We start from the raw sequence: 57,047 nt of genomic DNA on the forward strand, positions 1-57,047 counted from the left end.
TGGCTCCTGCCGGCAGCACGCTGGCCAGCGTCCCGGCGAACGCGGCGGAGAGCAGGAGGCGGCGCGTGGTCATGACCTGATCTTTCCCTTCTGGCCCGGCGGGCGGGTGCCCCGCGGCCGGGGGTGGCACCGCCATGGTGCCCGCGGGCGCGGCAGGCGGGCAAGCCCCGCCGCGCGCCGTCGCGTTGCCGCCGCCGCCGCCCCCTGCTAACAGCCAGCCACACTGCCCCGCCCACCAACCCCGCCCACTGACCCCGCCCACTGACACGGAACGGATGCCCGCCATGGACGTCACGAAGCTTTCCACCGGCAAGAACCCGCCGCACGACATCAACGTGGTGATCGAGATCCCGCAGGGGAGCTCGGTGAAGTACGAGGTGGACAAGGACAGCGGCGCCGTGGTGGTGGACCGCTTCCTGTTCACCCCGATGGCCTATCCGGCCGCCTATGGCTTCATCCCCGGCACCCTGGCCGACGACGGCGACCCGTCGGACGCGCTGGTGCTGGTGCCGACCCAGGTGGTGCCGGGCGCCGTCATCCGCGCCCGCCCCGTCGGCGTGCTGTTCATGGAGGACGAGAGCGGGCAGGACGAGAAGCTGGTCTGCGTGCCGCACGACAAGATCACCCTCGCCTTCACCGACGTGAAGGAGCTGGAAGACCTGCCGAAGATCACGCGCGACGCCATCGAGCACTTCTTCACCCGCTACAAGGACCTGGAGCCGGGCAAGTGGGTGAAGGTGAAGGGCTGGGGCAACGCCGCCCAGGCCGCCGAGATCATCGAGAAGCAGATCGCCGCGGCGAAGTGAGCCGCCCCGGGCGCCGGCGGCCACACGCCGCCGCGCCCTCCCCCGGCTGAGCCGCGCCCCTCAGCCGCGCCCCTCAGCCGCGCCCCTCAGCCGCGCCCCTCAGCCGCGCCCCTCAGCCGCGCCCCTCAGCCGCGCCCCTCAGCCGCGCGCCTCGGCGGCGCCCTGGAGCCGCCCGACCAGGCCCGAGAGCGCCGCCCGCAGCGCCTCCCCCTGCCGCGCCACCGCCGCGCCCGCCTTCCGCATCCCCTCCAGCGCGGCGGCATCGGCGGCGATGCACTGGTCCATCTGCCCCATCCCCGCCGCCACCCGGCCCGAACCCGCCGCCGCGTCGGCCACGTTGCGGGCGATCTCCCGCGTCGCCTCGCCCTGCCGCATCACCGCGGCGGCGATCGCCTCGGCAATGGCGCCGCTCTCGCCGATCGCCGCGCCGACGTCGCGGATGGTCACCACCACCTGCTCGGTGGTGCGCTGCATGGCGCCGATCTGCGCGCCGATCTCCTCGGTCGCGCGGGCGGTCTGCCCGGCCAGCGCCTTCACCTCGGAGGCCACGACCGCGAAGCCCTTGCCCGCCTCGCCGGCGCGCGCCGCCTCGATGGTGGCGTTCAGCGCCAACAGGTTGGTCTGCCCGGCGATGTCGCTGATCAGCTTCACCACGTCGCCGATGCGGCGGGCCATCTCGGCCAGGCTGCCCACCGCCTCGTCGGCACGCACCGCCTCGGCGGTGGCGCGGCCGGCGGCGCCGGCGCTCTCCGCCACCCGCGCGGCGATGGCGTTGACCGAGGCGGCCAGCGCCTCGGCGGCCTCCGCCACCGCCCGCACGTTGCCGCCTGTCCGCTCGGCCTCCGCCACGACGGCGGAGAGCTCGCCCGCCACCTGCTGGCGGGTATGGGCCATGCCGTCGCTGGTGCGGTTGAGGCCGGTGGCGGACTCCGCCAGCGCCGCGGCGACACCGCCGAGCGAGGCCTCCACCTCCCGCGCCAGGGCCTGCTGCGCCGCCTGGCGCTGCGCCTCCGCCTGGCGCCTGCCGGCCTCACGCTCCTCGCGCATCTGCTCGGCCTCCAGCAGGGCGCCGCGGAAGACGGCGACACTCTCCGCCATGCGGCCGATCTCGTCGCCGCGGCCGAGGCCCGGCACCGGCGCTGCGCGGTCGCCGGCCGCCAGCCCCTGCATCCGCGCCCCCAGCGCCGCCAGGGGGCGGGTGATGCCGCGCCCGATCAGCGCCGCCAGCACTCCCAGAACCGCCGCCACCCCGAGCGCCATCCCGCCCAGTGTCAGCGCGCTGCTCCACTGGACGGCGCGCAGATCGTCCACATAGACACCGGTGCCGATCACCCATCCCCAGGGCGCGAAGCCGCGCACGAAGCTCACCTTCTCCACCGCCTGCTCGCTGCCGGGCCGCGGCCACAGATAGGAGACGAAGCCGCTGCCCGAGCGCCGCACCGTCTCGACCAGCGCCATGAAGAGGGGAAAGCCGGCGGGGTCGCGCACCGCCGCCACGTTCTGACCTTCGAGCGACGGCTTGACCGGGTGCATCACCACCCGCGGCTCCATGTCGGTGATGAAGACGTATTCGGCGCCGCTGTAGCGCAGCGACCGCACGGCACGCAGCACCCGCGCCTGCGCCTCCGCCCGGCTGGTGCGGCCGGCCCGCTCCTCGGCTTCCGCATTCGCGGCGATGGTGACGACGGATTCGACCACGGCGCGCAGCATGGACATGCGCCCCTCCTCCAGGGCGGCGGCCTGCCTGTGCACCGCCTCGGCGGCGAAGCCCGCCAGCGCGGCCATCGCCAGCAGCACCACCAGCCCCAGGCGCCAGGCCAGGGGCAGGCAGGCCAGGGGCAGGCGGGCCAGCAGGCTAGGCGAGTGCGTGGAAAGGGACATGGGACCGCCTCCGAGGATGCTTGCAACCGGACGTTCGGCGCAGCTTTCCCCGGCTTCGGTTAGCGGAGGGTTAGGCGACGTGCCGCGGGCGGCCTCAGGCCAGCAGCCGCTCCGGAACGGTGAGGCCGAGGCGCACCGGCACCGGCCACACCTCGCGCACCGCGCGCAGCCGCAGGAAGCCGGCGGCCAGGTAGTTGGGCAGCGCCCGCGGGTGATCGGCCGTGCAGGTATTGACCGTCACGGCGCCGCAGCCGGTGGCCCAGGCGGCGTCCACCGCAGCGCGCAGGAAGGCGCGCCCCATCCCCCGCCCGACGGCATGCGGCAGCAGCCCGAAATAGGCGATGTTGGTGGTGCCGAGGCTCGGGCGCCGCTCCAGCTCGAAGAAGCCGGCCGGGGCGCCCTCCAGGTACAGGACGTGGATGGCCACATGCGGGTCGGCCAGGATGGCGGCGAGTTCGGCATCCGGCGTGGCGCGGCGCAGCCACCAGAGATATTCCCCGCCCACGGTGTTGTAGAGGTAGCGGTAGAAGGGCACCGTGCAGTGCGCCACCCGCTCCAGCCGCGCGCCGGCCGGCAGCGCCGGCGCGGGCTCGGCGGGCCTTGCCGCCATCCGCAGGAAGGTCACCTCCACCGCCGCGCGGATGACCGGCTCCACCGCCGCGAGCGCCATGTCAGCTGTCCAGGCCCATATCAGTTGTCCAGGCCCATGTCAGTTGTCCAGGAACGAGCGCAGCTTCCGCGAGCGGCTGGGATGCTTCAGCTTGCGCAGCGCCTTGGCCTCGATCTGGCGGATGCGCTCGCGCGTCACGTTGAACTGCTGCCCGACCTCCTCCAGCGTGTGGTCGGTGTTCATGCCGATGCCGAAGCGCATCCGCAGCACCCGCTCCTCGCGCGGCGTCAGGCTGGCCAGCACCCGCGTGGTGGCCTCGCGCAGGTTGGTCTGGATCGCCGCGTCCAGCGGGATGATCGCCGCCTTGTCCTCGATGAAGTCGCCGAGGTGGCTGTCCTCCTCGTCGCCGATCGGCGTCTCCAGCGAGATCGGCTCCTTGGCGATCTTGAGGACCTTGCGCACCTTCTCCAGCGGCATGCCGAGCTTCTCGGCCAGCTCCTCCGGCTGCGGCTCGCGGCCGATCTCGTGCAGCATCTGCCGGCTGGTCCGCACCAGCTTGTTGATCGTCTCGATCATGTGGACGGGGATGCGGATGGTGCGCGCCTGGTCGGCGATGCTGCGGGTGATGGCCTGCCGGATCCACCAGGTCGCGTAGGTCGAGAACTTGTAGCCGCGGCGGTACTCGAACTTATCGACCGCCTTCATCAGGCCGATGTTGCCCTCCTGGATCAGGTCCAGGAACTGCAGGCCGCGGTTGGTGTACTTCTTGGCGATGGAGATCACGAGGCGGAGGTTGGCCTCGATCATCTCCTTCTTCGCCTGGGTCATGTCGCGCTCGCCGCGGCTGACCGTGGAATAGACCCGCTTGAACTCGTCCACCGGCAGGCCGGTGACGGCGGCGGTGTTGCCAATCTGGGTGCGGATCGCCTCCACCTCGCCTCGGCTGCGCTCGATGAAGTTCTTCCACGGCTTGCCCGGCAGGGTGTTGATCCGCTCGAACCAGGCCGGGTCGATCTCGGCGCCGCGCCAGTGCTGCAGGAAGTCCTCCCGCTTGACGCGGCTCGCCTCGGCGAGGCGCAGGATCTGCCCCTCGAAGGCGGTGATGCGGCGGTTCAGCCCCTTGAGCTGGTCCACCAGCTCCTCGATGCGGTTGTTGTGCAGGTGCACCTTCTGCACCAGCCCGACCAGCTCCACGCGCTGCTTTTCGTAGCTCTGCTCGCTGCGCTCGGCGAAGTCCTCGCCGGCGGTATAGGCGTCCATCCGCTTCTGCTGCAGCTTCTGCAGCCGGCCGTAGAGTTCCTCGATGGCCTCGAAATTGGCCAGCACGTCCGGCTTCAGCTTCTCTTCCAGCGCGGAAAGGGAAAGCCCCATCCCCTCGCCTTCCTCGCCTTCCTCGAACTCCTCGGTATCGGGCGTGGGCGCGGCCTCGGGGTTCTCGGCGGCGGCGGTGGCCTCTAGGTCGATCACGTCGCGCAGCAGCATGCGGCCTTCCTTGACCGCCTCGTGCCAGTTCAGGATCGCCTGAAAGGTGAGCGGGCTCTCGCAGAGCCCGCCGATCATCATGTCCCGCCCCGCCTCGATGCGCTTGGCGATGGCGATCTCGCCCTCGCGGGAGAGCAGCTCCACGCTGCCCATCTCGCGCAGGTACATGCGGACGGGGTCGTCGGTGCGGCCGAGGCTTTCCTCGTCCACATTGCCGCCGCCCTCTTCCTCCTCCTCTCCCTCCTCGGCGCCCTCGGTCTTGGCGGCCGCCTTGGTGCCCTCGGGGTCCTCGGTCTCCTCGGCCTCCACCACGTTGATGCCGAGGTCGTTCAGCATCGCCATGGTGTCCTCGATCAGCTCGGAGGAAACCTGCTCGGAAGGAAGTGCCTGATTTAGCTCATCATAGGTGACGTAGCCGCGTTCCTTGCCACGCGCGACCAGCTTCTTGACCGCCGCCGAAAGCGTGTCGAGGAGCGCCCCTTCCACCGCCTCGTCGCGGTTCTCGACCGTGTCGGTGCCGTTCGCGACCTTGCTCGCCATGCCGATCCGCTCCGTCTGACGCTGTCCGGCCCGCCATTCTGGCCGGGGTGCCTCACCCAGGTCCTGCGACCCTCGCACAAGGGCCAAAAATGCCGCGCCCGCATTGCACGCCATACATGGGGGCCATAACGCCCCGCCCCCCGCCAGCACAAGAGCACGGCCGCATTCGGCGAGGCGGCGCCTGGGAGGTGCCCTCCCCGCTTAGGCCTCCCCGCTCAGGCCTTCCCGCTCAGGCCTCCTCGCCCGGCACATCCTCCTCCATGCCGCCGCGGCGCTGGACCGCGAGCAGCTCGTTCAGTCGGATGATGCGGGTCTGCGCCGCCGGATCGTTGGTTTCCTGCCAATCCCGCAACGCTGCCTGGCGCTCGGCCAGCAAGGCCGCCTCACCCCGGAGGCCGGCATAGAAGTGCCACCAGCTCTCCGCCACCTGCTTGGGCAAGGCCTTGGCGGCGGCGGCGGCCGGCGGAGCCCGGGTGAACCGGCGTGCCCAGGCCAGTCCTTCCGGCTCCGTCTCGTTCAGGTGGTTGACCAGATCATCGGCTTCAAGCCGCTCGGCTCCCGCTTGCCAGGTGACCAGCCGGTACCGTAGCCGCGCTGCAACACCATCCGGCAAATCGAGTTGCATCAGCGCCTCTTCCACCTCCGGCAGCAGCCAGGGATGCGCGATCAGCACCGCCAGCAGGCAGCGCGCCTGCTCCTGCCGGACCTCCGCCGGATCGATGCCCGGGCGCGGCAGGTCGAGCGGCGGCGGCCCGGCGCGGCCGCGCCCGAAGCCCGGCCGGTCCGCCCGCGCCCGCGGCGCGAAGGCGGGCGCCGGGCGGCGGCTGCCGGCGAAGAAGCGGTCCAGCAGCAGGCGGCGGTACTCGGCGCCCAGGATCTTGTCCGGGATGCTGTCCGCGGCGGCCACCAGCCGGTGGCGCAGCGTGGCGCGCGCTTCCGGCGTGGCGCCGGGCGACTGTGCCGCCAGCATCTCGTACAGCACCTCGGAAAGCGGCCGGGCGGCGTCCAGCACCGCCTTGAAGGCCGCCGGCCCGCCACGGGCGACCAGCGTATCCGGGTCCTCCCCGGCGGGCAGGGTGACGAAGCGCAGGGAATGCTCCGGCGTCAGCAGCGGCAGCGCCAGCTCGGCCGCGCGCGCCGCCGCGCGCCCACCGGCCGCGTCCCCGTCGAAGCAGAGCACCGGCTGCGGCGAGAGGCGCCACAGCTCGGCGAGCTGTTCCTCGGTCAGCGCCGTGCCGAGCGGGGCCACGGTGCCGCCGAACCCCGCCTGGTGCAGCGCGATGACGTCCATGTAGCCTTCGACCACCACCACCGGCGCGCCCTTGAAGGCGGCCTCCCGCGCCAGGTCCAGGCCGTAGAGGTTGCGGCGCTTGGAGAACAGCTCCGTCTCCGGCCCGTTGACGTATTTCGGCTGGCCGTCGCCCAGGACGCGGCCGCCGAAGGAGATGATCCGCCCGCGCCGGTCGCGGATCGGGAACATGACGCGGTTGAAGAACAGGTCGGCCGGCGGGGCGTCCCCCTCCCCCGGCCGCATCAGCCCGCCCTCGATGAGCTGCCTCGCCTCGATGCCCTGCGGCTTCAGGTCGGCCGCCAGCGCCCCGCGCCCGGCGCCCGACCAGCCCAGGCCGAACTTGCGGATGGTGTCCTCGGAGAGGCCCCGGCGCAGCAGGTAGTCCAGCCCCGCGCGCCCCTCCGGCAGGCGCAGGCGGCGCTGGAAGGCCTCGGCGGCGAGGTCCATCACCCCGTGCAGGTCGCGCTGCTTGGCTTCCCGCCTCGCCTGCTGCGGGGTGGCCTTGGGCACCTCCAGCCCCGCCTCGCCGGCCAGCCGCTCCACCGCCTCGGGGAAGCTGGCGCCCTGGGTCTGCATGACGAAGGCGATGGCATCGCCATGCGCGCCGCAGCCGAAGCAATGGTAGTGGTCGTCATAGACGTAGAAGGACGGTGTCTTCTCGCCATGGAAGGGGCAGCAGCCCCGCCACTGCCGGCCGGCGCGCGTCAGCTTCGTGGCCCGCCCGATCAGCGGGGCCAGCGGCGTGCGGAGGCGAAGCTCTTCCAGGAAATTCGGCGGCAGCGACATGACGGCCCTTCAGCCTGGAGCTTAGCGCGAGGGCGGGGAAAAAGGCTGGGGGAATGAACTCCCCCTGGCCCCCTTCTTTCTTCTTCGGGGTTTTGCGCCCGCCCGGCGGCCCGCGCAGCGCTCAACCAACAGAAAAAAGATGGGGGTCCGGGGGAATTCCTTCACCCGGCCTGCTTCCTCAGCCGTTCAGCGCCGCCTTCACCAGCGGCCCGGCCTTGGCCATGTCCATCGTCGCGGCGTGCTTCGCCCGCAGGGCGGCCATCACCTTGCCCATGTCCTTCATGGAGGCGGCGCCGGTCTCCGCCACCGCCTCGGCCACGGCGGCCTGCATGGCGGCGTCGCCCATCTGCTGCGGCAGGAAGGACTCGATCACCGCGATCTCGGCCTCCTCCTTCTCCGCCAGCTCCATCCGGTTGCCCTGGCGGTACATCTCGGCGCTCTCGCGGCGGCTCTTCACCATGCCGCGCAGCATGGCGACGATCTGCTCCTCCGGAACCTGGTCCACCCCGCTGGGGCGGGCGGCGATGTCGGTGTCCTTCAGCTTGGCCATGATCATGCGGACGGTCGAGGTGCGGGCGGCATCCTTCGCCAGCATCGAGGCCTTCATTTCCTCCGTGAAGCGGCTGCGCAGGCTCATCGGCCTTCTCCTTTTCGGCGGCTCGCCCGGATGAAATCGCGGGCAGGCGGATTGCCGGGTATAAACCGCGTCGGCGCCACCAGGGCCAGAGGGAACCCCTGGGAAAAAACTTCCCAGGGCAACGGATGGGTGTTGAACCCGGAAAAGAATTCCCAGATAAGCCGTCATCATGCGGTCCGTGGAAGACATCATCGCCCTCATGGGTGGCCCCGACGCCGTCGCGGCGCGCTGCGGCGTCGGCACCGAGGCGGTGCGCAAGTGGCGCCAGGCGCGCGCCATTCCCGCCAAGCACTGGCCGGCGGTCATCGCCGCCACCGGCCTCTCCCTGGCGGAGCTTGCCCCCGGCGCCGTTCCTGCCGCTTCCACCCTGCCCCCTGCCCCCAGCCCGGAGACGAGCATGCCCGCCGCGACCAACCCGCACGCCGCCGAACTGGCTCCCGCCGGCGCCACCGCCGCCCTGGTGCTGGCCGATGGCTCGGTGTTCTGGGGCATCGGCTTCGGCGCCAACACCACCACGGTGGGCGAGGTCTGCTTCAACACCGGCATGACCGGCTACCAGGAGACGCTCACCGACCCCTCCTATGCCGGGCAGATCATCACCTTCACCTTCCCGCATATCGGCAATGTCGGCGCCAATGCCGAGGACGTGGAAAGCATCACCCCCGCCGCCCGCGGCCTGGTGGTGAAGCAGGACCTGACCGACCCGGCCAACTACCGCGCCACCCGCCACCTCGACGACTGGCTGAAGAGCCACGGCATCCCCGGCATCGCCGGCGTGGACACCCGCGCGCTCACCGCCCGCATCCGCGACGGCGGCGCCCCCACCGGCGTGCTGGCCTTCCCGGTCGAGGGCCGCTTCGACATGGCCACGCTGAAGGCGCAGGCCGCCGGCTGGCCGGGCCTGGAAGGCATGGACCTCGCCAGGGAGGTCTCCTGCCGGCAGGCCTACCAGTGGGAGGAGGGCCTGTGGCACTGGGGCCAGGGCTATGAGAAGGCGCCCGCCCGCAAGCACAAGGTGGTGGCCATCGACTACGGCGCCAAGCGCAACATCCTGCGCTGCCTGGCCGATGCCGGCTGCGCCGTGACCGTGCTGCCCGCCACCGCCACCGCCGAGGATATCCTCGGCCACGACCCCGACGGCGTCTTCCTCTCCAATGGCCCCGGCGACCCGGCGGCGACCGGCGCATACGCGGTGCCCGCCATCCAGGGCGTGCTTCAGTCCGGCAAGCCGGTCTTCGGCATCTGCCTCGGCCACCAGCTCCTGGCGCTGGCCCTCGGCGGCAAGACCTTCAAGCTGGACCGCGGCCATCGCGGCGCCAACCAGCCGGTGAAGGACCTGGCCACCGGCCGCGTCGAGATCACCAGCCAGAACCACGGCTTCGCGGTGGACGAGACGTCCCTGCCGGAGACCGTGAAGGTGACGCACATCTCGCTGTTCGACGGCTCGAACGAGGGCATCGCCGCCACCGACCGCCCGGCCTTCTCCGTGCAGTACCATCCGGAGGCGAGCCCCGGCCCCTCCGACAGCCACTATCTCTTCCACCGCTTCGTCGAGATGATCGAGAAGCACAAGGGCGCCTGACCTCAGGCAGCACCCCAAGGGCAGCACCCCAAGGGCAGCACCCCAAGGAGAGGAGCGAGACGATGGCGGGAAACTTCGACCTGTCCGGCCGGGTGGCGGTGGTCACCGGCGGCAATGGCGGCATCGGCCTGGGCATGGCGCGCGGCCTCGCCGCGGCCGGCGCCTGGGTGGCCGTGATCGGCCGCAATGCCGAGAAGAACAAGGCGGCGGTCGCCGCGCTGGGCGAGGACGCCTTCGCCATCCAGGCCGACCTCGCCGAGCCCGGCGCGGCCGACCGTGTGATCGCGCAGGTGGTCGAGCAGGCCGGCGGCATCGACATCCTGGTCAACAACGCCGGCACCAACATCCGCCGCCTGCCGCAGGAGGTGACGGACGAGGAGTGGATGGCCGTGATGGACGCCAACCTCACCAGCGCCATGCGGATGAGCCGCGCCGCCTACCCGCACCTCAAGGCCAGCGGCCATGGGCGGGTGATCTGCGTGGGCTCGATGATGTCCCTCTTCGCCCTGCCGCTCTCCCCGGCCTATGGCGCCAGCAAGGGCGGCGTCGTGCAGTACACGCGCAGCCTGGCGGTGGCCTGGGGGCCGGACGGCATCACGGCCAACGCCATCCTCCCCGGCTGGGTCGAGACCGAGCTGACCGCCGGCGCCCGGCAGGACATCCCCGACCTCTACGACCGCGTCATCGCCCGCACGCCGCAGAAGCGCTGGGGCGCGCCGGCCGACTTCGCCGGCCTCGTCACCTTCCTGGCCAGCGACGCCAGCGCCTTCATCACCGGCACCGCCATCCCCGTGGATGGCGGCCTCTCGGTCCACGGCTGATCCCGGCCCCCGCGCCGGCTCTACTCCTTACGCAGACAGGGTCCCCCGATGCCGAAGCGTACTGACATCAAGTCCATCCTCATCATCGGGGCCGGCCCCATCGTCATCGGGCAGGCCTGCGAGTTCGACTATTCCGGCGCGCAGGCCTGCAAGGCACTGCGGGCGGAGGGCTACCGGGTGATCCTGGTGAACTCCAACCCCGCCACCATCATGACCGACCCCGGCCTGGCGGACGCCACCTACATCGAGCCGATCACGGTCGAGATGGTGGAGAAGATCATCGCCAAGGAGCGGCCGGACGCGCTGCTGCCCACCATGGGCGGCCAGACCGCGCTGAACACCTCCCTCAAGCTCGCCGAGGCCGGCGTGCTGGCGAAGTACGGCTGCGAGCTGATCGGCGCCAAGGCCGAGGTGATCGACAAGGCCGAGGACCGCCTGAAGTTCCGCGATGCCATGACCAAGATCGGCATCGAGAGCCCGAAGAGCGCCATCGCCCACACCATGGAGGAGGCGCGCGCCGGGCTGGAGGAGGTCAAGCTCCCCTGCGTCATCCGCCCCTCCTTCACGCTGGGCGGCACCGGCGGCGGCATCGCCTACAACCGCGAGGAGTTCGAGCAGATCGTCTCCGCCGGCCTCTCCGCCTCGATGACCAACGAGGTGCTGATCGAGGAAAGCGTGCTGGGCTGGAAGGAGTTCGAGATGGAGGTGGTCCGCGACCAGGCGGACAACTGCATCATCGTCTGCTCCATCGAGAACCTGGACCCGATGGGCGTGCACACCGGCGACTCCGTGACGGTGGCCCCCGCGCTGACGCTGACCGACAAGGAATACCAGCGCATGCGCGATGCCTCCATCGCCTGCCTGCGCGAGATCGGCGTGGACACCGGCGGCTCCAACGTGCAGTTCGGCATCAACCCGGTGGATGGCCGCATGGTGGTCATCGAGATGAACCCGCGCGTCTCCCGCTCGTCCGCGCTGGCCTCGAAGGCAACCGGCTTCCCGATCGCCAAGATCGCCGCCAAGCTCGCCGTCGGCTACACGCTGGACGAGCTGAAGAACGACATCACCATGGTCACGCCGGCCTCCTTCGAGCCGACGATCGACTATGTGGTGGTCAAGATCCCGCGCTTCACCTTCGAGAAGTTCCCCGGCACGCCGGCGACGCTGACCACCTCGATGAAGTCGGTCGGCGAGGCGATGGCGATCGGCCGCTCCTTCAACGAGGCGCTGCAGAAGGGCCTGCGCTCGCTGGAGACCGGCCTTTCCGGCCTCGACGACATCGCGGCGCCCGGCGACGGCAGCAAGGAGGCCTTCATCGCCGCGCTCGCGACGCCGAAGCCCGACCGCGTTCTGGTGGTGGCGCAGGCGCTGCGCGCCGGCCTCAGCGTGGAGGAGATCCACGAGGCCTGCCGCTTCGAGCCCTGGTTCCTGCGCGAGGTGGAGAAGATCGTCCGCGCCGAGAACGCGGTGCGCGAGGCCGGCCTGCCGCGGGACGCCATCGCCTTCCGCCGCCTGAAGGCGATGGGCTTCGCCGACAAGCGCCTGGGCGCGCTGGTCGGGCAGGGCGAGGCGGAGGTGCTGAAGCACCGCCTGGCGCTCGGCGTGATGCCGGTGTTCAAGCGCATCGACACCTGCGCCGCCGAGTTCGCCTCCGACACGCCCTACATGTACTCGACCTATGAGGGCGGCTTCGGCGCGCCGGTCTGCGAGAGCCGGCCGACGGAGGCGAGGAAGATCGTCATCCTCGGCGGCGGCCCGAACCGCATCGGCCAGGGCATCGAGTTCGACTATTGCTGCGTCCACGCGGCCTACGCGCTGAAGGAGGCCGGGTTCGAGACCATCATGGTCAACTGCAACCCGGAAACCGTCTCCACCGACTACGACACCTCCGACCGCCTCTACTTTGAGCCACTGACGGCCGAGGACGTGGTGAACCTGATCCGCAAGGAGCAGGAGAAGGGCGAGGTGCTGGGCTGCATCGTGCAGTATGGCGGGCAGACGCCGCTGAAGCTCTCCCAGGCGCTCGACAAGGCCGGCATCCCCATCCTCGGCACCAGCGCCGAGGCGATCGACATCGCCGAGGACCGCGAGCGCTTCCAGCAGCTGCTGAAGGGCCTCGGCCTGAAGCAGCCGCAGAACGGCACCGCGCGCGACCTGGATGAAGCCGTGGCCGAGGCCGAGCGCATCGGCTACCCCGTGGTGGTGCGCCCCTCCTACGTGCTGGGCGGCCGCGCCATGGAGATCGCCTGGAACCGCGAGCAGCTCCTGCGCTTCGGCCAGGAGGCGGTGAAGGTCTCCGGCGAGAACCCGATCCTGATCGACCAGTACCTGCAGGACGCGATCGAGGTGGATGTGGACTGCATCGCCGACGAGGCGGGCGAGGTCTATGTCGCCGGCGTGATGGAGCATATCGAGGAAGCCGGCATCCATTCCGGCGACAGCGCCTGCTCCCTGCCGCCCTACTCGCTGCCGCCCGCCATCATCACCGAGCTGAAGGGCGAGACGGAGGCGATGGCGCGGGCCCTCAAGGTTAAGGGCCTGATGAACGTGCAGTACGCGGTGAAGGACGGCGAGATCTTCGTGCTGGAGGTCAATCCGCGCGCCTCCCGCACGGTGCCCTTCGTCGCCAAGGCGACCGGCGTTCCGGTGGCCAAGATCGGCGCCCGCGTCATGGCCGGCGCCAGGCTCGCCGAGTTCGACCTGGACGACGCGGCGATCAGCCGGCACGTCGCGGTGAAGGAGGCGGTGTTCCCCTTCAACCGCTTCCCCGGCGTGGACGTGCTGCTCGGCCCGGAGATGAAGTCCACCGGCGAGGTGATGGGGCTGGACGCCAGCTTCGAGCGCGCCTTCGCCAAGAGCCAGCTCGGCGCCGGCGTGAAGCTGCCGGCCACGGGGACCGCCTTCGTCTCGGTCAAGGACAGCGACAAGAAGGCCGCCGTCTCGGTGGCGCGCCGCCTCACCGACCTCGGCTTCCAGGTGATGGCGACGCGCGGCACCGCCGCCGTGCTGCGGGATGCCGGGCTCAGCGTCTCCGTGGTGAACAAGGTGATGGAGGGCCGCCCGCATTGCGTGGACGCCATCCGCAACGGCGAGATCCAGCTCGTCATCAACACCACGGGCACCGGCCAGGCGGTGGCGGACAGCTTCGACATCCGCCGCGGCGCGCTGACCAACGGCGTGCCGCACTACACCACCATGGCCGGCGCCCGCGCCGCGGCCCATGCGATTGCGGCGCTGAAGGCCGGAACCCTTGATGTGGCGCCGCTCCAGGCTTATTTTCCGCCTTCATTCTGAGGGCGGGCGGGTCCGGTCGTGGACCGTGGCCGCGCCCGCTCCTTGTCCCCATCGTAGGCCCCAGGCATGGGTGCCAAGCCGCCGCCGGGTTTTCCGCCCGGCGGCTGATGCCGTGTATGAAGGAAGGAACTGCCGTGCAGAAGTTCCCGATGACCGCCGAAGGCCTGGCCCGGCTCGAAGAGGAATTGCGGCACCTGAAGTCGGAGGAGCGTCCGGCGGTGATCCGCGCGATCGCCGAGGCCCGGGAACATGGGGACCTGTCCGAGAACGCCGAGTACCACGCCGCGCGCGAGCGCCAGTCCTTCATCGAGGGCCGGATCGCCGAGCTGGAGGGCATCGTCCCCTCCGTCGAGGTGATCGACGTCTCCAAGCTCTCGGGCGACCAGGTGCGCTTCGGGGCCACCGTCACCATCATTGATGAGGAGACGGAGGAGGAGAAGACCTACCGCATCGTCGGCGCGCATGAGGCGGACACCAAGAACGGCTCGGTCTCCATCTCCTCCCCGCTGGCCAAGGCGTTGCTCGGCAAGAAGCTGGGCGATTCCGTCGAGGTGCCGGCGCCCGGCGGCGCCCGCGCCTACGAGATCGCCAAGGTCCGCTTCGCCTGAGCATGGGCAGCCCCAGCCTGCAGGGCCTGGTGGCCGAGCCGCCGGTGGCGCCCCCGCTCTCCCTCGCCGACGTGCGGGCGGCGGCGGAGCGCATCCGCGGCGCGGTGCTGCGCACGCCCACCGTGCCGGCGCCCGCCATCGGCCGCGCCGCCGGCTGCGAGGTCTGGCTGAAGCTGGACAATCTCCAGGCCACCGGCGCCTTCAAGGAGCGCGGCGCCGCCAACCGCCTGGCGCTGCTGACCCCGCGCGAGAAGGCCACCGGCGTCATCGCCATGTCGGCCGGGAACCACGCCCAGGCGGTGGCCCGCCATGCCAGCCTGCTCGGCATCCGCGCCACCATCGTCATGCCGCGCTTCACCCCGGCGACCAAGGTGGTGCGCACCGAGAGCTGGGGCGCCAACGTGGTGCTGCACGGCGAGACCCTGGCCGAGGCGGCCGCCCACGCCCATGCCCTGGCCCTGCGGGACGGCCTCACCTTCATCCACCCCTATGACGATCCCGGCGTGATGGCCGGCCAGGGCACCATGGCGATCGAGATGATCGAGGACGCCCCGGGCCTGGACACGCTGGTCTTTCCCGTGGGCGGCGGCGGGCTGCTGGCCGGCTGCGCCGCGGCCGCGCTGGAGCTGAACCCGGCGCTGACCGTCTATGGCGTCGAGGTGGAGGGCTATCCGGCCATGGCGCAGCGCCTCGCCGGGCAGCCCGTGGCGGTCGGCGGCCCGACCATCGCCGAGGGCATCGCCGTGCGCGACGTCGGCGAGGCCCCCTATGCCCTGCTGAAGCGCCTCGGCGTCGAGGTGCTGGTGGTGCCGGAGCGCGCGGTGGAGCAGGGCGTCGCCCTGCTGGCCGAGGGCGCCAAGGTGGTGGCCGAGGGCGCCGGCGCGGCCGGCGTGGCGGCGCTGCTGACGCATCCCGGCCGCTTCGCCGGGCGGAAGGTCGGCACGCCGGTCTGCGGCGGCAACATCGACGCCCGCGCCCTTTCCAACGTGCTGCTCCGCCAGCTCCTGCGGGATGGCCGCATCCTGCGGCTGCATTTCGACATCCCCGACCGGCCCGGCATGCTGGCCGACATCTCCAGGCGCATCTCGGATGCCGGCGGCAACGTCATCGAGGTGAAGCACCAGCAGCTCTTCGGCGCCCCCACGGTGCAGTCCACCGAGCTGGAGCTGATGATCGAGGTGCGGGACGCCGCCCAGGGCAACGCCATCATCGCCGCGCTGGAGGCCGCCGACTACGCCGTCCGGCGCGGCTGAGCGGCCAGCCGGGCGGCCACCGGGCGCTCTTCACCGAGGCGTGGCCGGGGCAACCGCCGCGCCCCGGACTTTTTCCGCTTCCTAGAGCGGCACTCCCGGCACATCCTTGGCGGTATGAATCGTTTGCAACGTGGTGACCCGCCCGACATTGGGCGCGGCGGTCAGGCGGTTGGTCAGCGCGTTCTCGTGCGCCGTGTCGCGCGCCACCAGCCGCAGCAGGAAGTCGCCGCCGCCGCGGATCATGTGGCACTCGCGCACCTCCGGCCAGGTGGTCACGTCCTGCTCGAAGGCGGAGAGCACGGCGTGCTTCTGGCTCTCCAGGCCCACCAGGGCGAAGAAGGTGATCTCCCAGCCCAGCGCCACCGGGTCGATGTCGGCATGGTAGCCGCGGATGATGCCGCCCTCCTCCAGTCGCCGGACCCGGCGCAGGCAGGGCGGCGCCGAGAGATCGACGCGGCGGGCCAGCTCCACATTCGTCATCCGCCCATCGGCCTGCAACTCCGCGAGGATCTGGCGGTCTACGGTGTCGAGATGGTCAACAGTTTCAGGCTTCATCGGAACCGTTTCGTTGCTCATGCGGCGCTTCAGGCGCAATATCCTTGCACGAGCGCCCATGTTCAAGGCATCGGCTTGCGGGGATAGCCCATCTTTCCGATATCCTCCGCATCTCCAGCGTTTTCAGGACCAGAACCTTGCCCGAACTGCACCGCACCCGCCTGCTGATCCTCGGTGCCGGCCCCGCCGGGTACACGGCGGCGATCTACGCCGCCCGCGCCGGCCTTTCGCCCCTCGTGGTCGCCGGGATGCAGCCGGGCGGGCAGCTCACCATCACCACCGACGTCGAGAACTTCCCCGGCTTCGCCCAGCCGGTCCAGGGCCCCTGGCTGATGGAGCAGATGCGCGAGCAGGCCGAGCATGTCGGCGCCCGCATCCAGCATGACCTCATCACCGCCGTGGACCTTTCCCAGCGCCCCTTCCGCTGCACCGGCGACTCGGGCGACACCTTTGAGGCCGAGGCGCTGGTCATCGCCACCGGCGCCCAGGCCAAATGGCTGGGCATTCCGGGCGAGAAGGAGCTGTCCGGCTTCGGCGTCTCCGCCTGCGCCACCTGCGACGGCTTCTTCTACCGGGGCAAGGACGTGGCGGTGATCGGCGGCGGCAACTCGGCGGTGGAGGAGGCGCTCTACCTCGCCAACCTGGCGAAGTCCGTCACGCTGATCCATCGCCGGAACACGCTGCGCGCCGAGCGCATCCTGCAGCAGCGGCTTTTCGCCAAGCCGAACGTCACCGTCCTGTGGGACACGGTGACGGAGGAGGTGCTGGCCGAGACCGGCGGCCGCGCCCCGGTCGCGCGCGGCCTGCGGCTGCGCGACGCCCGCACGGGCGAGAGGCGTGAGATGGCGGTGGATGGCGTCTTCGTCGCCATCGGCCATGCGCCGGCCACGGAGCTGTTCAAGGGACAGCTCCACATGGATGGGGAGGGCTACCTGGTGACGGCACCCGATTCGACGCGGACCAGCCTGGAGGGCGTCTTCGCCGCCGGCGATGTGCAGGACCGGATCTACCGCCAGGCGGTGACCGCCGCCGGCACCGGCTGCATGGCGGCGCTGGAAGCCGAGAAGTTCCTGGCGCTCCGCGAGGACGACGCCCAGGCGCAGGCCGCCTGACCGCCATGCCGCTCGATTGGGACAAGCTGCGGGTCTTCCATGCCGTCGCCGAGGCGGGAAGCTTCACCCATGCCGGCGAGTCGCTCAACCTCAGCCAGTCGGCCGTCTCCCGGCAGATCCAGGCGCTGGAGGAGGCCCTGCAGGTGCCGCTCTTCCACCGCCATGCGCGCGGGCTGATCCTGACCGAGCAGGGCGAGACGTTGAACCGCACGGTGCGCGAGGTCTTCGCCAAGCTGGCGATGACCGAGGCGCTGCTGACGGAAAGCCGCGAGCGCGCCGCCGGCCGGCTGAAGGTCACCACCACCACCGGCTTCGGCTCCACCTGGCTGGCGCCGCGGCTGAACCGCTTCATGTCCCTCCACCCCGAGGTGACGGTGACGCTGCTGCTGGACGATGCCGAGCTGGACCTCGCCATGCGCGAGGCCGATGTGGCCATCCGCATGCACGCGCCGAAGCAGCCGGACCTGATCCAGCGGCATGTGGCGACCTTTGGCTGGAAGATCGTCGGCTCGCCGGAATACCTGAAGCAGGCCGGCATGCCGCAGCGCGCCGAGGACCTCGACGCCCACCGCCTGATCATCTACGGCGACTACCGGCCGCCGGTGGAGAGCATCAACTGGCTGGTCGAGGCCGGCCGGCGCCCGGGCAGCCCGCGCCGCGCGGCGGTGGAGGTGAACAGCCTGCCCGCCATGCTGCAGGCCGTGCGCTCCGGCCTCGGCCTCGCCGCCCTGCCCGATTACATGGGCGACGACCTGCGCGACCTGATCCCCGTCCTGTCCGACCTGAAAGCCCCCCGGATCGACGCCTACTTCGTCTATCCCGAGGAGATGCGGCACTCGAAGCGCGTCGGCGTGTTCCGCGACTTCCTGGTCTCGGAACTGGCGGCGCTGAACAGCTGAGGCGCCGCGGGTGGAGGCCCCGCTTTCACCCTTCGCGCCGACACCAAAGTTTAACCATGCAGGATACGCATGGCCGACGGGCGATAATGTTGGAAGGCGCATATCGAGGCTGCGGTTAAGATGTGTTCATCCGACGATTGGGTCGGAAAGGGTCTCTGACCCTTCGTCTCCCAGACGTGAAGCCTCCCTGTTTACTTCGGGCGCTACCCCAACGGGTCAGCGCCCTTCTTTTTTGCGTGCCGGCAGGCGTGGCAAGCTGCCCGCCCCGCCCCGCTGCCGCAGCCCTCCCCTTTCTCTCCCCTCCCGCCGGAGAATGCCCGATGGAAGATCTGTTGCCGAAGGCCGAACGGCTTGCCGCCCTGCTCAAGGCGCGGGGGGAGACCATCGCGGTTTCCGAGTCCTCGTCCGGCGGGCTCGTCGCGGCGGCCCTGCTCGCCGTTCCGGGTGCCAGCGCCTACTTCCGGGGCGGCGCCGTGGTTTACACGCCGCAGGCGCGCGCCGCCCTGCTCGGCATCGGCGCGCCGCAGATGCAGGGCCTCCGCTCCGCCTCCGAGCCTTATGCGCGGCTGCTCGCGGACACCCTGCGCGAGCGCCTCGGCACGACCTGGGGCCTCGCCGAGACGGGAGCGGCGGGGCCGGGCGGCAATCGCTATGGCGATGCCGCCGGCCACACCTGCCTCGCCGTCAGCGGGCCGGTGACGCTGGCGCAAACCATGGAAACCGGCATCGCGGACCGTGCCGCCAACATGCGGACCTTCGCCCATGCGGCACTGAACCTCCTGGCTGAGGCGCTGGACGCCGCGCCCGCCCCGGCCTGAGCCGCCGGAACGCGAGCGGGCCCGCTTCCCTCGCGCAGCGCATGTCACCCATGCAGGCGTGCGGTGCGGTTGCGCCTGCCGGAAGGGGGGCGCAATACTTCCCAGGCGTTACACAACAGAGATGACACAGCCATGAGTCAGGCGGCGCTTACCCCCGGTCGTGGCCCGAAGGCCGATGCGGCGCCCGCGGCGGCGGCGCAGGCCGGCGCGGGGGAGACCGCCTTCGCCGTGCTTCTCTCGCTCAGCTTCTGCCATCTGCTGAACGACATGATCCAGTCGCTGGTGCCGGCGCTGTATCCGATCCTGAAGCAGAACTACGCGCTCGACTTCGGGCAGATCGGCCTGATCACCCTCGCCTTCCAGTGCACGGCGTCGCTGCTGCAGCCGCTGGTCGGCCTCTACACCGACCGCCGCCCGATGCCCTACTCGCTGCCGGTCGGCATGGCCTCGACGCTGGTCGGGCTGCTGGTGCTCTCCCAGGCCGGCAGCTACGGCGTGATCCTGCTGGCGGCGGCGCTGATCGGCGTCGGCTCCTCGGTCTTCCACCCGGAGTCCTCGCGCGTTGCGCGGCTGGCCTCGGGCGGGCGCTACGGGCTGGCGCAGTCGCTGTTCCAGGTGGGCGGCAATTTCGGCCAGGCGATCGGCCCGCTGCTGGCCGCCTTCATCGTCGCGCCGCGCGGCCAGGGCAGCCTGGTCTGGTTCTCCGCCGCCGCGCTGCTCGCCATGCTGCTGCTGGTGCGCGTCGGCGGCTGGTATGCCCGCAACCGCATCGCGTCAGGCGCCCGCGGGCGGGGCGGCGCGGCAGCCATCGTCGCGCTTCCCCGCGGGCGCGTGCTCTTCGCCGTGGCGGTGCTGGTGGCGCTGCTCTTCTCCAAGAACGTCTATACGGCCAGCCTCAGCTCCTACTACACCTTCTACCTGATCCAGCGCTTCGGCGTGTCGGTGCAGGCGGCGCAGATCTACCTTTTCGTCTTCCTCGCCTCGCTGGTGGTGGGGCTGGTGCTGGGCGGGCTGGTGAGCGACCGCGTCGGCCGCCTGCCGGTGATCTGGTTCTCGATCCTCGGCGTGCTGCCCTTCACCCTGGCCCTGCCCTATGTCGGCCTGACCGCGACGGTGGTGCTGACCGTCGTGATCGGCCTGATCATCTCCTCCGCCTTCCCCGCCATCCTGGTCTATGCGCAGCAGCTCATGCCCGGAAAGGTCGGGCTGGTGGCGGGCATCTTCTTCGGCCTCTCCTTCGGCCTCGGCGGCCTGGGCGCCGCCGCGCTGGGCCAGATGGCGGACTGGGCCGGCATCGCCACGGTCTACCGCATCTGCTCCTTCCTGCCGCTGCTCGGCGTGCTGGCCGCCTTCCTGCCGAACATCGAGCGCCGCGCCGGCTAGAGCGGATCCCGTTCCGATTGCAGCATCGGGACAGGTGAAGATGCGCGTCAAAGCAAACGTCCAGAGCATTTTCCGTGAACCAGGGCGAACGGAAAATGCTCCAGAGCGGCTCCCGTTCGCTTTGGCCCACTTCAGCCGCTTCCGTCTGATCGGGCCCTGCTCTCAGGCGCGCCGCCGCGGGGCCTCAGCGGCCCCGCGCCTCGGCCAGGTGGTCGAAGCTGTGGACGTAGCTGCCCAGGCCCTGGGTCTGCGAGCGCAGCTCGATGATCAGGTCGGTCAGCGCCTCCTCCGGCACCAGCGCCTGCACCTCGTCCCAGCCCTCCCAGTCCGGCTTGGCGGCGAAGCCCAGGATCTGCCCGCGCCTGCCGGTCAGCAGGCGCTGGGCGGCGGCGGTGAACTCGGCCGGCACGCTGATCGTCACCGCATGCACCGGCTCCAGCAGGACCGGCTCGGCCTTGCCCAGCCCCTCCTGCATGGCCATGCGGGTGGCGGTGGCGAAGGCCATGTCGCTGCTGTCCACGCTGTGGAAGCCGCCGTCGAGCAGCGTCACCGCGATGTCCACCACCGCGTGGCCGAGCGGCCCCTTGCGGGTCGCCTCCTGTGCCGCCTCCGCGACGGCGGGGATGAAGCGCCTGGGCACCGCGCCGCCCACCACCTTCTCGTCGAAATGGAAGCCGGCGCCGCGCGGGCGCGGCACGATCTGCAGCTTCACGTCGGCGAACTGCCCGTGCCCGCCGGTCTGCCGCTTCAGCCGGGCGCTCTGGACCACGGAATGGCGGATGGTCTCGCGGAAGGGCACCGGCGCACGGGCGGTGCGCAGCTTCACCCCGGCGGCGGCGGCCAGCCGGTCCAGCGCCGTGCGCAGATGGATCTCGCCCTGGCCTGAGAGCAGCGTCGCGCCGCTCCCGGCGTCCTGGCTCACCGTCAGGGCCGGGTCCTCCTCGGCCACGCGCTGCAGGGCGGTGGAGAGCCGCACCTCGTCCTTGCGGTCTTCCGCATGGATGGCGACGGCGTGCACCGGCGGCGGCGGCTCGGGGAAAGGCAGTTGCGCTCCTCCCAGGGTCGCGCCCGTCCGCACGCCCTCCAGCCGACCGATGGCCACCAGCTCGCCCGCACCGGCCTGCGGCACCTTCTGCGCCTCGCCGGCGGGAAAGCGGTGGAGGGCACCGCAGCGCTGGCCATCCAGCCCCGCCCCTTCCCGCAAGGTGCCGCGCCAGAGCCGCGCGTAGGAAAGCCGGCCGGCATGCCCGGCCTGCTGGGTGCGGAAAACCTGCGCCAGCGGGTCGCCCGCCGCCGCGATGCCGCGCCGGGCCGCCGTCTCGGCGGCGGCGGGCACGTCATGGCGCAGCGCCTTCCAAAGCCGCTGGATGCCGTTGTTGCGCTCCGCCGCGCCGATCAGCACGCCGACCACGGCGCCGCTCGCCTCGCCGCTGTGCAGCGGGCGATAGATCTCCTCCGGCGCCACCGCCGCGTCCTCCAGCACCTTCTCCAGCAGGGCGTCGTCATGGTCCGCCAGCACTTCCAGCAACTCGCCGCGCGCCTCGGCCTCCCGCGCGCGCATGGTGTCCGGCAGGGCGATGCGCTCGGAGGCCTCGCCCCGCCGGTAGCGGTAGGCGCGGCCGCTGACGACGTCCACGTAGCCGACAACGCTATCCCCCTCGCGGATCGGCACCTGCCGCAGCACCAGCCGGCGCCGGGTCTGCGCCTGCAGGGCGGCGAGGGTGTCGCGCACCGCACCCGCCAGCGTGTCGAGCTTGTTGACGAAGACCAGCGCCGGCACCTCCGCCTCCTCCAGCCGGCGGAACAGCGGGCCGAGGGCGATCGCCCGCTCCGGCGCGGGTTCGCAGACCACCACCGCGAGGTCGGCCACCGCCAGGGCGCAGTCCGCGTCATGGGCGAACTCCACCGAGCCCGGACAATCGAGCAGCGCCCAGGGCTCCTCCTGCCAGGTGGCGTGGCCGAGCCGCATCTCGGTGCCCAGGCTGCGGGCGCCGGAGCGTCGCAGCGGCGTGCCGGCGGCGGACAGCAACGTCTCGAACAGGGTGGTCTTGCCGCTCCCCTGCGGGCCGACCAGCGCCACGGAGCGGGGTGGCGCCTGGCCGGGTTGGTTGCCGTGCGGTTGCGTCATGGCGGCACGCCTCCTGGATTTTCCCCCGTTTTCCCTAGCGTACAGAGGCGGCCCAAGTTTCGGAACCGTTTCGAATTGGCGGCGCGCCACCCCTCCGGATGGCGCTTCACCGGCCGGCCCGCGCCTGCTCCAATGGCGGGATGAGCAAGTCCCGCCTGCAGCACCGGCAGTTGGAGGTCTTCCGGGCCGTCGTCCGCAGCGGCAGCGTCACCGGCGCCAGCCGGATCCTCGGCATCAGCCAGCCCGGGGTCAGCAAGATCCTGACCCAGACCGAGGAGCTGTGCGGCTTCTGCCTGTTCGAGCGGCTGCACGGGCGGCTGGTGCCGACGCAACGCGGGCTCAGCCTGTTCGACGAGACGGAGCGCCTCTTCGTCGGTATGGAGCAGATCGAGCACCTGATGGAGCGGCTGCGGGCGGAGGAGCCGCGCCGTGCCGTCATCGCCTCCATCCCGGTGCTGGCACAGGAGCTGATGCCGCCGGTGGCGCGGCGCTGGCTCGACGTGCCGGGCGCCGAGCGCCTCGCGCTCACCACGCGCGATGCCGGCGGGGTGATGGCCATGGCTGCCTCCCGCCGGGCCGAGATCGGGCTGATGGGCAGCTTGCAGCGGGTTCCCAGCCTGCGCAGCTTCCTGGTGGCGCGCACGCGGGCGCTCATCGCCCTGCCGCCGGGACATCCGCTGGCCGCGCGGGCCACCATCCGCCCCGCTGACCTGCATGGGCAGCCCTTCATCGGCATCTCCCGCCACGAAGGGCAGCAGACGCTGATCGACCGCGTGCTGGAGGACGAGGGCGTGCGCCCGCTGGAAGTGGCGGAATGCCCGCTGATCGCCGGGGCGGCGGGCATGGCGCTGGCCGGGGTCGGCATCACCTTCACCGACGCCTTCGCCGCCCGGCCCTTTCTGGGGCGCGGCCTAATCCTGCGCGACTTCGCGCCGGCCGTGACCTTCGAGTACCGCGCGATCTGGTCCGAGGGGATGAGCAACCCCTTCGACCGCACCGCCTTCCTGCGGCTGCTCGGCGAATGCGCCGAGGCCATCCTGTCCGAGCCGCCGCCCGAGGGGGTTACACGGCTGTCATAACCAGCGCTGGGCGGCATAACCAAAGTTGGGCTGCCGGACCGCGCGCGGCGCGTGCCAGCCTCGCGGCGTGAACAAGCAGCAGACCCCCTTCGCCCCCGGCTTCGTCGAGCGCCCCTACTGGTGGGAGCTCGCCCCGCCCCCGCCGCCCGGCCCGCCCGCGCCGCTGCCGGAGGCGGCCGAGGTCGCCATCATCGGCGGCGGCATCGCCGGCCTGTCCACCGCCATCGAGCTGGCCCGCGGCGGCGTGCGGGCCCTGGTGCTGGACCGCGAGGCGATCGGCTGGGGCGCCTCCTCCCGCAACGGCGGCGCGCTGTCCGGCGCCGGCAGCCTCGGCCGTGCCCGCTCCGACCTGCACAAGGCGCTGGACCAGACGCTGCTCGACGAAATGGTGGAGGAGGCCGAGGCCTCCTTCGACGACATGGAGGCCTTCCTGCGCGAGGAAGGCGTGGAGTGCTTCTTCCGCCGCACCGGCCGCTTCGTCGGCGCCCATGCCCCGAAGGCGCTCGACACGCTGAAGCGCCGCGCGGAGATGCTGAACCGCACGGGACGCGACACCGCCACCATCCTGGAGCGCGGCCGCGTGCGCGAGGAGGTGGCGACCGACCTCTACCATGGCGGCCTGCTGATCCAGCGCGCGGGCTCGCTGCATCCCGGCCTTTATGTCCAGGGGCTGGCCAAGGCGGCGGCGCGGCACGGCGCCACGCTGCGCGGCGGCGTCACGGTCACGGGGCTGGAGAAGGAGGGCGCCGGCTACCGCGTGCGGACCAGCCAGGGCGACGTGCTGGCCCGGCAGGTGATGGTGGCCACCAACGGCTATACCGGCGCCGCCACCCCCTGGCACCGCCGCCGGCTGGTGCCCGTCGCCAGCTACATGATCGCCACCGAACCGCTCGGCGAGGCGCGTGTGCGCGCCCTGCTGCCGAAGCTGCGCGTCTACGGCGACACCAAGAAGGTGCTCTACTACTTCCGCCCCTCGCCCGACTTCACGCGCATCCTGTTCGGCGGCCGCGCCAGCTTCGTGGACGCCGACGCGACGCGCTCCGCCGCCCGCCTGCACGGCTTCCTGACCGGGCTGCTGCCGGATCTCGCCGGGGTACGCGTCAGCCATGGCTGGAAAGGCAACGTCGCCTTCGCGCTGGACTACCTGCCGCATGTCGGCCGGCAGGAGGGCATCCACTACGCGCTGGGCTGCAACGGCAGCGGCGTCGTCACCATGACGCATCTCGGCCGCTGTGCCGCGCGGCAGATCCTGGGCGGCGCCAACCGCGCCTCGGCCTTCACCCGCCTGCCCTTCCCCACCATGGCCGGATACCACGGCCGCCCCTGGTTCCTGCCCCTGGTCGGCGCCTCCTACCAGCTGCGGGACCGGCTGGACGGCTGGCGCTCCACCCCCGCGAAAGGCCACCCATGACGGTCGACGTGCCGTTCCCGGCCAAGGACTACGCCGACCGCCTCGCCGCCCTGCGCCACCGCATGGAGGCCGCCGGCGTCGAGGTGGCGCTGCTCGACGAGATCGAGGCGATGACCTGGGTCTCCGGCTATGGCAGCTCGCTGAACCGCTGGCGCTGCGTGGTGGTGCCGCTGGACGCCGAGCCCTTCCTCCTGATCCGCGCGCTGGACGCCGCGCCCTGCCGCCAGCGCACCTGGATCAGGGACATTCCGACCTACCGCGACTGGGAGGACCCGATGCCGGTGCTGGCCGCCGCACTCGCCGGGCGCGGGCTGTCGGGCGCGCGCATCGGGCTCGACTTCAACTCCTACGCCATGTCGCTGCGCCGCTTCGAGCAGCTGAAGGCGGCGCTGCCGGACGCCGTGATGGTGGACATGGGCCCGGCGGTGAACGAGCTGCGGCTGATCAAGTCGCCCGCCGAGATCGCCATCCTGCGGCGCAGCGCGGCGGTGGCCGACGAGGCGCTGCGCCGCGCGGCGGCCGCCTGCGTCGCCGGCGGCACGCAGCGCGACGCCGCGCGCATCGCGGTCGCCACCTATGTCGAACTGGGCGCCGATCCCAGCCCGGCGGGGCCGATCAGCGCCGGCACGGGCTGGGACTTCCTGCACGGCCATCTCAGCGACGCGCCGCTCTCGCCGGGCGACGTGGTGCACATCGAGCTGACGCCCCGCATCGCCGGCTACAGCGCGCGCATCATGCGCTGCGTCACCCTCGGCAGGCCCGCGCCCGCCCTGGCGGCGGCGGCGGAGACGCTGATCGCCCTGCAGGACGCGCAGATCGCCGCGCTGCGCCCCGGCGCCCGCGCGCATGAGGTGGACGCCATCCTGCGCGAGGGCGTCATCCGCTCCGGCCTGCGCCCGAGCTACGACAACATCACCGGCTACACGCTCGGCCTCTACGCGCCGCAGACGCCGCGCACCAGCGACTTCACCCGCATCCTGCATCCCGGCGCCGACTGGACCGTGGAGGCCGGCATGGTCTTCCACATCTACGCCTCCGCCGGCGGCGCCTCCATCAGCGAAACCGTGCTGGTGCGCGAGGACGGGCCGGAGCTGCTGACCCGCTTCCCGCGCGGCCTCATCGTCAACGAAACCGGGAGCTGACCATGTTCGAAGCCGTCAAGACCGGGCTGATCCCCTCCAAGGGGCCGATCTCCGGCGTGGTCCGCAAGGGCCCGCTGGTGATCACCGCGCAGATCCCGAAGGACCCCGTCACCGGCGAGATCGTCCAGGGCGACATCGCGGTGCAGACGCGCCGCACGCTGGACAACCTGCGCATCGCCATGGAGGGCTGCGGCGGAACGCTGGCCGACGTCATGATGCTGCAGGTCTACCTGGTGGACGGCGCCGACGCGGCGGCGATGAACGCCGTCTGGCGCGAGGTCTTCACCGCGCCCTTTCCCTGCCGCGCCACGGTGGTGGTGAAGGAGCTGCTGGCACCCGGCATGCGCATCGAGATGGTCGCCACCGCGCATCTCGGAGCCGCGTGAGGTGAGCGGCGCGGCGGGGCCGGGCAGCGCCCCCACGGCCATCGTGGTGGGCGGCGGCGTGGCGGGGCTTTCCGCCGCGCTCAACCTGCTGCGCCTGGGCCATGCGGTCACGCTGATCGACCCGCTGCCCTCGCCCGGCGGCGCCTCCTTCGGCAATGCCGGGCTGATCTCGGCCGAGACGGTGGTGCCGATCGCCCTGCCCGGCATGCTGCGGCAGGTGCCGCGCTGGCTGAACGACCCGCTCGGCCCGCTTTCCATCCGTCCGGCCTACATGCCCAGGGCCATGCCCTGGCTGATGAAATGGGTCCGCGCCGGCCGCATGGACCGCGTGATCGAGGTCGCGCAGGCGATGCGCGCGCTGCACCGGAACGCCTTCCAGGACTGGAAGGACCTGCTCGGCGAGGCCGCCTTCCGCGACCTGATCCGCCAGAGCGGCCAGGTGCAGATGTGGGATTCCGCCACCGAGACCACCACCGGCCGGATCGAGCGCGGTCTGCGCGAGGCGCACGGCATCCGCAGCGAGGAACTCGGCGCCGACGACCTGCGGCAGATGTTCCCGGGCCTGGCGCGCGACGTGGTGCGCGGCGTGCTGATCCCCGGCAACGGCCACACCGCCAGCCCGCCCCGGCTGATCCGCACACTGGCAGAAATGTTCCGTGCCGAGGGCGGCACGGTGCTGGCCGAGCGCGCCCTGAAGCTGATCCCCGAGGACGGCGGGCGCTGGATGGTCTTCACCAACACCGGCAACCACCGGGCGGACAAGGTGATCCTGGCCGGCGGCGCCTGGTCCGGGCAGTTGCTGGAGCCGCTCGGCATCACGGTGCCGCTGGAGACCGAGCGCGGCTACCACGCCATGCTGCCCTCGCCCTCCATCAGCCTGCGCTTCCCGATCCTGCACAAGAGCCGCAGCTTCGGCATGACGCCGATGGAGCACGGCATCCGCGTCGCCGGCACGGTGGAGATCGCGGGACTGGACGCCGCCCCGGACGAGCGGCGGGCGAGGATCCTGCACGAGCACGCCAGGCGGCTCTTCCCCGAGTTGCAGACCGGCGAGCCGGTGCTCTGGATGGGCCACCGCCCCTCCACGCCGGACAGCCTGCCGGTGCTCGGCCCGGCGCCGGGGCATCCCGGGCTGTTCCTCTGCTTCGGCCACAGCCATTTCGGCATGACGGGCGGGCCGCCAAGCGGCAAGCTGGTGGCGCAGCTCGCCGCCGGCCGGCCGCCCTCGATCGACCCGGCCCCCTATTCCGCAACCCGGTTCTGACCAAACAAGGCCGGGAGCGGGCGCCTCGCGCGACCACGCCTTGCAACACGAGCCTTCACCAGGGAGCTTCGACATGCGAACCGAACACCGCCTGCTGCTGCCCTCCCGGCGCCGTTTCCTGAGGCTGGGGGGCGCCGCCCTCGCCGCGCCCTTCGTCATCACCGGTCCGGCCCGCGCGGCCGGCCAGGTGATCGTCCGCACGCCCGGCGGCGCCTATGACGACATCATGCGCCGCCACGTCTACGACCCCTTCACCCAGGAGACCGGCATCACCGTGATGCCGGTGGCGGCGACGGTCGCCAAGCTGCTCGCCATGTTCAAGGCGAACAACGTCGAGCTGGACCTGATCGACACCGGCGACGGCCCGCTGGTGACGCTCGGCCGCATGGGCGCGCTCGATCCGGTGGACTATGGCAGCTGGAAGTGGACCAGGCCCGAGGATGTCGGCGCCGAGTACCGCAGCGAGACCCGGGTGGCGAACTTCGTCTACGCCACCGTGCTCGCCTACAACAAGGAAAGCTTCCCCGACGGCAAGCACCCGAAGGGCTGGGCCGAGTTCTGGGACGCGGAGAAGTTCCCCGGCCCGCGCATGCTGGCCGACATGGCCACCAGCGCGCCTGACCTGGAGTTCGCGCTGATCGCCGACGGCGTGCCGCGCGACCAGATCTACCCGCTGGACGTGGACCGCGCCCTCAAGTCGCTCTCCCGCATCCGCCCGCAGATCCGCAAGTTCTGGGACACCGGCGCGCTCTCGGCGCAGATGCTCTCCGACAAGGAGGTGGTGCTGGGCTCGATCTGGAACGGCCGCCTGCAGACGCTGATCGACAAGGGCGCCCCGCTCGGCTTCGACTGGACCGGCAACATGATCCAGGTGCAGGCGCTCGGCGTGTTCAAGGGCTCGCCCAACAAGGCCAACGCGCAGCGGCTGATCGACTTCATGATGCAGCCCGCGGTGCAGGCCAAGTATTCCAAGGACCTGCAATACGGCCCGACCAACCAGAAGGCCTTCGACATGCTGCCGGCCGACCAGGTGGAGCGCATGCCCGGCAGCCCGCGCTCCAGGGAGACCGGCTTCATGCGCAACGTCGAGTGGTGGGAGTCGAACCGCGACAAGGTGAACCGCGCCTGGTCCCGCTGGATCCTCGGATGAGGGAGGAGGGCTTCGCGGGCGTCCGCCTGGAGCGGGTAAGCAAGGCCTACGGACCGGAGACGGTGGTCAGGGAGATTTCCCTGGCCATCCCGCAGGGCGAGTTCTTCACGCTGCTCGGACCCTCGGGCAGCGGCAAGACCACCACCCTCTCGATGATCGCCGGCTTCACCCTGCCCAGCCAGGGCAGCATCCATATCGACGGCCGGGACGCCACGCGCGCCCCGCCGCGCGCGCGCGGCCTCGGCATGGTGTTCCAGAACTACGCCATCTTCCCGCATCTCGACGTGTTCGGCAACGTCGCCTTCCCGCTCACCGTGCGGAAGGTGCCGAAGGCCGAGGTGGCGCGGCGGGTGGCGGAGGCGCTCGCCATGGTGAAGCTGACCGGCCTGGAGAAGCGCTTCGCCCGCCAGCTCTCCGGCGGGCAGCAGCAGCGCGTGGCGCTCGCCCGCGCCATCGTCGGCCAGCCGCGCGTGGTGCTGATGGACGAGCCGCTCGGCGCGCTGGACAAGAACCTGCGCTACCACATGCAGGTGGAGATCAAGGAGATCTCGCGCCGCCTCGGCATGACCGTGGTCTACGTCACCCACGACCAGGAGGAGGCGCTGACCATGTCGGACCGGATCGCCATCATGGACCGTGGCCGCATCGCGCAGATGGGGCCGCCGCGCGAGGTCTATGAGCGCCCGGAGAGCGCCTTCGTGGCGAAGTTCCTCGGCGAGGCCAACCTGATCCGCGCCCGCAGGCGGGACGGCGCCCTGCGCGGCGCGGGGGCGGCACGCTTCGAGGTCGCCGCGGACCGCCCCGGGCTGGCGGAAGGCCAGGTCTTCGTGCGGCCGGAGAAGGTGCGGCTGCTGCCGGAGGGCGCCGCGCCGGCGGCCAACCAGGTGGCGGGCACCGTGCGCCACACCGCCTTCCTCGGCAACGTCGTGCGCTACGAGGTGACGCTGCCGGAGGGCGAGGTGATGCTCTGCGACGCCACCAACGCCTCCGGCACCGTGCTGCGCCAGCCGGGCGAGCCGGTCGGCCTGGCCTGGAACGCCGCCGACGCCCTTCTGCTGGAGGGGTAAGCCCATGCCGCTCCGCCATTTCGCGAAATGGGCGCTGATCGCGCCCGCCCTGGCGCTGCTGCTGCTGCTCTTCATCACGCCGATCGGCTGGTTCATCGCCGAATCCCTCGCCGAGCTGGGCAGCGCGAGCGAGGTCTGGCTGGAGGCGAAGGCGGTGCTGGGCTCGCGCGCCATTCTCGGCGCCATCCTCAACACCAACGGCATCGCGCTCACCGTCACGCTGATGGTGCTGGCGATCGGCTATCCGCTCTCCTACGCGCTCTCCCGCGCGCGGGGGCTGGCCTTCTCGCTGGTGCTGATCTGCGTCGTCATCCCCTATTTCACCAGCGTCATCGTCCGCACCTATGCCTGGATGGTGATCCTCGGGCGCAACGGGCTGATCAACCAGGTGCTGCTCGGCCTCGGCCTCGCCAGGGAGCCGGCGGACCTGCTCTACAACCGCACCGGCGTCATCATCGGCATGACCTACGTGCTGCTGCCCTACATGGTGCTGACGCTCTACGCCGCCATGAAGGCGGTGGACCCGCGGCTGCTGCAGGCGGCCGAGGGCATGGGCGCCGGCCCGCTCACGGTCTTCGCCAAGGTCTTCCTGCCGCTCACCCTGCATGGCGTGACGGCGGGCGCGCTGATCGTCTTCATCCTGGCGCTCGGCTTCTTCATCACGCCCGCGCTGATGGGCGGCCCGGGCGACGTCATGATGGCCATGCTGATCGAGCGCGAGATCGAGCTGTCGCAGAACTGGCCGGTGGCCGCGCTGATGACCATCGTGCTGCTGGCCATCACCCTGCTGCTCTACGCCGTCTATGCCCGCTTCGCCGACCGCACCGAGGAGGGCTTCGCGCGATGACCGGCTCCATCCTGCGCCTCGCCGCCATCCGCCTGCTCGTCGTGCTGCTCTGCACGGCGATGCTGGCGCCCATCGCCATTGTCGTGATCGCCTCCTTCAGCGGCGACGGCTACCTGAAATTCCCGCCCGACAGCCTCTCGCTGCGCTGGTATCTCCGCTTCCTCGGCGACCCGCGCTGGCTGGCGGCGCTGTGGAACTCCTTCCTGGTGGCGGCGATGACCTGCCTGCTCGCCACCGCGCTCGGCTTCCTCGCCGCCTATGCCATGGCGCGCGGCCATTTCAGCTTCCGCCGCGCCATCACCGCGCTGCTGCTGATGCCGCTGATCGTGCCGCATGTGGTGACGGCGATCGCCATGTACTTCCTTTCCGCCCGGCTCGGGCTGATCGGCGTCCGGCCCTGGATCGCGGTGGCGCACAGCGTCGTGGCGCTGCCGGTGGTGCTGGTGATCCTGCAATCGGCGCTCAAGACGGTGGACCCCAACCTGGAGCGCGCGGCGATGATCTTCGGCTGCACGCGCGCGGGCGTGTTCCGCCGCGTGGTGCTGCCGCTGGCGCTGCCCGGCCTGGTCTCGGCGATGCTGTTCTCCTTCCTCACCTCCTTCGACGAGCTGGTGATCTCGCTCTTCCTCGCCGGCATCCGCGCCGAGACGCTGCCGGTGCGGATCTGGAACAGCCTGCTGCTGGAGGTGGAGCCGACCATCGCCGCGGTCAGCGCCCTGCTGATCGGCGTCACCTGCCTGGCGCTGCTCGCCGAATGGGCGGTGCGCCAGGCGCGCGAGCGGAGCGCCACCGCCACGCGGTGACGCCCCCACCCTCGGAACGGCAGGGCCTCAGGCGACGGCCGCCTCCGGCCAGGCCGCCGCCCAGGGGCGCGCCGCCTCCAGCACGCCGCCGAGGCGCAGCAGGTCAAGGTCCGCGCCCCAGCGGCCGACCAGTTGCACCGCCGTCGGCAGGCCGTCCGTGCCGAAGCCGGAGGGCACGGTCAGCGCCGGATGGCCGGTCAGGTTGAAGGGATAGACGTAGCTGCTCCAGCCCTGGCGGGTGATGCCGCAGCGGACGCCCTCCACCTCCACCTCGTCATGGGCGGCGTCGAAATCCGCCGGCAGGGCGGTGCGGCTGAGGGTGGGCGTCACCAGCAGGTCGTAGCGCTCGAACAGGCCCTGGATGGCGCGGAACAGGCGCGTGCGGGCGAACTGCGCCTGGCGGAACTCGTGCAGCGAGAAGCCGTCGCCGCGCTGCATGAAGGCGAGCAGCGTGGGGTCCATCTTCTCCTGCCATTCCGGCAGGTGCTTCGCCATCGCGACGGCGAAATTGGCCTGGTACATGATGCGGCCGGGGAACTCGATCCAGTCGATCGCCTCCGCCACCGGCTCCACCATGGCGCCCTGCCCCTCCAGCACGGCGAGCATGGCCCGCGTGTTCTCCGCCATGTCGGCGGCGAGGCGCGGATTGGCCGCGTGCTCGATGAAGCCGATGCGGAGGCCGGAAAGATCATTGCCCGCCAGCGCCGGGCTCAGCCGGGGCGCCGGCTGCGCCGCCATCGTCCAGGGGTCGCGCCCGGTCGGGCCGGCCATGGCGGCGAACATCACCGCGGCGTCGCCGATGCTGCGCGCCATCGGCCCGGCATAGGTGTAGTTGGCGAAGGCGTCGGCCGCCGACTGCCAGGGCACCGTGCCGAGCGTCGGCTTGAGCCCGACGATACCGCAGCAGGCGGCCGGGATGCGCACCGATCCCGCGCCGTCCGTGCCGAGCGCGATCGGCCCGACGCCCGCCGCCACCGCCGCCGCCGCGCCGCCGCTGGAGCCGCCGGAGGTGCGCGACAGGTCCCAGGGATTGGGCGTGGTCCCGAAGGCGGGGCCGTCCGTCAGGCCCTTGTGGCCGAACTCCGGCATGTGGGTCTTGGCGAAGACGATGGCGCCGGCCGCGCGCAGCCGCTGTACCAGCACGTCGTCGGCCGCCGCCGGCGGCTGCCCGGCGAAGATGGCCGAGCCGTGCGCGGTGGTCAGGCCGGCGACGTCCACCTGGTCCTTGATGCTCACCGGCACGCCATGCAGCGGGCCGAGCGGCCCGCCCTGCATCACCGCGGCCTCGGCCTGGCGGGCGCCTTCCAGCGCCGCCTCCTCGGCCAGCGCGGCGAAGGCGTTCAGCCGCGGCTGCGCGGCGCGGGCGGCGGCCAGCACGGCCTGCATGTACTCGACGGGGGAAAGGCGACGGGCGCGGATCAGGCCGGCGGCGCGCTGCGCGGTCAGCCGCAGCAATTCGGTCTCGGGCATGGAGCCTCCTTGAATCTGCGCCGTCCGGGAATGCGGCGCTTGACGTGGGGAGCAGCCTGATATCGGATATATCATCTTTCAAGTCGCTTCCGGCCAGGACCTCGCCAGAAGGTCGCCGGACGGAAGGGCGCGCGCCCTTCCAGGGAAACACGCCGGACCAACGGCACCGGGCCCGCCCGGTGAAGCCGCCGCGAAAAGGGAGAGCTGAGCATGATCCGAGAAGGCTTCAACAGGCGCAGCCTGCTCGCCGGCAGCGCCGCCGCCATGGCCTTGCCGCTGATCGGCATGCCGCGCCCGGCGCGCGCGGCCGGTGGGCAGGTCACCGCCGTGCTGGAATCCGAGGTCGTCATCCTCGACCCGCACATGACCACCGCCGCGATCACCCGCACCTTCGCTTATCACGTCTTCGACACGCTCTTCTCGATGGACTCGGCAGGCAATATCCGCCCGCAGATGGCCTCCGGGCACCAGGTCTCGGAGGACGGGCTGACCTGGACCATCCCCCTGCGCGACGGGTTGCTCTGGCATGACGGCGCGCCCGTCACCGCCGCCGACTGCGCTGCCTCGCTGGCGCGCTGGGCACCGCGCGACGGGCTCGGGCGGATGATCATGGCCGCGGGCGCCAGCTTCGCGGCGAAGGACGCGAAGACCGTCACCATCGCGCTGAAAGAGCCCTTCCCGCTGATGCTGGACGTGCTGGGCAAGCCGAATGCGCCGGTGCCGGTGATGATGCCGGAGCGCATCATCAAGGCGGCGGGCGACCAGCGCATCAAGGAGATCACCGGCTCCGGCCCCTTCCGCTTCCGCCCCGACCTCTGGCGCACCGGCGACAGCATGGTGCTGGAGCGCAACGACAAGTATGTGCCGCGCGAGGAGGCGCCCGACTTCCTCTCCGGCGGCAAGCGGGTGCAGATCGAGCAGCTGCTGCTGAAGGTCATGCCGGACGACACCACCGGCGCCAACGCGCTCGCCGCCGGCGAGATCGACTACATGCAGTATTTGCCCTTCGACTTCCTGGGCCTGTTGGAGCGCAACAAGGATGTGAAGCTGATCGGCCTGGGCGGCATCCACATGTTCCAGGGCAATTTCCGCCTGAACCATGCGAGCGGCCCCTTCGCCGACCCCGCGGTGCGGCGCGTCCTGTGGAAGCTGGTGGACCAGAAGGCGACCCTGACCGCCATCGGCATCCCCGAGAAGTTCCGGGTGGATGCCTGCGGCTCCTTCTTCATGTGCGGCACGCCGCTGGAGACCGAGGCGGGTGCCCGTGTTGCCAAGCTCGACATCGAGGGCGCGCGCGCCGAGCTGAAAAAGACCGGCTACAAGGGCGAGCCGGTGATGATGCTGGAAGTGTCCGGCTCCATCTCGCAGACGGCCGGGCACGTGCTGGCCGAGAACCTGAAGGCGGCCGGCTTCACCGTGGAGGAGCAGACCATGGATTGGGGCACCGTGCTCGCCCGCCGCAGCAAGAAGGAAGGCTGGAGCCTCTATCCCGTCTATTCCAACGGCGTGGACATGATGTCGCCGCTGAACCACTTCTACATCGGCAACAACTGCGTGGACTACGCCGGCTGGAGCTGCGACGCACGGATGACGCGGCTGTTGGAGGACTTCGTCAAGGCGCCCGACGCCGCCGCCCGCAAGGACATCGCGGGGAAGATCCAGGAGATCGCCTACGAGACGGTGCCGAGCGTGATGTGGGGCCAGTTCTCGCGGCCGGCCGGCTACCGCGCGCGGCTGAGGAACATGATCGAGTCCAGCTTCCCGATGTTCTGGCAGGTGGAAGTCTGAGAGACAGCCTGGGGGAAGGAATTCCCCCAGACCCCCATCTTTCTTCTGCCCGTTGGCGTTGCGCCCGACGGCGCCGCCAGCTCTTCCCGCCAAGGACCTCCGATGCCCCTCGACCGCGCAACCGTCGAAGCCGCGCTGCCGGACCTCGACGCCCGCCTGCCGCTGCCCGGCCTCTCCGCCCCCGCCACCGTTCTGCGCGACGAATGGGGCATTCCGCACATCCGTGCCGCGACCAGCCGGGATGCCTGGATGGCGCTGGGCTTCGTCCACGCGCAGGACCGCCTCTTCCAGATGGACCTGACCCGGCGCCGCGCCATCGGCCGTGCCGCCGAGTGGCTGGGCGCCCCGGCGGCGGAGAGCGACATCCTGGTGCGCCGCCTCGGCATGGAGGCCGCCTGCCGGCGCGACTTCGCCGCCCTCGGCGGTGCCGCGCGCGAGATGCTGGAAGCCTACAGCGCCGGGGTGAACGCCTGGATCGGCGGCGGGCAGCCGAGGCCGGTCGAGTACGCGCTGCTGCAGGACGCGCCGGACCTCTGGGAGCCCTGGCACAGCATCGCGGTGATGCGCCGGCTCGGGCTGCTGATGGGCTCGGTGTGGTTCAAGCTGTGGCGCGCCGCCGCGCTGCCGGTGGTGGGGCCGGAAGGCGCGGCCAAGCTGCGCTACGACGACAGCGGCGCCGACCTGCTGTGCATCCCGCCCGGCGCGGAGGCGGAGCGCCTGCAGGCCGACCTGGCCGCCCTGGCCCCTGCGATCCGCGCCCTACTGGAAAGCATGGGCAAGAACACCGGCGGCGACGAGGTGGGTGGCGGCAGCAACAACTGGGCGGTGGGACCAACGCGCAGCGCCACGGGCCGGCCGGTGCTGGCGGGCGATCCGCACCGCGTCTTCGAGATCCCGAACATGTATGCGCAGCACCACCTCGCCTGCGACGCGTTCGACATGATCGGGCTCACCGTTCCCGGCGTGCCGGGCTTCCCTCACTTCGCCCACAACGGCCAGGTCGCCTACTGCGTCACGCACGCCTTCATGGACATCCACGACCTGTTCCTGGAGCGGTTCGACGCGGATGCCAGCCATACCGAGGCGCCCGACGGGCCGGCGCCCGTGATGCGCCGGCGCGACAGCATCCGCATCCGGGGTGGCGAGGCGCGCGCGTTCGAGATCGTGGAAACCCGGCACGGCCCGGTGATCGCCGGCGATCCCGCGAGCGGCAGCGCCATCGCGCTGCGCTCGGTGCAGTTCGCCGAGACCGATCTTTCCTTTGAGTGCCTGCCGCGCATGACCACCGCGAGCGGCGTGGAGGCGCTCTTCGAGGCGACGCGCGGCTGGGGGCTGATCGACCACAACCTGGTGGCGGGTGATACGGAAGGCCATATCGGCCATCTCGTGCGTGCCCGGCTGCCGCGCCGCCCGCGCAGCAACGGCTGGCTGCCGGTGCCGGGCTGGATGTCCAGGCATGACTGGCAAGGCTGGATCGCGCATGAGGAGATGCCGCGCAGCCTCGACCCCGAAGGGGGCATCATCGTCACCGCCAACAACCGCGTCGTCGCCGACGATGCGCATCCCGACTATCTCTGCACGGACTGCCACCCGCCCTATCGCGCGCGCCGCATCGCCGCCCGGCTGGCGGAAGGGGGCGCCTTCGCGCCGGAGGATGCCGCCGGCATCCATGCCGACACGCTTTCGCCCAACGCCCTGCTGCTGCGCGAGCGGCTGGCCGCCTCGCCCGCCCCCGAGGAGCCCGCCGCGGCGGCGCTCCGCGAGCGCCTGCTGGCCTGGGACGGCCGGATGGAGGCCGATGCCGAGGCGCCGCCGGCCTATATCGCCCTGCGCAGGGCGCTGACCGCGATCCTGGCGGAGCGCAGCGGCCTTGCCGCCGCGGGCGCAAGCCCGCTGGCGCAGGTTACGCCGGGGATCGCGCCGCAGAACCAGCTGTGGTGGACATTGCCCGAGCTGCTGCGCCGCGACGATGCCAGCCTGCTCGGCGGCTGGAGCTGGCGAGAGGCCTTGCAGGCCGCCCTTGCCCGCGCCGCCGCGGCGCCCGCCGGAGAAAGCTGGGGCGCGGTGCACCAGCCGCGCTTCACCCATCCGCTCTCGCCGCTCTTTCCCGAGGCGGCGGCGCTGCTCGACCCTCCCTCCCGGCCGGTGGGCGGCGATGGCGACACGGTGCTGGCCAACGGGCTGCTCTGTGCCGGAGGGCCGACCGCCACCTACGGCGCGCTGGCGCGCTACGTCTTCGACGTGGGGAACTGGGATGCCTGCCAGTGGGTGGTGTTCCATGGCGCCTCGGGCCAGCCGGGCAGCGCGCATTATGCCGATCAGAACGAAGCCTGGTCGGCCACGCGGATGGTGCCCATGCGGTACGCCTGGAAGGGCATCGAGCAGGCGGCACGTCACCGCCAGGACCTGGTGCCGGCGGCGTGAACGCCTCGCCTGCCGCGCAGCCCCCGCAAGGGGCGCGAGAAGCCGCGGGAAGCACGATCCCTGCACAGCAGGCAGCAAGCACCGGCTTGCGGTCCCGCTGATATATCAAATAGTCTTTCCTGGAACCAAGCCGCCGAGGAGGCAGGGTGCGGAAGCTCGACGCGGACCGAAATGCCGGCAGCATCTCCATTGAAGGCCTGACCAGGCGCTTCGGCGCGGTGCATGCCGTCGACGGGGTTTCACTGGACATCCGCGCCGGCGAGTTCCTGGCCCTGCTCGGTCCCTCAGGCTCCGGCAAGACAACCATCCTGATGTCCATCGCCGGCTTCGAATATCCCGACGAGGGCCGCATCCTGCTCGGCGGCGAGGACATCACCTGGCTGCCGCCGAACAGGCGCAACCTCGGCATGGTGTTTCAGCGCTACACGCTGTTCCCGCATATGAGCGTGCTGGAGAACATCGCCTTCCCGCTGAAGATGCGCGGCCTCGGCCGCGCGGAGCGGGAGGAGCGGGCGCGTGCGGCCCTGCGCACCGTGCGGCTCGATCAGCTGGGCGAGCGCCGCCCGGCGCAGCTCTCGGGCGGGCAGCAGCAGCGCGTGGCGATCGCGCGCGCCATCGTCTATCGCCCCCGCGTGCTGCTGATGGACGAGCCGCTCTCCGCGCTCGACAAGAACCTGCGCGAGGAAATGCAGATCGAGATCAAGCACCTCCAGCGCGAGATCGGCATCACCGTCGTCTTCGTCACGCATGACCAGACGGAGGCGCTGACCATGGCCGACCGCGTGGCGGTGCTCGACCACGGCCGGCTGCAGCAGCTCGGCGCCCCGCGCGAGCTGTATGAGGCGCCGCAGACGGAGTTCGTCGCCGGCTTCATCGGCGAGACCAACTTCTGGTCCGGCAGCGCCGCCGCCGCCGCCGCGCCTGGCGAAGCGGTGGGCGTGCGGCTTGAGGGCAGCGGCGTCATGCCCGCCCTCGCGGTTTCACGGGTGGCGGCCGGCGACCGCGTGCGGCTCGCCTTGAGGCCGGAGCGGCTGCGCATCCTGCCCGGCGCCGCCGAAGGCGTTCCAGCCCTCGTCACCGAGGCGATCTATGCGGGAAACGCAACGACGCTGATGCTGGAAGCGGCGGGCGGGCAGGTGCTGCGCCTGCGCATCCCGGCCGGCGCCGGGCTCCCTGAGGCCGTGGCCGGCGAGGCCGTCACGCTCGGCTGGCAGGCCGCCGATGCGCGCGCCTTCGGGGTGGCGCCGTGAGCCGCCGGCCCTCGCGCTTCATGCTGGGCGGGCGCCGATTCAGCCCGGCGGCGAGCCTGGCGCTGGCGGCGCCCTTCCTGCTGCTGCTTCTGGTCGTTTTCATCCTGCCGCTGGCGACGCTGCTGCATGAAAGCCTCTTCGTGCCGTCGCCAGGCCTCGGCAACTACGCGCATGCGCTGGAGGAGCCGGTCTATCTGCGGGTGATGCTGCGCACGCTGCGCATCGCCTTCCTGGTCACGCTGCTGGCGCTGGTGCTGGCCTGGCCGCTGGCCTGGGTGATGTCGCGCAGCCGCGGGCTCGGGCTGGCCTTGCTGGGCGCGGCGGTGCTGCTGCCGCTCTGGACCTCGGTGCTGGTGCGCACCTATGCCTGGATGGTGCTGCTGCAGCGCAACGGCGTGATCAACCAGATGCTGGCGCGGCTCGGCCTGATCGAGCAGCCGGTGCGCCTGCTCTACACCGAGGGCGCGGTGGTGCTGGCCATGGCGCATGTGCTGCTGCCCTTCATGGTGCTGCCGCTCTATTCCGCGCTGAAGGGCATCCCGGAGGATTATCCCCGCGCGGCGCAGATGCTGGGCGCCTCGCCCTGGGCCACCTTCCGCGAGGTGGTCTGGCCGCTCTGCCTGCCCGGTGTCACCTCGGGCTGCCTGATGGTCTTCCTGCTGGCGCTGGGCTTCTTCGTGACGCCGGCGCTGATCGGCGGGCCGCAGCAGATGATGATCGCGACGCTGGTTTCCCAGCAGGTGCGCGAGCTGCTGGACTGGCCCTTCGCCGGCGCGCTGGTCGGCATCCTGCTGGCCTTCGTGCTGGCGCTGGTGCTGCTGTTCCGCCGCGCCGTGCGGCTCGACCGCTTCGTGGGGCAGGCATGAGCGGCGGCGCCCCGAACCGCGCCGGGCGAATGGCGGTGAACGCCGCGGCCTATGCCGTGACGGTGTTCCTGTTGCTGCCGACCCTCATCATCATCCCGATGTCGGTCGGGCCGGAGCGCTTCCTGCGCTTCCCGCCCGCCGGCTTCTCGCTGCGCTGGTATGCCGAGTATTTCCGCGACCCGGACTGGGTGGCCGCCACGCTGTTCAGCCTGGAGGTCGCGCTGCTCACCGCGCTCTGCGCCACGGTCGCCGGCACCATGCTGGCGCTGGCGCTGGTGCGCGGGCGTCTGCCCGGGCGGGGGCTGGTGGAGCTGCTGGTGGTCGGGCCGGTGATCGTGCCGCATGTGGCGCTGGCGGTGGCGATGTTCCTGGTCTTCGAGCGGCTGCGGCTGACCGGCACGCTGCTGGGCTTCACCATGGCGCATACGGTGCTGGCGCTGCCCTTCGTGGTCTTCACCGTGCTGGCGGCGCTCTACCGCTTCGACGCCGAGCTGGAGCGGGCGGCGCTGTCCTGCGGGGCCGGGCGGCTCGCCACCTTCCGCCATGTCACGCTGCCGCTGATCGCGCCGGGCGTGGTCTCGGCGGCGCTGTTCGCCTTCATCATCTCCTTCGACGAGCCGGTGGTCTCCTTCTTCATCTCGGCGCTCGACCGGAAGTCGCTGCCGCGCAAGATGTTCGAGGACATCGACTACAACATCTCCCCCACCCTCGCCGCCGTCGCCACCATGCTGACCGCGCTGACGGTGCTTGCCCTGCTGCTGGGCTTCGTGCTGAAGCGCGCCGCGGAGCGGCGTGCCGCGGCAAGGAGTGGCTGAGGATATGGCGGAAGCAGCGCAGGTCATCGATTTCGTGGCGCCGGTGGGGCGGGAGAACCTGGCCGGCCGGGTCTATGAGGAGCTGCGCACGGCGCTGTTCGAGGGGCGGATGCGACCCGGGCAGCGGCTGAAGATCCGCGACCTGGCGGCGGCGATGCAGGTTTCGGAGACGCCGGTGCGGGAGGCGGTGGTGCAGCTCGCGCGGGAGCGGGCGCTGCGGCTGGAGGCGGCGCGCTCGATCACCGTCGCCGGGCTGACGCTCGACCAGTACCTGGAGCTGCGCACCATCCGGCTGGAGCTTGAGGGGCTGGCGGCCGAGGGGGCGGCGCTGCGCATCGGCGAGGCCGGCATCGCGGCGCTGGACGCGGCGCACACGGCGCTCACCGCCGCCGAGGAGGCCGGCGACGCGGTGGCCGCCAACCGCGCCAACTGGGCCTTCCACCACGGCCTGTACCGGGCGGCGGCGATGCCCGAGCTGCTGACCATCGTGGAGAGCATCTGGCTGCGCAACGGCCCGATGCATGCCTTCCTCTACCCCGATGCGCGGCCGAGCTATCCGGGCCGGCACCGGCACCTGGACATCATCGAGGGCCTGCGGGCGCATGACCCGCTGGCGACGCGGGCGGCGCTTTGCGCCGACCTGACCGAGGGCGGCGCCAACCTCGTGGCGCTGCTGGGCCGCATGGAGGGCGCATGACCATGCTGCGCTGCCCTCGCAACGGCCGAACTGGCAGAAAGAAGAAGGGGGCCCGGGGGAATTCCTTCCCCCGGCCTTCCGCAAACAGGGAAGCTGGGCAATGGAACTCAATCGCAGAGGACTTCTCGCCGCTTCGGCGCTGACCGCGCTTGGCGCGCCCCGACTGGCAAGGGCGCAGGGCAAGGGCGAGGTCATCATCGCCGCCACGGGCGGGCTGATGGAACGCAGCCTGCAGGAGCATTTCTACAAGCGTTTCGAGCAGGAGGCCGGCATCCGCGTCCGCTCGATCCCGATCGAGCTGCCGGACCAGTGGGCCCGCGCGCAGGCCGGGGCGCGCAGCGGCAACGTGCCCTTCGACATCGTGACGGCGACGCCGCCGGACCTGATCCAGCACGCCGAGATCCTGCAGACCATCGACTGCAAGGGCATGCCGGGCATCGTGGCGCATGCGCTGCCGAACGCCTGCTTCGACAAGGGCATCATCCGCACCGCCGGCGGCATGACGATGGTCTGGAGCAAGAAGGCCTTCCCGGACAAGGGCCTGGCCTCCTGGGCGGATTTCTTCGACGTGCAGAAGTTCCCCGGCCCCCGCTCACTGCCCGACACCGGCGACCGCGAATGGTGGGTGCCGCTGGCCGCATTGATGGCCGATGGCGTGCCGCGCGACACGCTCTTCCCGATGGACCTCGACCGCGCCTACCGCAAGCTCGACACCATCAAGCCGCACGTGGCCGCCTGGTGGAAGAGCGGCGACAACTGCATGCAGATCATGCGCGGCGGCGACGCGGTGATGACCATGGCCTATTCCAGCCGCTCCGTGCCGCTGGCCAAGAGCGGCGAGTTCGACTTCACCTGGAACCAGGCGATCCGCGACGTCGGCAACTGGGCGGTGCTGAAGGGCGGCCCGAACACGCAGAACGCCCTCAGGTTCCTCGACTTCTTCGTGCAGAACGCGAAGGAGCACCTGGCCTTCAGCGAAAAGGTCAGCTTCGACTCCAACAACCGCGAGGCGCCCGCGCTGGTGCCGGAGGCCGAGCGGCGCTTCCGCCCCTCCTGGCCGGAGAACTGGGACAAGCTGGTGATCGCCGACTATGACTGGATCGCCCAGAACCGCCCGGCGCTGCGCGAGCGCTGGGTGACCTGGCTGACGGCCTGACGCACCGATGCTGGTCAACGACCCCGAGGCGGCACACTGGCCGGTCGACCCGTCGCGGCTCGACCTGGTGGAGGAGTTCCGCCGCAAGCCGCGCGGGCCGCACAGCGACGCGCTGCAGAAGCTGCTGCACCGGATGCGCTGGTCGGGCGTTGGCCGGCGCCACGTGCTGATCGTGCTGGAGCCGAACCGCCGCTGGATGCTCGGGCGGATGCCCGGGCGCCGCGGCGCGCCGGTCGAGACCTTTCCCAACCGCGTCTTCACCGATCTCGCCGCCGCCGAATGGGCGGTCTTCGTCCTGCGCTGGGAGGCGCTGACGGGGCAGAAGCTGGAGGATGGAAGCTCCGCCGCATGACCGACACCACCGCTGTTCTCGGCTATGCCTGGCCGCTGGTCGTCTCGCCGGGCGAGGAGGTCGCCTTCCATCTTTCCAGCGCCAGCCTCGTGGAAGCCGAGTCCACGCTGCTGCGCGTTCGCTGCGGCGACCCCGATCCGGATGGGCCGGGGCTGCGCTTCACCACGCCCGGCGCGCCGGTGGACGGGCGCGTGGCGCTGCGCCACCAGCCGCTGCATCCCGGCTCCTGCGCCATCGTGCCGGATGCGCCGGCGCTGCGGCGGACGGGCTCCCTCTCGGTCGGCTGCTTCCTTTGGCCGACCGCGCCGCTTTCCGGCCCGCAGACCATCCTTTCCCGCTGGCGCGAGGATCGGCGGGAAGGCTGGCGGCTTGGCCTCGATGCCGAGGGGCGGCTGGAGTTCGAGGTCGGCGGCGATGGCCAGTCCTGGCGCGTGACGGCGCCGCAGCCATTGCTGGAGCGGGAATGGGTTTTCGTCGGCGGTGTGCTGGATGCCGAGGCCGGTGAGCTCCGCGTGGTGCAGCAAAGCCTGGACTCCCAGGCCGGGCGCGACCGCAGCGGCGAAGCCATTGCCGCCGGGCCGAAGGCCCTCTCCTGGCCGGAAGCAACCGCCCTCGTCATCGCCGCCCAGGCGCGGGAGGGCGGCGATGCGCCACTCACCGCCCAGCATTTCGACGGCAAGATCGACCGGCCGCGCCTGCACGCCACGGCGCTGGATGCCGCCGCGTTGCGCGGCCTCTGCGAAAGCCTCGCGCCGTCGCCAGGCGACCCGGACCTGCTGGCCGCCTGGGACTTCTCGCGCGACATTCCGACCGGCCGCGTATTCGACCTTTCCGCCAACCGGCTGGACGGCACCCTGCGCCATCTGCCCATGCGCGGCATGACCGGCGCCAACTGGGACGGCCGCACGGTGCAATGGACCGAGGCACCGCATCTCTACGGCGCCATCCATTTCCACAGCGACGACATGCACGACGCCGGCTGGTCGTCGGACCTGCGCCTCACCATCCCCGAGGACTGGCGCAGCGGCTTCTACGCCCTGCGCCTGCGCGCGCGGCAGGGTTCGGACGACCCGGTGGAGAGCTTCGTCGCCTTCTTCGTCCGCGCGCCGCTCGGCAGGCCGCGCGCGCGGCTGGCGCTGGTGGCCAGCACCGCCACCTTCCTCGCCTATGCCAACAGCGCGCTGCGGCTTGACCAGGTGCATGCCGAGGCCATGCTGGAAGGCCTGCTCGCCCTCTCGCGCGACGATGTCTATCTGCAGGAGCACCGCGAACTCGGCCTCTCCACCTACGACACGCACAGCGACGGCAGCGGCTGGTGCTATTCGAGCGCGAAGCGGCCGATCCTGAACATGCGGCCGCGCGGCGCCACCTTCAACTACGGCAACGACACCCACATCATCGACTGGCTGGAGCAGATCGGGCAGGACCACGACATCATCGCCGATGACGACATCCACCGGCACGGCGCGCAGCTTCTCGCCGGCTATGACTGCGTCATCACCGGCTCGCATCCCGAGTATTTCAGCCGCGCCATGCTCGACGCCTTCGACGCCTACCAGCGCGGCGGCGGGCGGCACATCTATCTCGGCGGCAACGGCTTCTACTGGCGCATCGGCTGGCACCCAAGCCAGCCGCACACCATGGAGATCCGCCGCGGCATGAACGGGCTGCGCACCTGGGAGGGCGAGGCGGGGGAGAACGCCCTCTCCTTCACCGGCGAGCCCTCCGGCCTCTGGCGCAGCAACGGCCGCCCGCCGCAGCGGCTCGTTGGCGTCGGCTTCGACGCGCAGGTCTTCACCCGCTCCTATCCCTATCGCTGGCGGGAGGAGGCGCGCGACCCACGCATCGCTTGGCTGGTGGAGGGGATCGACCTGGAGAAGCCGCTCGGCGACGCGGGCCTGCGCGGCGGCGGCGCGGCGGGGCTGGAGGTGGACCGCGTGGATGCCACCCTCGGCTCGCCCCCGCACCTGCTCTGGATCGCCACCGCCGACCAGCTCGACTACGGCGGCGTGCCCACGCTCGAAGAACTGCGCACCCTGCACCGCGGCACCATGGGCGACCAGAACGCGCGCGTCCGCGCCGACGTCGCCTTCTTCCCGACGGCGAAAGGCGGCGCGGTGTTCTCCACCGGGTCCATCGCCTGGGCCTGCGCTCTCTCCTGCAACAACTACAACAGCAGCGTCAGCCGCCTGACCGGGAACGTGCTGCGGCGCTTCCTCGACCCCCGGCCCTTCGAGGGCTTCGACTGACGGCCAGGGAGGACACCGCCTTCCCTGCACCCACCCGCCGCGACGCGCCAAGCACCGAGGAACGGACCATGCAACGGACCCCCATCAGCACCGAAACGCCGTGGTTCCGCCTCGAATCCGACGAAGGCGACTGGGCCGCCGAAGATCCGGCCGACCTCGCGCGGTGGATGGAGCAGCTCCTGCTGATCCGCCGCTTCGAGGAAAAGATCCTCGACCTGCACGGCCAGGGAATGATCCACGGGCCGGCGCACGCCTCGATCGGGCAGGAGGCCGGCGCGGTCGGCGCCATGTCCGTGCTCGGCACGCAGGACAAGATCAACGGCACCCACCGCGCCCATCACCAGATCCTCGCCAAGCTGCTGAACAGCGCCCTCCCCGAGGGCTACGACCCCCGGCAGGACGCGCCGCCGGAGGAGGCCGGCACCCTGGTCCGCCGCGCCATGGCCGAGATCATGGGGCTGGAGGAAGGCTTCTGCGCCGGGCGCGGCGGCTCCATGCACATGCGCTGGGCGCCCTCCGGCATCGTCGGCACCAGCGCCATCATCGGCGCCAACCTGCCGCACGCCGTGGGCTATGGGCTCGCCGACAAGGTGCTGGGGCGCGACAACGTTTCCGTCGCCTTCTTCGGCGACGGCACGCTGATGGCCGGCCAGTCGCTGGAGGCCATCAACCTCGCCGCCCTCTACCGCCTGCCCGTCATCTTCTTTCTGGAGAACAACTTCTACGCCGTCTCCACCCATGTCCGCGAGCAGACGCGCGAGACGCGGCTGACCTCGCGCGGCGCCATGTTCGGCGTGCCCAGCGTGGAATGCGACGGCATGGACCTGCTCGCGGTACGGAGCGCCATGCGCTGGGCGGTGGAAACCATCCGCGAGGGTGGCGGCCCGGTCTTCGTCGAGGCGGTCTGCTACCGCTTCCTGCACCAGAGCGGGCCGCTGCTCGGCAGCCAGTTCGGCTATCGCGACAAGGCCGAGGAGGAAGCCTGGCGCGCGCGCGACCCGCTGGCCACCATGCCGGCGAAGCTGAAGGCCATGGGCGTGCTGGATGAGGCCGGCCTCGCCGCGCTGGATGCCCGTGCCCGCGAGATGGTCGAGACCGCCGCCGCCGCGCTCACCGAGGTGCCGCGCGATTCGAACAGTCTGCAGGTGCGCGGCGGCGCCTATCCCGATCCCGCGCGGGTGGACGAGGGCATCCGCGGCGACCTCTCGGAGCTCGCCGGCGAGCGGTTCTCGGAAGCCGAGCAGGTGCCGCCCGAGGCGCGTGCCGAGCAGAAATACATCGAGGCCGTTGCCGCCGTGCTGCTGCGGAACATGGAGCGCGACCCGCGCATCGTGCTGATCGGCGAGGACGTGCACCGGCTGCGCGGCGGCGTCACCGGCTCCTCCCGCGGGGTGATGGAGCGCTTCCCCGAGCGCGTCTTCGCCACGCCGATCTGCGAGAACGGCTTCACCGGCATGGCGCTCGGCGCCTCGCTCTGCGGGCTGCGGCCCGTGGTGGACATCATGTTCGGCGACTTCTGCATCGTCGCCGCCGACCAGATGTTCAACGGCATCGGCAAGTTCGCGCACATGTTCGGCGGCGGCTTCGGCGTGCCGGTGGTGGTGCGCGCGCGCGTCTCGCCGCAGACGGGCTATGGCTCGCAGCACTCGATGGACCCCTCGGCGCTCTTCGCGCTCTATCCCGGCTGGCGCATCGTCGTGCCTGCCACGCCGCACGACTATGTCGGGCTGATGAACGCGGCGCTGCGCTGCGACGACCCGGTGCTGGTCATCGAGCACCAGGACCTGTTCCAGACCACCGGCCCGGTGCCGCGCGACGACCTCGACTTCTGCCTGCCGCTCGGCCGCGCCCGCATCGCCCGCGCGGGCCGCGCCTGCACCGTGCTCACCTATGGCGCCATGGTGGCGCCCTGCATCGGCGCCGCCGAGGCCGCCGGGGTGGATGCCGAGGTGGTGGACCTGCGCAGCCTCGACCCCACCGGGTTGGACTGGGAGACCGTCACCGCCAGCATCCGCCGCACCAACCGCGTGCTGATCGCCGAGCAGACGGCGCGCGGCACCAGCCATGGCGCGCGCCTGGCGCAGGAGATCCAGGAGCGCTGCTTCGACTGGCTGGACGCCGAGATCCTGCGCGTTTCGGGCGGAGAGGCCGCGCCGGTGGTGTCGCGCCCGCTCAACATGGCGGCGCTGGGCAATGCCGCCAAGGTGGAGGCGGCACTGCGCCGGCTGGCGGCCTGAGCGGCAGCCATCACCCTGGATCGTGTTCTCGGGATATGATATATCAAGCTCAGCCATGCCGCAGGACAGCCCGATGCCGGAGCCGCTTCCCCTCGCCAACCATTCCGTCGATGCCGAGCTGCGCCAGCGGGCCCGGCAGGTCATCCCCGGTGGGCTCTGGGGTCACCTGAACGCCGCGCGGCTGCCGGAGGGCTATCCCCAATACTTCGCCTCGGCTGAGGGCTGCCGCCTGCGCGACGTGGACGGGCGGGAGTTCATCGACTTCATGTGCTCCTGGGGGCCCGTGGTGCTCGGCCACCACCACCCTGCCGTCGAGGCCGCCGCGCAGGAGCAGGCGGCGCGGGGCGACTGCATGAACGGCCCCGCCCCGGTGCTGGTGGAACTGGCGGAGCTGCTGGTCGAGATGATCCCGCATGCCGACTGGTGCCAGCTCGCCAAGAACGGCACCGACGCCACCACCACCTGCGTCACGGTCGCCCGCGCCGCCACCGGCCGGCGCAAGGTGCTGGTGGCGCGCGGCAGCTACCACGGCGCCGTGCCGTGGTGCTCGCCCTCCGTGGCCGGCGTCACCGCCGAAGACCGTGCCCACCTGCTCACCTTCGAGTACAACGACCCTGCAAGTCTGGACGCCGCCGTCGCCGAGGCGGCGGGCGATTTCGCGGCGGTGATCGTCACGCCCTTCCGGCATGATTTCGGGCGCGAGCAGGAACTGGCCACGACGGCTTTCGCGCGGCACCTTCGCGAGGTGTGCGACACCACCGGCGCGGCGCTGATCCTGGACGACGTGCGCGCCGGCTTCCGCCTGCATCTCGGCGGCTCCTGGGAGACGCTGGGCGTGCGGCCGGACCTCGCCGCCTACAGCAAGGCGATCGCCAACGGGCATCCGCTCGCCGCCGTCACCGGGCGCGAGCGCTTCCGCGAGGCCGCCACGCAGGTCTATTCCACCGGCTCCTTCTGGTGCGGCGCGGTGCCGATGGCGGCCGCCATCGCCACCCTGCGCGAGTTGCGGCGCATCGACGGCCCGGCACGGATGCGGGCCTTGGGAGAGCGGCTGCGCGAGGGGCTAGACCACCTGGCGCGGCGGCATGGCCTCGCGATCCGGCAGACCGGCCCGGCGCAGATGCCGCTGATGACCTTCGCCGATGATCCGGAGTGGCGGAAGGGCGACGCCTTCTGCGCCGGGGCGCTGCGCCATGGCGCCTACTTCCATCCCCGGCACAACATGTTCCTCTCCTGTGCGCATGGGGAGGTCGATATCGATCAGGCGCTGGAAGCCGCGGATGCGGGCTTCCGCAGCGTCAGCGCGCTGATCTGAGGCTCAGGGCGCGCCGGATGCTCTCCGGCAGGCTTGCGGAAGCCTGTCACGTGGGGCCGGCAGATCATGCGTGCCGATTCCGGCCGCGGATCTTCACGGCCCGCTGCTGCATCCTTTCGCAGAGTCGCAGCTTGTGGAGAAGCGCCGCGCCACGGTGAGAATGCTCGCGTTCTGGTGAACGAGTTCTGTTTCTTGCTGAGCCATCAAGCGATTCGCGGATGGTGGCGGCATTTTCATGAAAAAGCATTTGTCGGACGCGCAGGCTCCTGCTGCTTTGCAGCACAACCTGCCCGGCGATCCTGTCGCCTGTCCGCCTCCGCCCTCCCTTTCCAGGAGGCGCGCTTCGTGACGCTTCTCCGGACCGGTCTTGCATCTCCAGGCAAGGGACGGTCATGCCACTTACAACACGCCGCCGGTTGCTCGCTGCAACCGCGCTGGTCGCCTTCTCTTCACAGGCGGTCGCGCGCAGCGTCACGGGGCGCCTGCCCTGGTCGCCGAACGAGGCCTATCCCCCCGACGTCGTGCGGCCCGGCGGATGGCTCTTCCTGCGGCCGGAGGAAGCCGCGACGCTGGACGCGATCGTCAGCCGCCTGATCCCCGCCGACGATCTCAGCCCGAGCGGCAAGGATCTCGGCTGCACCGTCTTCATCGATCGCCAGCTCGCCGGGCCCTGGGGCACCTACGAGTGGCTCTACATGCAGCCGCCCTTCGCGGAGAAGCCGCTGCCGACGCAGGGCATCCAGTCGCCGCTGGTGCCGCAGCAGCAGTACCGCAAGGGCCTGGCGGCGCTGACCGCCCATTGCCGCGATGCCTTCGGCGGCAAGACCTTCGAGCAGCTCTCCGCCGAGGAGCAGGACACGCTTCTGCAGGGCATGGAGAAGGGCGAGGTCCACCTGCCCGGCCTGACGGCGCCGCAGCTCACCACCACCATGTTCTTCGCCCAGGTGCTCGACAACACGATCGAGGGCTTCTTCGCCGACCCGATCTACGGCGGCAACAAGGACATGGCGGGCTGGAAGATGATCGGCTTCCCCGGCACCCGCTACGACTTCCGCGACGTCATCGCCAATCCCGGCAAGCCCTACACCAAGCCGCCCGTCTCCATCATGGGCCGGCCCGAATGGAACGGAAAGCCCGCATGAGCCGCCTGCCCAAGAAGGATGTCGTCATTGTCGGGCTGGGCTGGACCGGCTCGATCATGGCGCATGAACTGGCGATGGCGGGGCTCGACGTCGTCGCCATCGAGCGCGGCCCGTGGCGCGACACCGCGGCCGACTACAACATCGGCACCGCGCCCGACGAGCTGCGCTACGCCGTCCGGCAGGACATCTTCCTGCGCCCGGCGCAGGACACGCAGACCGCGCGCAACAGCCCCGACCAGATGGCGCTGCCGATCCGCAAGTACGGCTCCTACCTGCCGGGCAATGGCGTCGGCGGCGCCGGCGTGCACTGGAACGGCCATACCTGGCGCTTCTTCCCGAGCGATTTCCGCCTGCGCTCCCATTATGTCGAACGCTATGGCGCCGGCATCATCCCCGAGGACTGCACCGTGCAGGACTGGCCCGTCAGCTATGACGAGCTGGAGCCGCATTACGACTTCTTCGAGAAGGTCAACGGCACCTCGGGCAAGGCGGGCAACCTGAAGGGCGCCATCCAGCCCGGCGGCAACCCCTTCGAGGGCTGGCGCTCGGACGAGTACCCGACCAGGCCGCTCTCGCCCAACCTGGCGCAGACCATGTTCCAGAAGGCGGCGACGGATCTGGGCATGCACCCCTTCCCGCTGCCGTCGGGCAACATCTCGGAAGCCTATACCAACCCCTACGGCGTCCGTCTCGCGCCCTGCACCTATTGCGGCTTCTGCGAGTGGTTCGGCTGCGCCAACTATTCCAAGGCCAGCCCGCTGACCTGCGTGATGCCGGCACTGGTCCGGCAGCCGAACTTCGAGGCGCGCACGCTCTGCGAGGTGACCAGGGTCAACACCACCCCGGACGGCAAGATGGCGACCGGCGTCACCTATGTGGATGCCGACGGGCGCGAATGGGAGCAGCCCGCCGACCTCGTGCTGCTCTGCGCCTATGCGCTGTTCAACGTGCGCCTGCTGATGGTCTCCAAGATCGGCGCGCAGTACGACCCGGCCAGCAACACCGGCACGCTGGGGCGCAACTACGCCTACCAGACCAATGCCGGCTCGGTCGGCTATTTCAGCAAGGACACCAACTTCAACTCCTTCGCCGGGGCCGGCTCGCTCGGCATGATGGCGGACGACTACAACGGCGACAATTTCGACCATACCGGCCTCAGCTTCATCGGCGGCGCCAACATCAACTGCACCACCACCAACGCCCGGCCGATCCGCACCCACCCGACGCAGCCGGGTGCGCCGAAATGGGGCTCGGCCTGGAAGCGAAGCATGGTGGACACGGTCAACCACTACCAGTCGGTCGGCACGCAGGGCAGCTCGATGGCCTATCGCGACTGCTACCTGGACCTCGACCCGACCTATACCGACCGGCTCGGCCGCCCGCTGATGCGCATGACCTTCGACTTCAAGGAGAACGACCTGAAGATGTCGCGCCACGTCGTGGACAAGACGGCGGAGATCGTGCGCGCCATGGGGGCGGAGAAGGTGACCACCAGCTACAAGAAGGGGCCGTGGAGCGTCGTCCCCTACCAGACGACGCACAACACCGGCGGCGCGGTGATGAGCAGCACGCCGCGGGATGGCGTGGTCAACCGCTACACCCAGCACTGGGACGTGCCGAACCTGTTCGTCGCCGGAGCCTGCCTGTTTCCGCAGAACGCCGGCTACAACCCGACCGGCACCGTCGGCGCGCTGACCTACTGGGCGCTGGAGGCGATCAAGAACCACTACCTCAAGAACCCCGGCGAGGCGCTGGTGCAGGCATGATGCGCAGCACGATCCTCGCGGCGACGCTGCTCGCCGCCACGGCCATGGCCACCGCCGCCAAGGCCGATCCGGACAACTTCACCGAGGTGCAGCGCGGCAGGTACCTCGCCACCGCCGGCGACTGCATGGGCTGCCATATCGGCCCGGACGGCAAGTCCCTGGCGGGCGGCAACCTGCTGGAGACGCCCTTCGGCAAGATCAGCGTGCCGAACATCACGCCGGACAACGAGACCGGCATCGGCCACTGGTCCGCGCAGGACTTCTACGAGGCGATGCACGAGGGCAAGCGGCCAGGTGGCACGCACCTCTACCCCGCCTTCCCCTATACCGCCTTCACCAAGATGCCGCGCGCCGACACGGACGCGATCTACGCCTATCTGCGCGCCCAGGAGGGCGTGACCAACAGGGTGGATCGTGACACCCTGCCCTTTCCCTTCAATATCCGCCTGCTGATGGCGGGGTGGAACTGGCTGAACTTCACCCCCGGCGCGTTCAGGCCGGACCCGCAGAAGTCGGCCGCCTACAACCGCGGCGCCTATCTCGTGGAGGGGCCGGCGCATTGCGGCCTCTGCCATACGCCCCGCAACTTCATGGGGGGCGACAAGGACGGCGAGCACCTGCAGGGCGGCGCGCTGCAGGGCTGGTTCGCCCCCAGCATCACCGCCAACAAGCGTCTGGGCATCGGCGCCTGGTCCGAGGCGGAAATCGTGGACTATCTCCGCAGCGGCCACACGGAGCGCGGCGCCGCGAGCGGGCCGATGGGCGAGGTGGTGGCCTATTCCACCAGCCGGATGACCGGCGAGGATCTCAGGGCCATCGCCACCTACCTGCGCGAACGCGGCGCGGCCGGGGCGGCGGCACCACAGCCGGTGGCCGCCGGCGACGCGCGCATGCAGGCCGGCGCGGCGATCTATGAGGACAGCTGCGCCGCCTGCCACACGCGGGACGGCAGCGGCGTGGCCGGCATGTTCCCGCGCCTGGCCGACAACCAGCTCGTGCAGCAGCCCGACCCCGCGGGCATCCTGCATGTGGTGCTGCAGGGCTCGCAGTCCGTGCCGACGCCGCAGGCGGTCACCGCGCCCGCCATGCCGTCGCTGCGCTGGCGGTTGACGGACCAGCAGGTGGCGGATGTCGCCACCTTCATCCGCAACAGCTGGGGCAATGCCGCGGCGGCGGTCACCACGGATCAGGTGAAGGCGATGCGCGAGGCCACGGCCGGCATCGCCATGCCGCAGCGCCACTGAACACGCCCTCCCGCGCCCGGAACCCCGGCGCGGGAGGGCCGTGCCGCCCGGCGGTGCCGGCGCCGCCGCCAGCCGATGTGGCCTGCGCTACAACTTTCCGCCCGGGCACCATGTTGAGCGAGGTTGCCACACCTTGCTCTCTGCGGCATTTTCCCGCCGCAATGCCCATCAAGGACCCCAAGCCCGGCCCTCCCCCGCCCCCTGACGCGGATGTGGCGCCGGAGCCTTTCGAAATGCCGGCCGAAGGCACCCAGGCGGCGCGCCACGCCTCGGCGCGCGCGGGGCGCGCCTCGGCCGTGCTGGAGGACTATGTCGAGCTGATCGACGACCTGCTGACCGAGGAGGGTGAGGCCCGGCCCACCGACCTCGCCCGCCGCCTGGGCGTCTCGCACGCCACCGCCATCAAGAGCATCGCGCGGCTGAAGGCGCTGGGGCTGGCCTATTCCAAGCCTTATCGCAGCATCTTCCTGACCGAGGAGGGCCATGCGCTGGCCCGCAAGGTGCGGGCGCGCCACCGCGTGGTGGTGGACCTGCTGAAGGCGATGGGCGTGCCCGACGACGTGGCGGAAAGCGACGCCGAAGGGCTGGAGCACCATGTCAGCGAGGTGACGCTGGAAGCCTTCGCCGCCTTCCTGCGCCGGATGGCCGACAGGGCCTGAAGGAGGCGTTGGGCGGAGCGGAGGCCACGCCCGGCGCTCCACTCCCGGCCCATCCCGCGGACGGGCCAGGGCCCGTCGGACAGCCAATCTAGAGCAGATCCCGTTCCGATGGCATCATCGGGACGGGTGAAGATGCTCGTCAAAACAAACGGCTAGAGCGTTTCCCGTGAGCCAGTGCGAACGGAAAATGCTCTAGACCGCTTCCTTCTGCGGCCGCATCATCCGCAGCATGCGCAGCAGCATCGGCCCGAGCAGCCCGGCGAGCGTCACCGCCAGCAGCAGCAGCGCGATGGGACGCTGCGCGAAGCCGAGCGGGTTCTGGTCGAAGATGATCATCGACTGCTTCAGCGCCTCCTCCAGCATTCCGCCGAGCACCAGCCCCATGATCAGCGGCGCCGGCGAGAAGCCGTGGCGGCGGAACAGGAAGCCGACACCGCCCGCCACCAGCATGATGACCACGTCGCCCATGGATTGGTTCGGCCCGTAGGCACCGATGATCGAGAGCACGAAGACGGCCGGCCAGAGGATGGTCGGCGGGATCAGGCTGATGCGGGCGAAGAGCTTCGCCATGCCGAGGCCGAGCACGAGATAGAGCAGGTTGGCCGCCAGCATCGACGCGAAGACGGCGTAGAGCAGCACCGGCTGCTCGTTGAACAGGTGCGGCCCCGGCCGCACGCCCTGCACGATCAGCCCGGCGAGGATGATGGCCGTGGTGGCGCTGCCGGGGATGCCGAGCGCGAGGGTCGGCACCATCGAGCCGCCGACGGCCGCGTTGTTCGCCGATTCCGGCCCCGCCACGCCTTCCAGCGCGCCGTGCCCGAACTCGTGCTTGTGCTTCGACCAGCGCTGCGTCTCGTTGTAGCCGACCAGCGCCGCCGTGGTGGCGCCGAGCGCCGGCAGCGCGCCGATGAAGGCGCCGATGACGCTGCCGAGCCCGATGGCGCGGGCGCATTTGCGGAAATCCGCGAGCGTCGGCAGCTTGGCCGCGTCCATGGTGATCAGCTTGGGCTCCTCGGCGCGGCGGGTGGACTGGTCGAGCATCTCCGACACCGCGAAGAGGCCGATCAGCACGGGCACGAAGTTGATGCCGTCGGAGAGCTCCATGATGCCGAAGCTGTAGCGCTCGACGCCGCTGGTCAGGTCGATGCCGACGGTGGCCAGCAGCACGCCGAGCGCGGCGGTCATCAGGTTCTTCACCCGGCCGTCGCCGCCGATGGCCGCGCACATGGAGAGGCCGAAGACGGCCAGCGCGAAGTATTCCGGCGGCCCGAAGCTGTAGGCGGCGCGCGCCAGCAGCGGCGCGGCGAAGATCAGCATCACCACGCTGAAGATGCCGCCGATCGCCGAGGCCACGGCGGCCATGCCGAGCGCCAGCCCGGCCTGGCCACGCTCGGCGAGCCGGTAGCCCTCGATGGCGGTGGCCGAGGCCGAGGGGTCGCCCGGCGCGTTGACCAGGATTGCGGTGATCGAGCCGCCGAAGTTCGCGGCGCAATAGATCGAGCCCATGAACGCGAGCGCCGCGATCGGGCTGACGCCGATGGTCAGCGGCAGCAGCAGGGCGATGGTGGTGCTGCCGGAAATGCCCGGCAGCGCACCGACGACGATGCCCAGCACCGTGCCCGCCAGGATCATGCCGAGGATGAGGGGATCGGTCAGCGTGGCCATGCCGGCCAGGAAGGCTTCCATGCGCCGTCTCCTCAGGAAAAGAGCCGCTCGCCGAGCCAGCCGCCCGGCAGGCTCAGCGCGAAGAGGCGGACGAAGACGATCCAGATGCCGGCGACCAGCCCGATGGCCGAGCCCAGCAGCACGCCCCATCGCCGCTCGCCCCAGAGCCATCCCATCGCGACGAGGAAGACCAGCATCGCCGGCAGCATGCCCACCACCATCATCAGCGGCAGGAAACCCACGGCGAGCGCCATCGTGGCCCAGCCGGTCGCCGGCACACGTGGCGGCGGGTTGCGCGGGGCGGCGCCGAGGAAGAGCAGCGCGGCGAGGCCGAGCAGCACCAGGCAGACCAGGCGCGGGAACTCGGCGGCGCCAAGGCCCTGGGCGAGGCCCGGCGGCACCTCGTCGAAGCCATAGGTGGCGGCGAAGGCGAGGACGGCGACCGCCGCCATCGCCGCCGCGCAGGCCCGGTCGGGCAACATCCTCATCGCAGCAGCCCCAGCGTGGTCAGCGCCTCGCGCGACTGCTCGTTGAACTCGGCCAGCTGGGCTTCCCACTCCTGCCGCCCGGCGACACTGTCGGCCGCCTGGCCGGAGGACTTCAGGTAGGACTGGAAGACCTGGCCGGACATCGCCTTGACCAGCCCGGCCTCCAGCTTCGCCACGCGGTCCTCCGGCGTGCCCTTCAGCACCACGAAGCCGCGCGTGGTGGCCGCGGTGGCGCGGATGCCGAGCTCCTGCGCCGTCGGCACCTCGGGCATGTTGGCCAGCCGCTGGCGCGACAGCACGAAGACGGGCTTCACCTCGCCCGCGGTGATCTGTGCCTCGGCCTCGGCCGGGTTGAGCAGAGCGACGTCGATGTTGCCGCCGACGAGGTTGATGACGATGTCGCCGCCGCCGCGGAACGGCACCAGCGTCGGCGCCTTGAAGCCGCCGGCGCGGGCGAAGGAGAAGATCGCCACATGGTCCACGCTGCCGACATGCGTGCCGCCGTATTTCAGCCCGCGCTCCTTTGAGGCCTCGACGAAGGCGCGGGGGTCGGCCAGCGGGCTGCCGGCCTTCACCATGATCACCTGCGGGTCCTCGGTGGCCCGCGCGACGCCGACCAGATCGTCGAACTGCGGCAGGCTCTTGTTGCGCAGCATGGTGAGCAGGTGGGTCTGGGTGATCAGCAGGATGGTGTGCCCGTCGCGCGGGCGGGAGGCGGCGTATTGCAGCGCCGCCGCGCCGCTGCCGGCGGTGCGGTTGACCACGGTGAACTCGGTGCCGAGCGCCGCCGGCGCCTGCACCATCATCATGCGCGCCGTGATGTCGGTGCCGCCGCCGACGCCGGCATGCGTCACCACCTCGATGACCTTGGAGGGGAACTTCTCCTCCTGGGCGTGGAGCAGGCCCGGCGCCGCGAGCAGGCCGAGGCTAGCGGCGCCGGCGCCGAGCAGGCTGCGGCGGGTCGTGCTGAGGGGGGGATTCCTGGTCATCGTGTCCTCCTGGCGCCGTCTGTTGCGGCTTGGTGGAATTCGCGCCGGGGCTGCTGGCGGCGAAGCGCCGCTTGCCGCCCCGGATATGCGCCTCGCCGGCCGCGCGGGCGGCCGCCGGATCGCGGGCGCGAAAGGCAGCCAGAAGGGCGGCGTGCTCGGCATTGCTCTCGCGCATCTTCTCCGGCTGCACCAGCGCGCGGCGGCGGAACAGGTGCAGCTCGTTGCCGAGGTCGGCATAGATGCGCTGCGCGCGCGGGCCGCTGCCGAGCTCCATCAGCGCGTCGTGGAACTGGAGGTTCAGCGCGTAGTAGCGCGGGGCGTCGTCGGCCTCGGCGGCGCGCTCCATCTCCTCGACCAGGGCGGCCAGGCGCGCCTCGGCGCCCGGCGGCGGGCCGGCGGCGATCACCTCGCAGGCGCGGGCGGTCAGCAGCGCGCGCAGGTCGTAGAGCTCCAGCGCCTCCTCGACGCTGACCTTGCGGACATAGCTGCCCTGGTTGACCACGGTGACCACCAGGCCCTGGCGCTCCAGCCCGCGGATCGCCTCGCGCACCGGCCCGCGGCTGACGCCGAGGCGCGCGGCCAGGGCCTGCTCGTTGAGCCGGCTGCCGGCCTCGATGGCACCGGTGAGGATCAGCCGCTCGATCTCCTGCCGCACCACGGAGGTGAGCGAGCGGGTGCGCAGCAGGGTGATCTCGGTGGGCGCTTCGCCTGTCATGGCCACATCAAATCCCGCGAAGTGCAAATCGTCAACAGTTTGCACCCTAACCGGAACATGCTAGGCCTTCGGCACGGAGGAACAGCATGAACGACATCGCCACCGACCCCGCCATCGCCAAAGGC

48 protein-coding genes (2 of these 48 cut by a window edge) are annotated in these 57,047 nt (G+C 71.1%); 35 read left to right on the forward strand and 13 right to left on the reverse strand.

Annotated elements, in window-relative coordinates; all coding sequences use genetic code 11:
• Window positions 1-73, reverse strand: partial view of an E22 family MetX-like putative esterase gene (locus E0493_RS04485; protein WP_160935732.1) — the start only. Its footprint begins 1,121 nt before the window's first position; only the first 73 of its 1,194 coding nucleotides appear in the window; the start codon lies at window positions 71-73; its stop codon lies beyond the left edge, outside the window.
• 211 nt (window positions 74-284) lie between these two features.
• Between E0493_RS04485 and ppa the strand changes: the two genes are divergently transcribed.
• Window positions 285-806: an inorganic diphosphatase gene (gene ppa / locus E0493_RS04490; RefSeq protein ID WP_160935733.1), complete on the forward strand. Its 522-nt coding sequence runs from the start codon at window positions 285-287 to the stop codon at window positions 804-806.
• 138 nt (window positions 807-944) lie between these two features.
• Here the strand turns inward: ppa and E0493_RS04495 are convergent, their stop codons facing one another.
• From E0493_RS04495 to E0493_RS04515, 5 genes are all read right to left on the reverse strand, one after another.
• Window positions 945-2,687, reverse strand: coding sequence for a methyl-accepting chemotaxis protein (locus E0493_RS04495; RefSeq protein ID WP_160935734.1), 1,743 nt, complete (start codon window positions 2,685-2,687; stop codon window positions 945-947).
• Window positions 2,688-2,781: 94 nt separating this feature from the next.
• On the reverse strand, window positions 2,782-3,357 hold the full coding sequence (locus E0493_RS04500; protein ID WP_160935735.1) for a GNAT family N-acetyltransferase: 576 nt from the start codon (window positions 3,355-3,357) through the stop codon (window positions 2,782-2,784).
• A gap of 39 nt (window positions 3,358-3,396) precedes the next feature.
• A complete protein-coding gene (gene rpoD, locus E0493_RS04505) occupies window positions 3,397-5,319 on the reverse strand; it encodes an RNA polymerase sigma factor RpoD (RefSeq protein WP_160935736.1) in 1,923 nt (640 codons plus the stop codon).
• Between the two features lie 229 nt (window positions 5,320-5,548).
• On the reverse strand, window positions 5,549-7,396 hold the full coding sequence (gene dnaG / locus E0493_RS04510) for a DNA primase (RefSeq protein ID WP_160935737.1): 1,848 nt from the start codon (window positions 7,394-7,396) through the stop codon (window positions 5,549-5,551).
• A 178-nt stretch (window positions 7,397-7,574) separates the two neighbouring features.
• On the reverse strand, window positions 7,575-8,033 hold the full coding sequence (locus E0493_RS04515; protein WP_160935738.1) for a GatB/YqeY domain-containing protein: 459 nt from the start codon (window positions 8,031-8,033) through the stop codon (window positions 7,575-7,577).
• Between the two features lie 169 nt (window positions 8,034-8,202).
• Between E0493_RS04515 and carA the strand changes: the two genes are divergently transcribed.
• The 5 genes from carA to E0493_RS04540 all read left to right on the forward strand — a co-directional run bounded on the left by carA (window position 8,203) and on the right by E0493_RS04540 (window position 15,591).
• Window positions 8,203-9,615, forward strand: coding sequence for a glutamine-hydrolyzing carbamoyl-phosphate synthase small subunit (gene carA / locus E0493_RS04520; RefSeq protein ID WP_202396905.1), 1,413 nt, complete (start codon window positions 8,203-8,205; stop codon window positions 9,613-9,615).
• A gap of 62 nt (window positions 9,616-9,677) precedes the next feature.
• A complete protein-coding gene (locus E0493_RS04525; RefSeq protein ID WP_160935739.1) occupies window positions 9,678-10,436 on the forward strand; it encodes an SDR family NAD(P)-dependent oxidoreductase in 759 nt (252 codons plus the stop codon).
• 48 nt (window positions 10,437-10,484) lie between these two features.
• Entirely contained in the window at window positions 10,485-13,730 is a 3,246-nt protein-coding gene (carB, locus tag E0493_RS04530) for a carbamoyl-phosphate synthase large subunit (protein WP_160935740.1), read from the forward strand.
• A gap of 134 nt (window positions 13,731-13,864) precedes the next feature.
• Window positions 13,865-14,338 (forward strand): transcription elongation factor GreA, encoded by a 474-nt coding sequence (gene greA / locus E0493_RS04535; RefSeq protein ID WP_160935741.1) that lies wholly within the window; start codon window positions 13,865-13,867, stop codon window positions 14,336-14,338.
• A 2-nt stretch (window positions 14,339-14,340) separates the two neighbouring features.
• Window positions 14,341-15,591, forward strand: a complete 1,251-nt coding sequence (locus E0493_RS04540; protein WP_160935742.1) for a threonine ammonia-lyase — start codon at window positions 14,341-14,343, stop codon at window positions 15,589-15,591.
• A gap of 81 nt (window positions 15,592-15,672) precedes the next feature.
• On the opposite strand, the gene E0493_RS04545 is transcribed toward E0493_RS04540, so the two are convergent.
• Window positions 15,673-16,167: an Lrp/AsnC family transcriptional regulator gene (locus E0493_RS04545; RefSeq protein WP_235913591.1), complete on the reverse strand. Its 495-nt coding sequence runs from the start codon at window positions 16,165-16,167 to the stop codon at window positions 15,673-15,675.
• 116 nt (window positions 16,168-16,283) lie between these two features.
• On the opposite strand from E0493_RS04545, the gene trxB reads away from it, so the two are divergent.
• The 4 genes from trxB to E0493_RS04565 all read left to right on the forward strand — a co-directional run bounded on the left by trxB (window position 16,284) and on the right by E0493_RS04565 (window position 20,358).
• A complete protein-coding gene (trxB, locus tag E0493_RS04550) occupies window positions 16,284-17,258 on the forward strand; it encodes a thioredoxin-disulfide reductase (protein ID WP_160935743.1) in 975 nt (324 codons plus the stop codon).
• Window positions 17,259-17,263: 5 nt separating this feature from the next.
• Window positions 17,264-18,157 carry a LysR family transcriptional regulator gene (locus tag E0493_RS04555; protein WP_160935744.1) on the forward strand — a complete coding sequence of 298 codons (894 nt, stop codon included), beginning with the start codon at window positions 17,264-17,266 and terminating at the stop codon, window positions 18,155-18,157.
• A 320-nt stretch (window positions 18,158-18,477) separates the two neighbouring features.
• Complete coding sequence (locus E0493_RS04560) at window positions 18,478-18,975, forward strand: CinA family protein (protein WP_160935745.1); 498 nt, start codon at window positions 18,478-18,480, stop codon at window positions 18,973-18,975.
• Between the two features lie 132 nt (window positions 18,976-19,107).
• Window positions 19,108-20,358, forward strand: coding sequence for an MFS transporter (locus tag E0493_RS04565; RefSeq protein WP_160935746.1), 1,251 nt, complete (start codon window positions 19,108-19,110; stop codon window positions 20,356-20,358).
• A gap of 184 nt (window positions 20,359-20,542) precedes the next feature.
• Here the strand turns inward: E0493_RS04565 and E0493_RS04570 are convergent, their stop codons facing one another.
• The gene (locus E0493_RS04570) at window positions 20,543-22,486 is read right to left on the reverse strand and encodes an elongation factor G (RefSeq protein ID WP_160935747.1); all 1,944 of its coding nucleotides are present in this window, start codon (window positions 22,484-22,486) and stop codon (window positions 20,543-20,545) included.
• Between the two features lie 140 nt (window positions 22,487-22,626).
• Here E0493_RS04570 and E0493_RS04575 point away from each other — a divergent pair, with 140 nt between their 5' ends.
• The 9 genes from E0493_RS04575 (at window position 22,627) to E0493_RS04615 (ending at window position 31,635) form a co-directional block, all read left to right on the forward strand.
• A complete protein-coding gene (locus tag E0493_RS04575) occupies window positions 22,627-23,565 on the forward strand; it encodes a LysR substrate-binding domain-containing protein (RefSeq protein ID WP_160935748.1) in 939 nt (312 codons plus the stop codon).
• A gap of 67 nt (window positions 23,566-23,632) precedes the next feature.
• Complete coding sequence (locus E0493_RS04580; protein WP_160935749.1) at window positions 23,633-24,976, forward strand: NAD(P)/FAD-dependent oxidoreductase; 1,344 nt, start codon at window positions 23,633-23,635, stop codon at window positions 24,974-24,976.
• The gene (locus E0493_RS04585; RefSeq protein ID WP_160935750.1) at window positions 24,973-26,118 is read left to right on the forward strand and encodes a M24 family metallopeptidase; all 1,146 of its coding nucleotides are present in this window, start codon (window positions 24,973-24,975) and stop codon (window positions 26,116-26,118) included. Before E0493_RS04580 ends, E0493_RS04585 begins: the two co-directional genes overlap by 4 nt.
• A gap of 2 nt (window positions 26,119-26,120) precedes the next feature.
• Entirely contained in the window at window positions 26,121-26,504 is a 384-nt protein-coding gene (locus tag E0493_RS04590) for a RidA family protein (protein WP_160935751.1), read from the forward strand.
• A 1-nt stretch (window position 26,505) separates the two neighbouring features.
• Window positions 26,506-27,768 (forward strand): NAD(P)/FAD-dependent oxidoreductase, encoded by a 1,263-nt coding sequence (locus tag E0493_RS04595; protein WP_160935752.1) that lies wholly within the window; start codon window positions 26,506-26,508, stop codon window positions 27,766-27,768.
• Between the two features lie 73 nt (window positions 27,769-27,841).
• Window positions 27,842-28,918 carry an ABC transporter substrate-binding protein gene (locus E0493_RS04600; protein WP_160935753.1) on the forward strand — a complete coding sequence of 359 codons (1,077 nt, stop codon included), beginning with the start codon at window positions 27,842-27,844 and terminating at the stop codon, window positions 28,916-28,918.
• Window positions 28,915-29,985, forward strand: a complete 1,071-nt coding sequence (locus tag E0493_RS04605) for an ABC transporter ATP-binding protein (protein ID WP_160935754.1) — start codon at window positions 28,915-28,917, stop codon at window positions 29,983-29,985. The genes E0493_RS04600 and E0493_RS04605 overlap by 4 nt, the downstream gene beginning before the upstream one ends.
• Before the next feature lie 4 nt (window positions 29,986-29,989).
• Window positions 29,990-30,832, forward strand: a complete 843-nt coding sequence (locus E0493_RS04610; RefSeq protein ID WP_160935755.1) for an ABC transporter permease — start codon at window positions 29,990-29,992, stop codon at window positions 30,830-30,832.
• Window positions 30,829-31,635 carry an ABC transporter permease gene (locus E0493_RS04615; protein ID WP_160935756.1) on the forward strand — a complete coding sequence of 269 codons (807 nt, stop codon included), beginning with the start codon at window positions 30,829-30,831 and terminating at the stop codon, window positions 31,633-31,635. Before E0493_RS04610 ends, E0493_RS04615 begins: the two co-directional genes overlap by 4 nt.
• A 27-nt stretch (window positions 31,636-31,662) precedes the next feature.
• Here E0493_RS04615 and E0493_RS04620 read toward each other — a convergent pair whose 3' ends face one another.
• On the reverse strand, window positions 31,663-33,105 hold the full coding sequence (locus E0493_RS04620) for an amidase (RefSeq protein ID WP_160935757.1): 1,443 nt from the start codon (window positions 33,103-33,105) through the stop codon (window positions 31,663-31,665).
• A 210-nt stretch (window positions 33,106-33,315) separates the two neighbouring features.
• Here E0493_RS04620 and E0493_RS04625 point away from each other — a divergent pair, with 210 nt between their 5' ends.
• The 15 genes from E0493_RS04625 to mntR all read left to right on the forward strand — a co-directional run bounded on the left by E0493_RS04625 (window position 33,316) and on the right by mntR (window position 53,065).
• Window positions 33,316-34,893, forward strand: a complete 1,578-nt coding sequence (locus E0493_RS04625) for an ABC transporter substrate-binding protein (protein ID WP_202396908.1) — start codon at window positions 33,316-33,318, stop codon at window positions 34,891-34,893.
• Between the two features lie 102 nt (window positions 34,894-34,995).
• Window positions 34,996-37,317: a penicillin acylase family protein gene (locus E0493_RS04630; protein ID WP_160935758.1), complete on the forward strand. Its 2,322-nt coding sequence runs from the start codon at window positions 34,996-34,998 to the stop codon at window positions 37,315-37,317.
• Window positions 37,318-37,463: 146 nt separating this feature from the next.
• Window positions 37,464-38,567 carry an ABC transporter ATP-binding protein gene (locus tag E0493_RS04635; protein ID WP_160935759.1) on the forward strand — a complete coding sequence of 368 codons (1,104 nt, stop codon included), beginning with the start codon at window positions 37,464-37,466 and terminating at the stop codon, window positions 38,565-38,567.
• A complete protein-coding gene (locus E0493_RS04640) occupies window positions 38,564-39,433 on the forward strand; it encodes an ABC transporter permease (RefSeq protein ID WP_367614455.1) in 870 nt (289 codons plus the stop codon). The genes E0493_RS04635 and E0493_RS04640 overlap by 4 nt, the downstream gene beginning before the upstream one ends.
• A complete protein-coding gene (locus E0493_RS04645) occupies window positions 39,430-40,248 on the forward strand; it encodes an ABC transporter permease (protein ID WP_235913592.1) in 819 nt (272 codons plus the stop codon). Before E0493_RS04640 ends, E0493_RS04645 begins: the two co-directional genes overlap by 4 nt.
• A 4-nt stretch (window positions 40,249-40,252) precedes the next feature.
• Entirely contained in the window at window positions 40,253-40,945 is a 693-nt protein-coding gene (locus E0493_RS04650) for a GntR family transcriptional regulator (protein WP_202396909.1), read from the forward strand.
• A gap of 100 nt (window positions 40,946-41,045) precedes the next feature.
• On the forward strand, window positions 41,046-42,101 hold the full coding sequence (locus tag E0493_RS04655) for an extracellular solute-binding protein (protein WP_160935761.1): 1,056 nt from the start codon (window positions 41,046-41,048) through the stop codon (window positions 42,099-42,101).
• 7 nt (window positions 42,102-42,108) lie between these two features.
• Window positions 42,109-42,453 carry a hypothetical protein gene (locus E0493_RS04660; protein ID WP_160935762.1) on the forward strand — a complete coding sequence of 115 codons (345 nt, stop codon included), beginning with the start codon at window positions 42,109-42,111 and terminating at the stop codon, window positions 42,451-42,453.
• Window positions 42,450-44,702, forward strand: coding sequence for a LamG domain-containing protein (locus tag E0493_RS04665; RefSeq protein ID WP_160935763.1), 2,253 nt, complete (start codon window positions 42,450-42,452; stop codon window positions 44,700-44,702). Before E0493_RS04660 ends, E0493_RS04665 begins: the two co-directional genes overlap by 4 nt.
• 68 nt (window positions 44,703-44,770) lie before the next feature.
• Complete coding sequence (locus E0493_RS04670; protein ID WP_160935764.1) at window positions 44,771-46,939, forward strand: alpha-ketoacid dehydrogenase subunit alpha/beta; 2,169 nt, start codon at window positions 44,771-44,773, stop codon at window positions 46,937-46,939.
• 73 nt (window positions 46,940-47,012) lie between these two features.
• Window positions 47,013-48,254, forward strand: a complete 1,242-nt coding sequence (locus E0493_RS04675; protein WP_160935765.1) for an aminotransferase class III-fold pyridoxal phosphate-dependent enzyme — start codon at window positions 47,013-47,015, stop codon at window positions 48,252-48,254.
• A gap of 392 nt (window positions 48,255-48,646) precedes the next feature.
• Entirely contained in the window at window positions 48,647-49,396 is a 750-nt protein-coding gene (locus tag E0493_RS04680; protein ID WP_202396910.1) for a gluconate 2-dehydrogenase subunit 3 family protein, read from the forward strand.
• Complete coding sequence (locus tag E0493_RS04685) at window positions 49,393-51,162, forward strand: GMC family oxidoreductase (RefSeq protein WP_235913593.1); 1,770 nt, start codon at window positions 49,393-49,395, stop codon at window positions 51,160-51,162. The genes E0493_RS04680 and E0493_RS04685 overlap by 4 nt, the downstream gene beginning before the upstream one ends.
• Window positions 51,159-52,406: a c-type cytochrome gene (locus E0493_RS04690; RefSeq protein WP_235913594.1), complete on the forward strand. Its 1,248-nt coding sequence runs from the start codon at window positions 51,159-51,161 to the stop codon at window positions 52,404-52,406. The genes E0493_RS04685 and E0493_RS04690 overlap by 4 nt, the downstream gene beginning before the upstream one ends.
• A gap of 233 nt (window positions 52,407-52,639) precedes the next feature.
• Entirely contained in the window at window positions 52,640-53,065 is a 426-nt protein-coding gene (gene mntR / locus E0493_RS04695) for a manganese-binding transcriptional regulator MntR (RefSeq protein WP_235913595.1), read from the forward strand.
• Window positions 53,066-53,257: 192 nt separating this feature from the next.
• Here the strand turns inward: mntR and E0493_RS04700 are convergent, their stop codons facing one another.
• The 4 genes from E0493_RS04700 to E0493_RS04715 are packed head-to-tail and all read right to left on the reverse strand — an operon-like array spanning window position 53,258 to window position 56,922.
• Window positions 53,258-54,751: a tripartite tricarboxylate transporter permease gene (locus tag E0493_RS04700; RefSeq protein WP_160935768.1), complete on the reverse strand. Its 1,494-nt coding sequence runs from the start codon at window positions 54,749-54,751 to the stop codon at window positions 53,258-53,260.
• Window positions 54,752-54,762: 11 nt separating this feature from the next.
• Window positions 54,763-55,218 (reverse strand): tripartite tricarboxylate transporter TctB family protein, encoded by a 456-nt coding sequence (locus E0493_RS04705; RefSeq protein WP_160935769.1) that lies wholly within the window; start codon window positions 55,216-55,218, stop codon window positions 54,763-54,765.
• Window positions 55,215-56,207, reverse strand: coding sequence for a Bug family tripartite tricarboxylate transporter substrate binding protein (locus E0493_RS04710; RefSeq protein WP_160935770.1), 993 nt, complete (start codon window positions 56,205-56,207; stop codon window positions 55,215-55,217). The genes E0493_RS04705 and E0493_RS04710 overlap by 4 nt, the downstream gene beginning before the upstream one ends.
• Complete coding sequence (locus E0493_RS04715; protein ID WP_160935771.1) at window positions 56,146-56,922, reverse strand: GntR family transcriptional regulator; 777 nt, start codon at window positions 56,920-56,922, stop codon at window positions 56,146-56,148. The genes E0493_RS04710 and E0493_RS04715 overlap by 62 nt, the downstream gene beginning before the upstream one ends.
• Window positions 56,923-57,008: 86 nt before the next feature.
• Between E0493_RS04715 and E0493_RS04720 the strand changes: the two genes are divergently transcribed.
• A protein-coding gene (locus tag E0493_RS04720; RefSeq protein WP_160935772.1) for a CaiB/BaiF CoA transferase family protein crosses the window boundary here: on the forward strand, window positions 57,009-57,047 show its start. It continues 1,182 nt past the right edge of the window; 39 of the gene's 1,221 nt are visible here — the first part of the coding sequence; its start codon is at window positions 57,009-57,011; the stop codon falls past the right edge of the window.

Origin of the sequence: Teichococcus coralli (assembly GCF_009829925.1) — a bacterium.
Classification (GTDB): domain Bacteria; phylum Pseudomonadota; class Alphaproteobacteria; order Acetobacterales; family Acetobacteraceae; genus Pseudoroseomonas; species Pseudoroseomonas coralli.

Excerpts from the sequence above, each read along its gene's own strand:
- E0493_RS04670 (WP_160935764.1), top strand. The coding sequence starts at position 44,771 with ATGCAACGGACCCCCATCAGCACCGAAACGCCGTGGTTCCGCCTCGAA.
- E0493_RS04570 (WP_160935747.1), bottom strand. The coding sequence starts at position 22,486 with ATGACGCAACCGCACGGCAACCAACCCGGCCAGGCGCCACCCCGCTCC.
- E0493_RS04565 (WP_160935746.1), top strand. The coding sequence starts at position 19,108 with ATGAGTCAGGCGGCGCTTACCCCCGGTCGTGGCCCGAAGGCCGATGCG.
- E0493_RS04545 (WP_235913591.1), bottom strand. The coding sequence starts at position 16,167 with ATGAGCAACGAAACGGTTCCGATGAAGCCTGAAACTGTTGACCATCTC.
- carA (WP_202396905.1), top strand. The coding sequence starts at position 8,203 with ATGCGGTCCGTGGAAGACATCATCGCCCTCATGGGTGGCCCCGACGCC.
- E0493_RS04680 (WP_202396910.1), top strand. The coding sequence starts at position 48,647 with ATGCCACTTACAACACGCCGCCGGTTGCTCGCTGCAACCGCGCTGGTC.
- E0493_RS04700 (WP_160935768.1), bottom strand. The coding sequence starts at position 54,751 with ATGGAAGCCTTCCTGGCCGGCATGGCCACGCTGACCGATCCCCTCATC.
- rpoD (WP_160935736.1), bottom strand. The coding sequence starts at position 5,319 with ATGGCGAGCAAGGTCGCGAACGGCACCGACACGGTCGAGAACCGCGAC.
- E0493_RS04620 (WP_160935757.1), bottom strand. The coding sequence starts at position 33,105 with ATGCCCGAGACCGAATTGCTGCGGCTGACCGCGCAGCGCGCCGCCGGC.
- E0493_RS04525 (WP_160935739.1), top strand. The coding sequence starts at position 9,678 with ATGGCGGGAAACTTCGACCTGTCCGGCCGGGTGGCGGTGGTCACCGGC.
- E0493_RS04675 (WP_160935765.1), top strand. The coding sequence starts at position 47,013 with ATGCCGGAGCCGCTTCCCCTCGCCAACCATTCCGTCGATGCCGAGCTG.
- mntR (WP_235913595.1), top strand. The coding sequence starts at position 52,640 with ATGCCGGCCGAAGGCACCCAGGCGGCGCGCCACGCCTCGGCGCGCGCG.
- carB (WP_160935740.1), top strand. The coding sequence starts at position 10,485 with ATGCCGAAGCGTACTGACATCAAGTCCATCCTCATCATCGGGGCCGGC.
- E0493_RS04540 (WP_160935742.1), top strand. The coding sequence starts at position 14,341 with ATGGGCAGCCCCAGCCTGCAGGGCCTGGTGGCCGAGCCGCCGGTGGCG.
- E0493_RS04585 (WP_160935750.1), top strand. The coding sequence starts at position 24,973 with ATGACGGTCGACGTGCCGTTCCCGGCCAAGGACTACGCCGACCGCCTC.
- E0493_RS04555 (WP_160935744.1), top strand. The coding sequence starts at position 17,264 with ATGCCGCTCGATTGGGACAAGCTGCGGGTCTTCCATGCCGTCGCCGAG.
- E0493_RS04710 (WP_160935770.1), bottom strand. The coding sequence starts at position 56,207 with ATGACCAGGAATCCCCCCCTCAGCACGACCCGCCGCAGCCTGCTCGGC.
- E0493_RS04690 (WP_235913594.1), top strand. The coding sequence starts at position 51,159 with ATGATGCGCAGCACGATCCTCGCGGCGACGCTGCTCGCCGCCACGGCC.
- E0493_RS04600 (WP_160935753.1), top strand. The coding sequence starts at position 27,842 with ATGCGAACCGAACACCGCCTGCTGCTGCCCTCCCGGCGCCGTTTCCTG.
- dnaG (WP_160935737.1), bottom strand. The coding sequence starts at position 7,396 with ATGTCGCTGCCGCCGAATTTCCTGGAAGAGCTTCGCCTCCGCACGCCG.
- E0493_RS04625 (WP_202396908.1), top strand. The coding sequence starts at position 33,316 with ATGATCCGAGAAGGCTTCAACAGGCGCAGCCTGCTCGCCGGCAGCGCC.
- E0493_RS04610 (WP_160935755.1), top strand. The coding sequence starts at position 29,990 with ATGCCGCTCCGCCATTTCGCGAAATGGGCGCTGATCGCGCCCGCCCTG.
- E0493_RS04705 (WP_160935769.1), bottom strand. The coding sequence starts at position 55,218 with ATGAGGATGTTGCCCGACCGGGCCTGCGCGGCGGCGATGGCGGCGGTC.
- E0493_RS04685 (WP_235913593.1), top strand. The coding sequence starts at position 49,393 with ATGAGCCGCCTGCCCAAGAAGGATGTCGTCATTGTCGGGCTGGGCTGG.
- E0493_RS04575 (WP_160935748.1), top strand. The coding sequence starts at position 22,627 with ATGAGCAAGTCCCGCCTGCAGCACCGGCAGTTGGAGGTCTTCCGGGCC.
- E0493_RS04660 (WP_160935762.1), top strand. The coding sequence starts at position 42,109 with ATGCTGGTCAACGACCCCGAGGCGGCACACTGGCCGGTCGACCCGTCG.
- E0493_RS04665 (WP_160935763.1), top strand. The coding sequence starts at position 42,450 with ATGACCGACACCACCGCTGTTCTCGGCTATGCCTGGCCGCTGGTCGTC.
- E0493_RS04495 (WP_160935734.1), bottom strand. The coding sequence starts at position 2,687 with ATGTCCCTTTCCACGCACTCGCCTAGCCTGCTGGCCCGCCTGCCCCTG.
- E0493_RS04645 (WP_235913592.1), top strand. The coding sequence starts at position 39,430 with ATGAGCGGCGGCGCCCCGAACCGCGCCGGGCGAATGGCGGTGAACGCC.
- E0493_RS04650 (WP_202396909.1), top strand. The coding sequence starts at position 40,253 with ATGGCGGAAGCAGCGCAGGTCATCGATTTCGTGGCGCCGGTGGGGCGG.
- E0493_RS04500 (WP_160935735.1), bottom strand. The coding sequence starts at position 3,357 with ATGGCGCTCGCGGCGGTGGAGCCGGTCATCCGCGCGGCGGTGGAGGTG.
- E0493_RS04615 (WP_160935756.1), top strand. The coding sequence starts at position 30,829 with ATGACCGGCTCCATCCTGCGCCTCGCCGCCATCCGCCTGCTCGTCGTG.
- E0493_RS04605 (WP_160935754.1), top strand. The coding sequence starts at position 28,915 with ATGAGGGAGGAGGGCTTCGCGGGCGTCCGCCTGGAGCGGGTAAGCAAG.
- E0493_RS04715 (WP_160935771.1), bottom strand. The coding sequence starts at position 56,922 with ATGACAGGCGAAGCGCCCACCGAGATCACCCTGCTGCGCACCCGCTCG.
- E0493_RS04590 (WP_160935751.1), top strand. The coding sequence starts at position 26,121 with ATGTTCGAAGCCGTCAAGACCGGGCTGATCCCCTCCAAGGGGCCGATC.
- E0493_RS04655 (WP_160935761.1), top strand. The coding sequence starts at position 41,046 with ATGGAACTCAATCGCAGAGGACTTCTCGCCGCTTCGGCGCTGACCGCG.
- E0493_RS04515 (WP_160935738.1), bottom strand. The coding sequence starts at position 8,033 with ATGAGCCTGCGCAGCCGCTTCACGGAGGAAATGAAGGCCTCGATGCTG.
- E0493_RS04560 (WP_160935745.1), top strand. The coding sequence starts at position 18,478 with ATGGAAGATCTGTTGCCGAAGGCCGAACGGCTTGCCGCCCTGCTCAAG.
- E0493_RS04630 (WP_160935758.1), top strand. The coding sequence starts at position 34,996 with ATGCCCCTCGACCGCGCAACCGTCGAAGCCGCGCTGCCGGACCTCGAC.
- ppa (WP_160935733.1), top strand. The coding sequence starts at position 285 with ATGGACGTCACGAAGCTTTCCACCGGCAAGAACCCGCCGCACGACATC.